The organism is Anaerobacillus sp. MEB173 (assembly GCF_052119505.1).
Classification (GTDB): domain Bacteria; phylum Bacillota; class Bacilli; order Bacillales; family JBJMAU01; genus JBJMAU01.
The window spans coordinates 344,310-385,229 of record NZ_JBJMAU010000004.1 but is presented as its reverse complement, the minus strand read 5'-3'; the positions used below and the strand labels follow the sequence as shown (position 1 = coordinate 385,229).

35 protein-coding genes, 1 riboswitch and 1 other annotated feature (1 of these 37 cut by a window edge) are annotated in these 40,920 nt (G+C 35.4%); of the genes, 30 read left to right on the top strand and 5 right to left on the bottom strand.

Translation table 11 applies throughout. The features are described 5' to 3' along the window. Nucleotides 1–128 precede the first annotated feature (128 nt). The gene (locus tag ACJ2A9_RS11790; RefSeq protein ID WP_441421847.1) at nucleotides 129–1,721 is read right to left on the bottom strand and encodes an ATP-binding protein; all 1,593 of its coding nucleotides are present in this window, start codon (nucleotides 1,719–1,721) and stop codon (nucleotides 129–131) included. 222 nt (nucleotides 1,722–1,943) lie between these two features. Here ACJ2A9_RS11790 and ACJ2A9_RS11785 point away from each other — a divergent pair, with 222 nt between their 5' ends. From ACJ2A9_RS11785 to ACJ2A9_RS11775, 3 genes are all read left to right on the top strand, one after another. Beyond that, on the top strand, nucleotides 1,944–3,068 hold the full coding sequence (locus ACJ2A9_RS11785; RefSeq protein WP_441421846.1) for a hypothetical protein: 1,125 nt from the start codon (nucleotides 1,944–1,946) through the stop codon (nucleotides 3,066–3,068). Nucleotides 3,069–3,325: 257 nt separating this feature from the next. Then, the gene (locus ACJ2A9_RS11780; RefSeq protein ID WP_441421845.1) at nucleotides 3,326–3,847 is read left to right on the top strand and encodes an AbrB family transcriptional regulator; all 522 of its coding nucleotides are present in this window, start codon (nucleotides 3,326–3,328) and stop codon (nucleotides 3,845–3,847) included. Continuing rightward, nucleotides 3,844–4,329, top strand: coding sequence for an AbrB family transcriptional regulator (locus ACJ2A9_RS11775; protein ID WP_441421844.1), 486 nt, complete (start codon nucleotides 3,844–3,846; stop codon nucleotides 4,327–4,329). The genes ACJ2A9_RS11780 and ACJ2A9_RS11775 overlap by 4 nt, the downstream gene beginning before the upstream one ends. A 26-nt stretch (nucleotides 4,330–4,355) precedes the next feature. On the opposite strand, the gene ACJ2A9_RS11770 is transcribed toward ACJ2A9_RS11775, so the two are convergent. Next, a complete protein-coding gene (locus ACJ2A9_RS11770) occupies nucleotides 4,356–5,069 on the bottom strand; it encodes a response regulator (RefSeq protein WP_441421843.1) in 714 nt (237 codons plus the stop codon). 438 nt (nucleotides 5,070–5,507) lie between these two features. On the opposite strand from ACJ2A9_RS11770, the gene ACJ2A9_RS11765 reads away from it, so the two are divergent. The 15 genes from ACJ2A9_RS11765 to ACJ2A9_RS11695 all read left to right on the top strand — a co-directional run bounded on the left by ACJ2A9_RS11765 (nucleotide 5,508) and on the right by ACJ2A9_RS11695 (nucleotide 20,824). Then, a complete protein-coding gene (locus tag ACJ2A9_RS11765) occupies nucleotides 5,508–6,386 on the top strand; it encodes a LysR family transcriptional regulator (protein ID WP_441421842.1) in 879 nt (292 codons plus the stop codon). 35 nt (nucleotides 6,387–6,421) lie between these two features. Continuing rightward, on the top strand, nucleotides 6,422–7,537 hold the full coding sequence (locus ACJ2A9_RS11760; RefSeq protein ID WP_441421841.1) for a hypothetical protein: 1,116 nt from the start codon (nucleotides 6,422–6,424) through the stop codon (nucleotides 7,535–7,537). A gap of 37 nt (nucleotides 7,538–7,574) precedes the next feature. Further along, a complete protein-coding gene (locus tag ACJ2A9_RS11755) occupies nucleotides 7,575–9,083 on the top strand; it encodes a tripartite tricarboxylate transporter permease (protein WP_441421840.1) in 1,509 nt (502 codons plus the stop codon). Continuing rightward, entirely contained in the window at nucleotides 9,080–9,520 is a 441-nt protein-coding gene (locus tag ACJ2A9_RS11750) for a tripartite tricarboxylate transporter TctB family protein (protein WP_441421839.1), read from the top strand. Before ACJ2A9_RS11755 ends, ACJ2A9_RS11750 begins: the two co-directional genes overlap by 4 nt. 19 nt (nucleotides 9,521–9,539) lie before the next feature. Next, nucleotides 9,540–10,766, top strand: coding sequence for a 2-methylaconitate cis-trans isomerase PrpF family protein (locus ACJ2A9_RS11745; protein ID WP_441421838.1), 1,227 nt, complete (start codon nucleotides 9,540–9,542; stop codon nucleotides 10,764–10,766). Nucleotides 10,767–10,843: 77 nt separating this feature from the next. Further along, a complete protein-coding gene (locus tag ACJ2A9_RS11740; RefSeq protein WP_441421837.1) occupies nucleotides 10,844–11,785 on the top strand; it encodes a D-2-hydroxyacid dehydrogenase family protein in 942 nt (313 codons plus the stop codon). A gap of 246 nt (nucleotides 11,786–12,031) precedes the next feature. Continuing rightward, nucleotides 12,032–12,688, top strand: coding sequence for a copper resistance CopC family protein (locus ACJ2A9_RS11735; RefSeq protein ID WP_441421836.1), 657 nt, complete (start codon nucleotides 12,032–12,034; stop codon nucleotides 12,686–12,688). 33 nt (nucleotides 12,689–12,721) lie between these two features. Continuing rightward, the gene (locus tag ACJ2A9_RS11730; RefSeq protein ID WP_441421835.1) at nucleotides 12,722–13,630 is read left to right on the top strand and encodes a copper resistance D family protein; all 909 of its coding nucleotides are present in this window, start codon (nucleotides 12,722–12,724) and stop codon (nucleotides 13,628–13,630) included. Nucleotides 13,631–13,702: 72 nt separating this feature from the next. Further along, nucleotides 13,703–13,900: a DUF5370 family protein gene (locus ACJ2A9_RS11725; RefSeq protein ID WP_441421834.1), complete on the top strand. Its 198-nt coding sequence runs from the start codon at nucleotides 13,703–13,705 to the stop codon at nucleotides 13,898–13,900. Nucleotides 13,901–14,037: 137 nt separating this feature from the next. Next, nucleotides 14,038–15,396 carry an aspartate aminotransferase family protein gene (locus tag ACJ2A9_RS11720; RefSeq protein ID WP_441421833.1) on the top strand — a complete coding sequence of 453 codons (1,359 nt, stop codon included), beginning with the start codon at nucleotides 14,038–14,040 and terminating at the stop codon, nucleotides 15,394–15,396. Between the two features lie 13 nt (nucleotides 15,397–15,409). Further along, nucleotides 15,410–16,087: a CoA transferase subunit A gene (locus ACJ2A9_RS11715; protein WP_441421832.1), complete on the top strand. Its 678-nt coding sequence runs from the start codon at nucleotides 15,410–15,412 to the stop codon at nucleotides 16,085–16,087. Next, nucleotides 16,072–16,731 carry a 3-oxoacid CoA-transferase subunit B gene (locus tag ACJ2A9_RS11710; protein ID WP_441421831.1) on the top strand — a complete coding sequence of 220 codons (660 nt, stop codon included), beginning with the start codon at nucleotides 16,072–16,074 and terminating at the stop codon, nucleotides 16,729–16,731. The genes ACJ2A9_RS11715 and ACJ2A9_RS11710 overlap by 16 nt, the downstream gene beginning before the upstream one ends. A 24-nt stretch (nucleotides 16,732–16,755) precedes the next feature. Next, complete coding sequence (locus ACJ2A9_RS11705) at nucleotides 16,756–18,048, top strand: peptidase (protein ID WP_441421830.1); 1,293 nt, start codon at nucleotides 16,756–16,758, stop codon at nucleotides 18,046–18,048. Beyond that, a complete protein-coding gene (gene gabT / locus ACJ2A9_RS11700; protein WP_441421829.1) occupies nucleotides 18,045–19,400 on the top strand; it encodes a 4-aminobutyrate--2-oxoglutarate transaminase in 1,356 nt (451 codons plus the stop codon). Before ACJ2A9_RS11705 ends, gabT begins: the two co-directional genes overlap by 4 nt. Then, nucleotides 19,397–20,824 carry an aldehyde dehydrogenase family protein gene (locus tag ACJ2A9_RS11695; protein ID WP_441421828.1) on the top strand — a complete coding sequence of 476 codons (1,428 nt, stop codon included), beginning with the start codon at nucleotides 19,397–19,399 and terminating at the stop codon, nucleotides 20,822–20,824. Before gabT ends, ACJ2A9_RS11695 begins: the two co-directional genes overlap by 4 nt. Before the next feature lie 75 nt (nucleotides 20,825–20,899). Here the strand turns inward: ACJ2A9_RS11695 and proC are convergent, their stop codons facing one another. From proC to proB, 3 genes are all read right to left on the bottom strand, one after another. Next, on the bottom strand, nucleotides 20,900–21,736 hold the full coding sequence (gene proC, locus ACJ2A9_RS11690; protein ID WP_441421827.1) for a pyrroline-5-carboxylate reductase: 837 nt from the start codon (nucleotides 21,734–21,736) through the stop codon (nucleotides 20,900–20,902). Between the two features lie 96 nt (nucleotides 21,737–21,832). Next, the gene (locus ACJ2A9_RS11685) at nucleotides 21,833–23,077 is read right to left on the bottom strand and encodes a glutamate-5-semialdehyde dehydrogenase (protein WP_441421826.1); all 1,245 of its coding nucleotides are present in this window, start codon (nucleotides 23,075–23,077) and stop codon (nucleotides 21,833–21,835) included. Further along, the gene (proB, locus tag ACJ2A9_RS11680; RefSeq protein WP_441421825.1) at nucleotides 23,074–24,198 is read right to left on the bottom strand and encodes a glutamate 5-kinase; all 1,125 of its coding nucleotides are present in this window, start codon (nucleotides 24,196–24,198) and stop codon (nucleotides 23,074–23,076) included. Before proB ends, ACJ2A9_RS11685 begins: the two co-directional genes overlap by 4 nt. Nucleotides 24,199–24,389: 191 nt before the next feature. Continuing rightward, nucleotides 24,390–24,607 (bottom strand) — a binding site (T-box leader). 153 nt (nucleotides 24,608–24,760) lie between these two features. Between proB and ACJ2A9_RS11675 the strand changes: the two genes are divergently transcribed. From ACJ2A9_RS11675 to ACJ2A9_RS11620, 12 genes are all read left to right on the top strand, one after another. Next, nucleotides 24,761–25,561: an SDR family NAD(P)-dependent oxidoreductase gene (locus ACJ2A9_RS11675; protein WP_441421824.1), complete on the top strand. Its 801-nt coding sequence runs from the start codon at nucleotides 24,761–24,763 to the stop codon at nucleotides 25,559–25,561. A 182-nt stretch (nucleotides 25,562–25,743) separates the two neighbouring features. After that, nucleotides 25,744–25,914: an aspartyl-phosphate phosphatase Spo0E family protein gene (locus ACJ2A9_RS11670; RefSeq protein WP_441421823.1), complete on the top strand. Its 171-nt coding sequence runs from the start codon at nucleotides 25,744–25,746 to the stop codon at nucleotides 25,912–25,914. Nucleotides 25,915–26,048: 134 nt separating this feature from the next. After that, nucleotides 26,049–28,568, top strand: coding sequence for an EAL domain-containing protein (locus ACJ2A9_RS11665; RefSeq protein WP_441421822.1), 2,520 nt, complete (start codon nucleotides 26,049–26,051; stop codon nucleotides 28,566–28,568). 39 nt (nucleotides 28,569–28,607) lie between these two features. Continuing rightward, the gene (locus ACJ2A9_RS11660) at nucleotides 28,608–31,859 is read left to right on the top strand and encodes a response regulator (RefSeq protein WP_441421821.1); all 3,252 of its coding nucleotides are present in this window, start codon (nucleotides 28,608–28,610) and stop codon (nucleotides 31,857–31,859) included. Nucleotides 31,860–31,862: 3 nt separating this feature from the next. After that, complete coding sequence (locus ACJ2A9_RS11655; RefSeq protein ID WP_441421820.1) at nucleotides 31,863–32,726, top strand: CheR family methyltransferase; 864 nt, start codon at nucleotides 31,863–31,865, stop codon at nucleotides 32,724–32,726. Nucleotides 32,727–32,953: 227 nt separating this feature from the next. Continuing rightward, complete coding sequence (locus ACJ2A9_RS11650) at nucleotides 32,954–34,372, top strand: putative bifunctional diguanylate cyclase/phosphodiesterase (protein WP_441421819.1); 1,419 nt, start codon at nucleotides 32,954–32,956, stop codon at nucleotides 34,370–34,372. A gap of 5 nt (nucleotides 34,373–34,377) precedes the next feature. Then, the gene (locus tag ACJ2A9_RS11645) at nucleotides 34,378–35,571 is read left to right on the top strand and encodes a diguanylate cyclase domain-containing protein (RefSeq protein ID WP_441421818.1); all 1,194 of its coding nucleotides are present in this window, start codon (nucleotides 34,378–34,380) and stop codon (nucleotides 35,569–35,571) included. A gap of 109 nt (nucleotides 35,572–35,680) precedes the next feature. Next, nucleotides 35,681–35,764, top strand: a riboswitch (cyclic di-GMP riboswitch). 152 nt (nucleotides 35,765–35,916) lie between these two features. Then, nucleotides 35,917–36,867: an ATP-binding protein gene (locus ACJ2A9_RS11640; protein ID WP_441421817.1), complete on the top strand. Its 951-nt coding sequence runs from the start codon at nucleotides 35,917–35,919 to the stop codon at nucleotides 36,865–36,867. Between the two features lie 57 nt (nucleotides 36,868–36,924). Beyond that, complete coding sequence (locus ACJ2A9_RS11635) at nucleotides 36,925–38,553, top strand: HAMP domain-containing protein (RefSeq protein ID WP_441421816.1); 1,629 nt, start codon at nucleotides 36,925–36,927, stop codon at nucleotides 38,551–38,553. A 57-nt stretch (nucleotides 38,554–38,610) separates the two neighbouring features. Next, entirely contained in the window at nucleotides 38,611–38,931 is a 321-nt protein-coding gene (locus ACJ2A9_RS11630; protein ID WP_441421815.1) for an STAS domain-containing protein, read from the top strand. Nucleotides 38,932–38,990: 59 nt separating this feature from the next. Then, nucleotides 38,991–39,782, top strand: coding sequence for a PP2C family protein-serine/threonine phosphatase (locus ACJ2A9_RS11625; RefSeq protein WP_441421864.1), 792 nt, complete (start codon nucleotides 38,991–38,993; stop codon nucleotides 39,780–39,782). A gap of 14 nt (nucleotides 39,783–39,796) precedes the next feature. Continuing rightward, nucleotides 39,797–40,920, top strand: the 5' portion of a protein-coding gene (locus ACJ2A9_RS11620; protein ID WP_441421814.1) for a flagellar assembly protein A. 976 nt of this gene lie beyond the right edge of the window; the window shows 1,124 of its 2,100 coding nt (coding positions 1–1,124); its start codon is at nucleotides 39,797–39,799; the stop codon falls past the right edge of the window.

Below are 40,920 nucleotides of genomic sequence, written 5' to 3'. Positions count from 1 at the left end.
GTTAAAGTACATTCCAAATGGGATGTGCTTTTTTGCTTTGTATCTATTTAGGACATAGAATATTAGATTACATTAGTGAAAAATAAACTCGACCTTAAATATCATCAAAGTCGAGTTTAATATTATATTTAATTTTTATTACTTTGTTTTGGTATGGAGACAGTTATACTTGCTCCCCCCATAGAATTCTTGCTAATAAAAAGTTGACCATTTAAAGCAGCAAGAGTATTTTTAACAATTGATAGGCCAATACCGTTATTACTTGAAGTTTTCGTAGTATATCCTTCCTTAAAAATCATCATTTCTTCTTTTTCAGAAATCCCTTTACCATTGTCTTCAATATCAAAAATAATGTCAGGTCCTAGATCTGTAAAAGACACAAATACTTTTCCTTTGTCACCATTCTTATTAAAAGCAGCTTCTAATGCATTATCAATTAAATTACTTATAATTGTCATTACATCTTGTTCATTTAAACTATCTGGAAAAACATTTAATTCACTATTCTCGTCAATAATTAATGAAACTTTTAATTCAGAAGCTCGATTCTTCTTCCCTAGTAAGCAAGCAGCAATTAAGGGATTTTTAACAGAATGCATTAAAAAATTTGTGAATTCTTGCCTTTGCTCAACTTCTTGAGAAATAAGTTCTAATGCCTGTTCTGTTTTATTTAATTTGAATAAGCCATATATAGTATTTAATTTGTTTTGAAATTCGTGATTTTGTGCTCGCATATTATCTGTAAATGACTTAATTTTTGAAACCTCATTAATTAATTGTTTTAGCTCTGAAAATGGATGAAAAATAAATACTACTCCTTTTAACTCTTCTTCTTCGTAAATAGGCGAACTGTTCATTATAAAAACATGATTATCAATGATTACTTTTTTATTATTCTCAAACAAAGAATTAGATTTAATAATGTCAATGGTTTCGAGAATATATGGTAAATTTAGGTTAGCACCTTTCTTAATCTCTTTAAAGTAAATCATTTCTCGAGCTGTTTTATTAATTGAAACAATCTGTCCCTTTGTATTAACAGCTATTAATGGATCACTTATCGATTCTAATATTGCTTCTTTTTCCTTAAAGAGATAAGAAATTTCTTCTGGTTCTAAGCCGAAGATCATATTTTTAACACTTTTGGAAATGAGATATGCTCCAAAGAGTCCGAGTGAAAAAATAATTAAGAAATAAAATAAGATTGAACTATTAAACTTGTTAATTTGAGCTTTGAGGTCATCATAATAAAATCCAACCGTGGCAACACCAATGATTTCTCGGTTTCGATCATAAATAGGGGTTTGGGCAATTGTAGCAGAACCATCATATCCAACCCCTTGAAACATAACTGAAGCTTCATCTTGAATAACTTCATCCATATTAAATCCTATTTTAGTGCCAATTTGGCTTGGTGTATGGTGTGAATATTGTATATTCTCTAAATTCGTAACAATTATGTAGCTAGCACCAGTTGTTTTTCTAGTATTTTCAGCTATAGGCTGGATATACATATGAGGTTGGTCCTTATAAAAAGCAGCGATTATTTCCGGGTCATTTGCAATTAATTTTGCAACAATCATTGCACTGTCTCCATAATGTTCATTTACAGCAGTGTTAAACCTCTCATCTATTATAATTTTAGCTAGTGTCAAACTTAACCCAATTAGGATTGTAACAAGAAGTACTATTTTCCAGAGAAGACTTATTCGTTTTAACATTTTACAAACACTCCAAAAGAAATTAATATTTAATATAGTAATAGAATTATTGATGAAAATTAAAGATTTCTTAAGTAAATTAAGTATATGATATTTTAGTTTTATTACTTTTATTTTATTATTGTAGCAAATAAATTTTAAAAGGTATGTAATATTGAAAAAATAAACTATGATTACAATTTAAGTTATCTGAAATGGTCGTTGTAAAGGAGGGTATATAAAATGATGAAGAAGATCTTAAATAGGGTGTGGCTTTCTGGGATATTATTAATGATCGTTACTGTTGTTTTAATAGCTTGTAATGATCAACAACCTATTAGTAATATGGATGTCCCAAATAAGGACTCTATCTATGAAGACAAAGAAATTGAGATTATTGTACCGTTTGAAGCTGGAGGCGGAACGGATCTATTTGCAAGATTTATGGCTCACTCCTTAAGCGAAAATCTAACTGGGAATCCTTCAATACAGGTCTTGAATATTGAAGGTGATAACACCATTATTGGTACAAATGAATTTATATATATGAGTGAACCAAATGGCTATAGGCTCTTTGCATCTAGTGCTTCTGTTCACACTCCTTATCTATTAGGACAAAGGGCTGTTAAATATGATTTAAGAGATCTTGAACCTATAATAGGTGTCCCAACAGGTGGGGTTGTTTATGTTTCCCCGAAAACAGGGGTAACAAAACCAACTGATTTATTAAATCCTGAAGAACCTCTAATATTTACGGGAATAAGTGCTACTGGACTAGATCTAGTTACACTATTATCATTTGAAGTACTTGGTATAGATGTACTAACATCTTTTGATATTCATGGAAGGAAGTCCTCAAGTGTATTATTTGAGCAAGGTAGTAGTACGATAGATTTTCAAACAACTTTCTCATATTTAACCCATATTGCACCACTTGTAGAAAAACAAAAAGCAATTCCACTGTTTTCTTTTGGTCAAATAAATGAACAAGGTAAATTAATAAGGGATCCCATATTTAATGACCTACCAACATTAGAAGAAGTTTATATTGAGATTTATGGTGAAAGTCCTTCAGGAGAAGCCTGGGAAGCTTATAAAGCTTTTGTTAACTCATCTTATACTATTCAAAAATTAATTTGGACACATAGTGATGCACCTGATGCAGCGGTAGAAGCACTACATGAGGCAGCTGAAAGAGCCGTTAATGACTCTTATTTTTATGATCAAGGACAAGATGTACTATTGAATTATGAACCATATACAGGGCAAGAACTTAAAGTCATGATTGATAATGCTTTTAATACATCACCTGAGATACTAAATTGGGTTCGTGAATTACTAAATGAAAAATATGGTATAAAAAATTGATAATCTTATGCAAACTCATCATTAACAACTTTCCTTTCTAAGATGTAATAAATAAATTCCACTTATCTGATGCTAGTAGCAAAAATCGGGGATCTCTCATTGGGCTTCCCGATTTTTGCTACTGGTAAAACCACTTTTTTCTCTCCTATAAAAAATTTTTATTAACTTCAATAAATATCCATTATTTTATAAATCTGTGAAATTGTATTAAATTCATAATAGATATTGTTTTACTCTTAGGAGTTGATTTATAAAAAATGATTAATTTTACTTTATTCCTGATTTTTTCCACGATTGGAGGAATAGTGGGCTCTAAATTAAAGCTGCCACTTGGTTATATGATTGGGGCAATGGTTTTTGTTGGATTTTTTAACTCTATTAGAGATTTGACGTTTGGTGGTTTAAGTGAAGTTTTATTTCTTTTACAAATTTTACTAGGGGCTATGCTAGGAGCAACTTTTATTGACTTTAAAAAAGATTATATTAGACAAGTTGGGATTACGGTATCCCTTATTTTTTTTGGTATTGCGCTAATCATTATCATTATTTCAGCAATATTAGTATTTATATTTAATTTTAATTTAACAGTTGCTATATTAAGTTCAGCTCCTGGTGCTATTTATGAAATGGCGATGATTGCTGATGCTCTTGGTGTAGAAGCCCCTGTTGTCGTTTTGGCTCATTTTACAAGAATATTAATTATTATGTCATTGTTTTCATTACTGATGAAATTTCTTTATAGGAAAAGTACAAATAAAGGAGATCAAAAAATATCATGAAATCTTGGGTTTTACTACTAGTGTTATCAATCATAGGTGGGTTAATTGGGGCTTGGTCTGGTGTTCCAGTAGGAGGTCTGTTAGGAGCCTTGTTATTCGTATCAATTGCTCAATTATTTACTGCTAAGTTACCTAAATTTCCGGCAAAAGGAAAAAGGATAATCCAAATATTACTTGGTGGTAACATAGGTTTATCCTTTTCCAGTGATTCTTTAACTATTATTCAGGACGTGTGGTTTTCAATGTTAATTATCCCGGTTATCCAATTAGCTATTGGTCTCTTAATTGGCTTCATCTTAATACGCTTTCTAAAGTTTAATTATGCAACTGCATTATGCAGTGCAGTGCCGTCAGGAATAAGTGAAATAACATTTATAGCAGAGACCTATAATGCAAATATCCCTTTTGTTATTACAATTCATATTTTAAGAGTATTCTTTATCGTATTTGTCATCCCTTTTGCTGTTATGTTGTTTTTATAACAAAGGTTACTAGTTTAATATTATTTTCAAGTTCCTTTTTTATAACTATATTTCCTTTCAGGTCTGCCAACTGCACCATGATTAATAGATATTTCTACTATACCTAGAGAAGCTAAATATTCCAAATATCGTCTAGCGGTAGAATGGCTAACCCCAACAATATCAGCAAAGTCATTTGCATTAATACTATTGTTTAAAGTTAAAAGTTTCTCTTTAATACGGATAAGTGTTAATTTATCAATTCCTTTTGGTAAATTAACTTCATTTTTATTTATTTGTGTAGTCGTATTTTCAGATGATAAAAAAAGAGAATCAACATCAGCTTGCTTGAAAACTTCACTCTTATTTAATGTACGGGTAGTTTCCTCATATTTAGTTAATGTACCTAAAAATTTATTCATCATTACAGGTTTAATAATATAGCTAAATGCTCCGCCTCGTATAGCTTCTTTTACTGTTTCAACTTCATTTGAAGCAGTAACTAAAATGATATCAATATCGCGATATAGGTTTCTTATTTTCCATAGTAGATCAACACCATTTATGTCTGGTAAATAAATATCAAGGAGAATAAGTTGGGGTTTATATCGATGAAGTATATTTATTGCTTGCTCCCCATTATTTGAAATATATGTTACTTTAAAAGATTTCAATTTACTGATGAATTCAGAATATATACCAGCTGCTAGTTCATCATCCTCTATAATCATGACTTCAATAGGCAAGGTTTTCTCTTTCATATTATTTTCAACTCCTACGTTAACGATTTCTTTGATTATTACTTTCTATCTTATATATCTTTTAGTTGTTAAACCGCTTTCAATTATTTGAAAAAAATAATACTTATTAATAATTTTACTTAATTTCCTTTACAAATGGAAGAAGTTATTTGAATATAAAGTTTTTTCTTACTTTAAATTAAAAGCTAAGAAGGGGCCTTTAAAATCATTACCATATATTGTAAATATTGAAATAATAAAAAAAACTATAAAAACAGAAAAAATAGAAAGAATGTTATAAATATTTAAACGATTATTGTTTGCGAGTATGATTTAGTCAGAAGAATTGATTGCGTTTTCATATAATCATGAAAACAACTGTATCTATAGCAATTAACTTTGGAGGTGGTAGTTTCTCTTGATAATGTAATTGGTTTTATCATTTTACGGAGGCTTACTATGGACGAACAAGACTGGATATTATTAATAACACTTCAAGAAGAAAAAAACATTACTCGTACAGCCCAAAAACTATATATAACACAACCTGCGATAACGTACCGTTTAAAACATCTTGAAGAACAGTTTAGGGTAAAACTTGTCTTACGTACCGCAAAAGGTGTTGAATTCACATCAGAAGGTGAGTACCTATTAAACTATGTAAAAGATAAGTTATCTGAGTTACAACATATTAAAGATAATATTTTAAACCTAAGTAATGAGGTAAGTGGTTCGTTACGTTTGGGTGTTTCTAGTAACTTTGCATTGTATCACTTACCAAATCTGCTGAAGGTGTTTTTAGAAAAATATCCTGAAGTTAAGGTGAATGTTAAAACTGGTTGGAGTTCCAAAATAATGCAACTAAAGGAGAATAAAGAAGTACAATTAGGGATTGTTCGCGGAGAGCATAATTGGCATGATCATAAGTTAATGATTGATGAAGAAAAGTTATGTATTATCTCCAAGACTCCATTAAAAGTTAATATGTTGCCACATCTACCAAGGATTAATTATAAAACAGATATTTCTTTGAAAAATAATATTGATTCTTGGTGGCGTGAGAGATTTAAGGATCCTCCACTCGTATCAATGACTGTAGACAGAATCGAAACATGTAAGGAAATGGTGCGATGTGGCTTAGGATATGCTATTATCCCAAGAATTGTATTAGGTAGTTCAGAGAATCTTTATACGATTGATATCAATGAAGAAGAAACATTTAGGAAGACCTGGTTAATTTATGATGAGAATGTACTTGAATTATCAACTGCAAACGCTTTTGTAAATTTTATAAAAGAACACCCTAATTCTAACAAAAATAAAAAGAATGCTATATAGTAACTCTACTTACAAAAAGATTTTGGAGGTTAATTATGAAAAAACTTAACATCTTTTTAATAATAATGATAGCGCTATCAACAGTACTAGCTGCTTGTAATAGTAGTAATAGATCATCAGGTGATGCATCAGATTTAACAAAAGATAACTTTTATGAAAATAAAGGATTAGAAATAGTCGTTCCATTCGGAGCAGGTGGGGGTACCGACTTATTTGCTAGATTTATGGCGCCATATATTGGTGAAAACTTGTCTGGTAGCCCGTCAGTCCAAGTAATTAATGTTCCAGGTGGTCAAACAATAGTAGGTACAAATGAATTTGCATATATGAGAGAGCACAATGGCTATAATTTACTTCAATCTAGTGCATCTGTTCATACTCCATATTTACTTGGAGAAAGTGCGGTTAAATATGATTTGAAAGATTTTGAACCGATTATTGGAGCTCCAACTGGTGCTGTAGTATACATTTCCCCAGATACTGGTGTAACCAAGCCAGCAGACTTAGGAAACCTTGATGAGAAGCTAGTTTTTGCAGGAATTAGTGCGATTGGACTTGATTTAGTAACATTACTTTCTTTTGAGGTTCTTGGATTAGATGTACAAGCAATACTTGGTTATGAAGGAAGAGGACCAGCACGTGTAGCATTTGAGCAAGGAGAAGCGAATATCGATTTTCAAACGACTTCAGCTTATCTACAGAATATTGAGCCATTAATTGATAGCGGAGTAGCTGTACCTCTTTATTCATTAGGACAAATTAATGAACATGGGGATCTGGTACGAGATCCAGTCTTTCCGGATCTACCAACATTAGAGGAAGTATATGTTGAAATTTATGGTGAAGAGCCATCAGGCGATGCATGGGAAGCTTACAAAGCATTTGTAAACGCTTCGTATACAGTTCAAAAAGTAATTTGGACACACAATGATGCACCAGTAGAAGCAATTGAGGCTCTACGAGAATCTGCAGAAAAAATTGCGAATGATCCAGAATTTTTAGAAGCAAGCAAAGAGATTCTTGAAAATTATCAACCTTATACTGGTCAGGAATTAAAGGGTATGATTGAAAATATTTTAAACACACGTTCAGAAGTTTTAGATTGGGTCCGTGACTTACTAGAACAAAAATATGATGTAACTATCAATTAAATCAGCTAGATGAGTAACTTCATTTGTTAAGGGGGTAATGTTTTTGTTCGATGTAGCATTAGAGGCACTTGGTATGGTTTTAGATCCTACTAGAATTGGCTTTATGCTTCTTGGAATTTCACTTGGAATTTTAGTAGGTTTATTACCTGGGCTAAGTGGGACTGTAGGAATGTCGCTTTTATTACCGTTTATATTTGGGATGGATCCATTTACTGGAATGGCATTGTTGATAGGGATGGTAGCTGTTATTCATACTTCTGATACATTTCCTTCTATATTACTTGGGATACCGGGTTCTTCCGGTTCCCAAGCAACCATTATGGATGGTTATCCATTGGCGAAGCAAGGTCAGGCAACGAGAGCATTAGGTGCAGCTTTTTTCTGTTCCATGATCGGTGGAATTATTGGGGGAATTGTATTATTTATTACGATTCCTATTGCACGACCAATTATATTAACTTTTAGTTCCCCAGAGTTATTTATGCTCTCATTATTGGGGCTAAGTATGGTTGGTTTATTATCTGGTAAATCTCCGATGAAAGGAATTATTTCTGGTTTACTTGGATTAGCAGTTGGTTCAATTGGGAGTGCACCAGCAGTAGCTGAATACCGTTTTACTTTTGATTTTCTATATTTATCAAATGGGATTCCATTAGCGGTTGTTGCACTAGGTTTGTTTGCTTTTCCTGTCATGATTGAAATGTTATCTACTAACAGTGCAGTTTCAAAAAATAGCAAAATTGAAGGCGGAGCCATAAGTGGCATATTTACAGGAATCAAGGATGCTTTAAAAAATAAGTTTTTAGTAGTAAGAAGTTCAGTTTTTGGTGCAATAATTGGCTTTATTCCAGGTTTAGGTGGTAGTGTAGTCGATTGGTTAAGTTATGGTGCTGCACAAAAAACTGTAAAAAATAATAAATTTGGTCAGGGTGATATTAGAGGAGTTATAGCACCGGAAAGTGCTAACAATGCAAAAGAAGGTGGAGCACTCATTCCTACATTAATGTTTGGTATCCCAGGTAGTGGGACGACCGCGATTTTATTAGGTGGCTTAACGCTAATGGGGCTACAGGCTGGACCGACTATGCTTACTACTGGTTTGCCAGTAACTTTATCAGTTATATGGACACTTGTTATCGCTAATATATTTGGAGTCATTCTTTGTTTGTTGTTAATAAAACCAATCTCACGTATTAGTACTATACAAGCCAACAGACTTGTACCATTTCTGTTTATAATTTTGCTAATTGGCTCTTTTCAAAGTACACGTTCTTGGGGTGACATTATCTTCTTTGTTTTAATTGGGTTACTTGGTCTTGTCATGCATTCTCTTGATTGGCCTAAACCGCCATTTTTAATTGGTTTTGTCCTTTCTTTATCTGCGGAGCGTTATTTATGGATTTCAATGGATAGGTACGAACTAACATGGTTAACAAAACCTGTTGTTATAGTAATCGGTGTAATTATTATTGCTTTCCTATTCGGAGGTTATTTTATGAAACGTATTAGTGAAAGATATGAGAAAAGTAAGGATGTTGGTATATGAGTAAATTAGCAGGTTCTACTTTATTTTCTTTTTGTTTATTTTTACTATTTGGTGCCCTTGCATTGGAAGCTATGACTTTTTCAAGGCTTGCTAAATTTTTTCCATTGTATATTACCGTCGCAGGTGCAATATTATGCTTGATCTACACAATTATTCTGCTTAGAACACTAGTGAAAAAAGAAGGTTTACCAGAAGAATTAAAAAAATTACAGTTTACAAAGCCTTTAAAATATCTTAGTTGGCTATTGGGATATGTAGTTTTGGTTTATATAGTTGGCTTTTTGGTAGCAACTGGTTTATTTTTAGCAGCTTTTCTTTATTTGGAGTCTAAATTTAGTGTTGTTAAAACTGCAATTTCAATATCTATCGTTCTTGTCTGTTTGATCTTATTTAGTGATGTAATGAATTTATATTGGCCAAAAAGTTTACTTGGATAATAGTTTGGAGGTTTTAAAGATGAGAGAATACGAAAGAATTAGTGCAACAATTATGCGTGGTGGGACAAGTAAAGGAATCTATATTCTAGAAAACGAATTACCGAAAGATCCAGTTGTAAGAGACAATGTCATATTATCAATTTATGGAAGCCCAGATACTCGTCAAATTGATGGATTAGGCGGTGCAAATCCATTAACGAGCAAATTTGCAATGGTACGAATATCAGATAGGGAAGATGCTGATATTGATTATACATTTGGACAAGTTAGTATTACTGATCATTTTATTGATTATAGTGTCAACTGTGGAAATATTATATCGGGTGTTGGTCCGTTTGCTATAAATAACGGTCTTGTAAAGGTGGAAGAACCGATTACGAAGGTTCGAATATATAACACCAATACAAAAAAAATAATTCAAGCAGAAGTACCGGTATTAAATGGAAAAGCCAAAACTGACGGTGATTTTCAAATTAATGGAGTGCCTGGAACAGGTGCAAAAATACTATTAAATTTTCTTAATGCAGATGGCGCACGTACAGGAAAGCTGCTTCCGACTGGGAATGTAAAGGATACACTAACATTATCAACAGGTAAGACATTTGAAGTCAGTATTATTGATGTGGCTAATTTATGTGTATTTGTTAGAGCTTCGGATATTGGTTTAATTGGAACTGAACTGCCACATGAACTACCTAATCATGCTGCTAATTTAATAGAAGAAATTAGATCAGTAGCTGCTTACAAACTTGGGTTTGTCAATTCAGTAAGTGAGGCATCAACACTGTCACCTGCTAGTCCAAAAATTATGTTTGTTGGGGAAAAAAATGATTATTTCACAATAAATGGTTCAAAGATTACAAAAAGTGATGTTAACTTTTTAAGTCGTGCAATTGCAATGGAAGTTATGCATCAAGCTTATCCAGTAACAGGAGGAATTTGTACAGCTGTTGCATCATTACTTAAGGGAACGATCGTTAATGAAATTTATAGAAATTCTAGTGAAAATAGTTTTAATGAGGGTAATATTTCAAAGGATGTAAAAATAGGGCATCCATCAGGTGCGATTGAGTTGGCTATAGAAATCGAATATTTAAATGGTCAACCTATACTAAAGCGTGCAGCTGTACCAAGAACAGCAAGAACAATTATGGAAGGGTTTGTTTTTGTTCCGAGCGACATTTATTGGGCCAAGCAAGAAACTGAAAGTCAAGAAAAAAACTATAGTTTCTCTAAAACTGTTTAGTTGTATTTAGCATAATGGTTTGATTCTAAGTATACAAAAATACGCATTAATTTAAGGTGGATTTTTAGGAGGATGAAATGAAGGTAGTTCTCTTAGATGATTGGGAATATAGTTCATTAAATAGTCAATCTATTACCAAATTAAAACAATATCATAGTGTTGTAGCATATCATGATAGACCAACAGAAGAGGAGCTTATTGAGAGAATACGTGATGCTGAGATTATTATACCAATAAGGGAAAGAACAAAATTCCCAAAAAAAATACTAGAATCAATGGAGAAAATTAGACTTATTGCTCAAACTGGATCTGGTGTAGCCCATATTGGTATGAATGCTGCGAAAGAATTAGGAATTAATGTTGTAAGAACTACAGGTGGCTCTATGGCAGTAGTTGAATTAATCATAGGATACATTTTATGTTTTTCTAGACAGTTATTTGAGTTTAATAGAGAAGTTAAGCAAGGGTTATGGAGAGATACATTTGGTAAAGGTTTACAGAATAAGACTATTGGAATTATTGGATTAGGGAAAATTGGTTCAAGGGTAGCAACTATTGCAAAAGCCTTTGGAATGAATGTTCTTGCTTGGGGACCAAGACTTACAAAAGAAAGAGCCAATGAACAGGATGTGACGTTCTCGTCATTAGAACATTTACTTCAACAATCGGATTATATTACTGTTAACGTTAGGCGTGTTCCAGAAACTATCAATTTAATAACTTCAGAGCATTTTGGTTTAATGAAAAAGGGAGCGTTTTTTATTAATACGTCAAGAGGTGATATTGTTGAGGAAAATGCATTAATAGAAGCGCTTGAAAAAAAACAGATAGCGGGTGCTGGTTTAGATGTATTTATTAACGAACCTATTCAAAAAGATCACCCTTTGACAAGAATGAACAATGTAATATTAACTCCTCATGTTGGATGGAAAACTGATAACACGATTGAATCGTTCTTTTCCGAGTCGGTCGAAAATATTCTAACAAATCATATGAATAATAAAAACGGTGTAATATAAAAATTAGTAACTTGAATATGACAATTGAAATGTAAGAAGTATAATTGAATGTTGCCAGGAAGCTAAAGTACATTCCAAATGGGGTGTGCTTTTTTTTTTGTCTTTTTGCGATTTGTCATTTGAAAATAGCCCCATCGAGTCATATAAGTTTTACTAGGATAACTGTATAATATGAAATTGTATATACAATAAATATGTGATAGCTTATAGGTTTTATAAGTTATATAGGTGTAGGAGGAAAAATGAATGATTAAGAGGTTAACAACAATATTTACTATTATATTGCTTTTTTCAAGTTTTTTAAGTATTAACTTGACAGTTAGTGCTCACTCGAATGCTACTGATTTTTCCCCAAAAGAGAATGAGGTCCTACAGGAGTCGCCTGAGTTAATTGAGCTACAATTCTCTGCAGGGATAGAGCATGATTTTAGTTTGATCTATTTAATGAAAGAAACGGGAGAGTTTGTTAACGTTGAGTTAAGTAATAAAGATAAGAATGATTTAATTGCTGAATTTGCTGAACTAGATGAAGGAGTTTATCACGTTTATTATCGTATCCTTTCAGAGGACACTCATATTGTAGACGGAGCTTATCGATTTGCTGTTCGTACTGAGCTTACTTCAGCTGATGAAGCTGTCTTTTTATCATTTGATGAGGTTGTTGAGAAAGCAAAAGTGTATCAACAAGAGCAGGAAGATGCTTTATTAGAACAAGAAGTTATTGAAAACGAAGAACAGCAAGTGGAAACCGATCATGAAAATAATATGGAGGATGTCGCAGAGGAAGAGACAGTGACTGAGGCAACTGAAGAAAGGGGTTTTGCAAATAGTTGGATACTCTTTGGATTAATTGGTTTTGGTGTACTATTAGCTGCGGTTATATTGTTTAGAAAAAAGAAGTAACTATATTACATTTTCAATTGTAAGGTGATAGTATTGTCTTTTACTGTACTAAGAATTATAGAATTATTGATCGTCATTTATTTGAGCGGATTTTTGTTTTTAAGGTGGTTTGTTTGGAACGAGGATGGTTATGTTCCAAAGCGTGTACTTTTTTTCAGGGGAAAATTTAATGAGTTTAGGATAACTCTAATTGGTTTTATTTTAATGACACTAACAAGTGCGATTCACTTTTATCTATATGTAGATGAGATTAGTTATGGATTTATGGTAATGGAGCCAGTTGAAGCCTTTTGGAAAATCGGAACGTCTACATTATTTGGCGTAATTAGTTGGTTGCGACCAATTTTGGTCGGATTGTTATTAATCTTAGTCATATTTTTGAGAAATAGGAGGCTACTAAAAAGTTTTATTATTCTATTGCTAGTGCTAAGTTTCTCTTACAGCGGTCATGCATATTATTATGAAATGATATCAGTCCATTTTGTTCACCTATTGATCGTAATGTTTTGGTTTATTTCGTTAACTCAACTAGCAATATCGTCATTGTTGCTCGATCGTAATGAATGCATGCGGTGGTATTATGATCAGGTAAAGGCTTTTTCCACATTAGCAGGTTTTCTTATTATTTTATTGACGATTTCTGGTGTACTTCTTGCTATGGTCTATATTCAATCTATTGATCAGCTTTTTGCAACTTTTTGGGGACAAGCAATGATTTTGAAAACAGGTCTGTTTTTCGTAGCCCTTATATTTGCTGCTGGAAACCGGTTTTATTTGTTAAAAAAATTTAAGTTGCATTTAGATGAAGGTCGCCCTTTTAATCCTCATAGTTTATATTGGAGTATTAGAGCTGAATGGGTGGTTGTACTCGTTATTATCATTGTAGCCGGAATCATTTCGACATCGTCTCCTCCAACAGATATTCCACATTACCATCATTAACAGTAATCTATGCATAAATGAGTTATTCCTACAGAATAATAAATAACAGCATAAATGATAGGGGTTGGTTCTGTGGGGGCAATTGAACGAAATGGGTATGTTTTTGAAGTAGAATATAGTGTTATTAATAGCAATGGTGCTTTACAGGTATATCGAGACGGAGATTTTGTTGAGGAAATTACGTTTGATTTTCAAGGTGATCGGCCGTCTTCACAACAAATAGAAGATTTGGTTGATGGTTACTTTCAAAAAGATGAATTTTACTTTTAGTACACTCTGTCAGGGGTGTACTTTTTTTATTGTTTTTTTAGATATTATTCTATTTTGCTGAATAAAATTGTAAGAAAGAAATCATTTGCTGTTGAACTGTTGTCAAAGTCGTCCCATCATGAAGGGAGGTAAAACATATGAAACGGCAACATTTAATTAAACCGGTCCTTGACCAGGATTACCCTACTGTTTTAAGAGGTAAAGGCATTTATCTTTATGATACGAATGGGAAAAAGTATATAGACGCTTCTTCTGGCGCCGTGACCGCAAGTATTGGCCATGGTGTACCAGAAATTATTAATGCCATGAATGAGCAAGCAAACAAGGTTTCTTTTGTATATCGATCACAATTTACGAGTGATCCGGCTGAACGTTTAGCAGAAAAGCTCGCACAGCTAGCTCCAGGTGATGTAAATTGGTCTTTTTTTGTGAATAGTGGTTCTGAGGCCACGGAAACCGCAATGAAGATTGCGATTCAATATTGGCAGGAGAAGGGACATCATTCAAAAAATAAAATTCTTTCACGCTGGATGAGTTACCATGGGATCACAATTGGTGCTTTATCTATGTCAGGGCATATTGGGCGAAGACAGCGTTTTGTTCCTTTATTAGAGGAATGGCCAACTGTTTCAGCACCTTACTGTTACCGTTGTCCTTTCCATCAAACATATCCGGAGTGCAATATTTTTTGTGCTGAGGAGCTTGAAAGAGCGATTAAAAGAGTCGGTAAGGAACATATTGCAGCTTTTATTGCGGAACCAGTTATTGGTGCAGCAGCTGCAGCGGTAGTTCCACCAGAAGATTACTATGTGAAAATTAAAGAAATTTGTGAGCGAAACCAAATTTTATTTATTGCTGATGAAGTAATGACTGGAATTGGCCGAACAGGAAAAATGTTTGCAATGGACCATTGGGGAGTTGTCCCTGATCTTATTGCTCTAGGAAAAGGAATGAGTGCAGGGTACACCCCAATGGCGGCAACGCTGGTTAGTGACCGGGTGATGGAGCCTATCATGAATGGTTCAAAGTTAATTATGAGCGGTCATACGTATAGTGCAAATCCTCAGTCGGCTGCTGTTTCGTTAGCAGTCTTACATTATATTGAAAAGGAAAAGCTAATTGAAAAAGTAGAAGAAAAAAGCACCTTTCTTTTCAAAGAATTGTGTCAGGTAGCTATTTCCCATCCTATTATCGGTGACGTGAGAGGGAAAGGGTTACTCGTGGGAGTTGAATTTGTTTCAAATCTAGTAAATAAAGTGCCATTTAAATCAGAGATCAACCTTACTAATCTTGTAATTAATAAAGCCATGGAGAAAGGACTCCTCCTCTATCCTGCAGCAGCTGGGGATGACGGAATTGGAGGCAGTGCGGTATTAATTACTCCACCGCTTGTTATTACGGAAAATGAAGTGAAAGAATTAGTCGTTTTGTTTAAGAAAACAATTGAAGCTGTTGAACTAGAGTTGAAGCAAAAAGGATTACTTACGTTACCATGAAGGGGGGACAAAGATGACTAAAGTAACCACATTAGAAAAAGCATTAGAGTCCATTCAAGACGGTATTACTTTAATGTACGGAGGCTTTGGTGGAATCGGAAATCCGCCAACAATTATTCAAGGTATGATTGATACAGGAGTGAAGGACTTATGTTTAATCGGAAATGATGCTGGTTTTCCTTCAATTGGAATAGGAAGATTCGTAAGTCTAGGAAGAGCCCGGAAATTAATTGCCTCTCATATCGGTTCAAACCCTATAGCTGGACAATTAATGCATGAAGGAAAAATGGAGGTAGAATTCTCTCCACAAGGAACACTAGTTGAACGAATTCGGGCCGGTGGTGTTGGGTTAGGTGGCATTCTCGTAGACATCGGTATTGATAGCGTTGTTGCCAAAGGAAAAGAATCGATTGAACTTAATGGCAAACGTTTTTTAATCGAATCAGCGTTAACTGCTGATGTATCGATTGTTTATGCAAAAAAAGCTGACTCCTTTGGCAATTTAATTTATGACAAAAGCGCCCGCAATACAAGTCCCCTCGTGGCAATGGCCGGTAATGTAACTATAGCCGAAGTTGAAGAAGTTGTTCCGGTCGGTGAACTTGCTCCGGAAGAGATTATCACACCTGGAGTGTTTGTTGATATGGTCATTCCAACGAAAGGAGTGAATTGGAAATGGGTATGGGAGTAGAGGTCCGTCATCGTATAGCTAAGCGGGCTGCACAGGAAATTAACGATGGCATGATCGTCAATTTAGGAATTGGGATTCCAACATTAGTAGCCGATCATTTACCATCATCAATGAATGTGATGTTTCATGCTGAAAATGGCATTTTAGGAACGGGTCCTAGTCCAAGTAAGGGGAGTGAAGATGCGAATCTATGTAATGCTGGGGGCTATCCGATTACGATTGTAACAGGTGCCTCTTATTTTGATAGTGCGATTGCCTTTGGGATTATTCGCCGCGGGTTATTAGATGTAACGATACTAGGAGCACTTGAAGTCAGTGAATCTGGTGATTTGGCAAACTGGATTGTCCCAGGAAAACGAGTTCCTGGAATGGGTGGAGCGATTGAATTAGCCCAAAAAGCAAAGAAAGTCATCGTTTTAATGAACCACTTAGATCGTTATGGAAAATCAAAGATTACGAGAGAATGTCAATTGCCATTAACTGCGAAGGCTTGTGTTGACTTAATCATTACGGATATGGCGGTTATTGAAGTTACACAGACTGGGCTTGTATTAAAAGAAGTAATGCCCCCATACTCTGTTGACGAAGTTGTAGCGGCAACAGAAGCACCACTGCATTTAGCACCTGAAATTAAAACGAATTAATGTTATCGAAAGGGTGTGAGTGTGATGTCCACTACAAAAAAAATAGTACGTGAGTGGCTAAGCGGTAATCGAGAAGGTGGTATTGCCTTTTTAAAACAGTTAGTTCAAGTTCCAAGTACACAAGGAAATGAAGCAAAGGTTCAACAAATCGTCGCAGAAAAGTTGTTTAGGCTTGGCTTGAATGTTGATATATGGGAACTTGATGGTGAACAACTGAAAAAACACCCCTACTTTTTTTCTTCACGAGAGACATTTGAAGGTAGTCCTAATGTTGTCGGTGTCCTAAAAGGAAGCGGGGGTGGAAGGTCGATTGTATTAAATGGTCATGTTGATGTTGTTCCTGAGGGAGACGTGCGGCAGTGGAATCATGATCCGTACAGTGGTGAGGTCATTGATGGGAAAATGTTTGGCCGTGGTGTAACAGATATGAAAGGCGGGAATGTATCCTTACTTTTGGCAATTGAAGCATTGCAATCCCTTAACATCAAATTAAAAGGCGATGTTATTTTTCATAGTGTTGTTGAAGAGGAAAGTGGTGGTGCAGGAACATTGGCCGCAATTTTAAGAGGGTATACAGCTGATGCAGCAATCATTCCGGAACCAACAAATTTAAAGATTTTTCCAAAGCAGCAAGGCTCAAAGTGGTTTCGCCTCAATGTCAAAGGAAGAGCGGCTCACGGAGGTACGAGATACCATGGCGTTAGTGCAATTGAAAAAAGTATCGTCGTTCTTAACCAAATTGAAAAGCTGGAGAAGATTCGTAATGAACGGATTGATGACCCATTATATTCTCAAATTCCAATTCCGATTCCAATTAACATCGGTAAAATTGAAGGGGGAGATTGGCCATCCTCTGTTGCAGATGTCGTGAAGCTTGAAGGACGAATTGGAATTGCTCCAAATGAACGAATTGAAGACGCACAAAATGAGCTGGAAAAATGGGTAGAGCGACTTGCAGACATTGATCCTTGGTTTAAAGAAAGCCCCGTTGAACTTGAATGGTTTGGTGCGAGATGGTTGCCAGGAGCGATTGAATTAGATCATCCACTGATGGATGCCTTGTCCAAAAATTATGAGGATGTATGTGACAAGAAGCCAATTGTTGAAGCCTCACCGTGGGGGACGGATGGAGGTCTGTTAACACAAGTTGGAAGCACGCCTTCGATTGTCTTTGGTCCAGGGGTAACAAATTTGGCACATTTTCCAAATGAATATATTCATTTGGACAGTATCTTTCAAGCAGCTGAAATTATTGCTCTAACATTAATTGATTGGTGTGGGGACGCAACAGATGACGCTGAGGAGGAATCTGAATGACATCACAAAGAAAATTTATTCGATTAAATACAAAAATTCCTGGTCCAAAAGGGGAAATGCTATTAAAACGTCGAAATGATACTATACCAAGAGGTCCTTTTAATACAGCAATGACTTTTGTTCAAAAAGGTGAAGGTGCTCTGTTAACAGATGTAGATGGGAATACGTTTATTGATTTTGCCGGTGCAATTGGGACAATAAATGCCGGTCATTGCCCTCCTGAGGTTGTTCAAGCATTAAAGGAGCAATTGGATCATTACATTCATACTTGTTTTCACGTCATGATGTATGAACCGTATATTGCTTTAGCTGAAAAATTAAATGAGATTACCCCAGGTACACATAGAAAGAAAACATTTTTCCTAAATAGTGGTGCTGAAGCAGTGGAAAATGCGGTGAAGATCGCGCGAAAATATACAAATCGTCGAGCAATTATTTCATTTGATCGTGGCTATCATGGAAGAACATTTATGGCGATGTCACTGACGAGTAAAGTTAAACCTTACAAGTATGGCTTTGGTCCGTTTGCGACAGATACGTATAAGATGCCCTATCCGTATTATTACCGCAAGCCTGTCGGGATGACGAATGAAGAGCTCGATGACCATCTTCTGTCTCGGTTTGATGACTTCTTTTTGGCAGAAGTTTCGGCGGATGATGTTGCTGCAGTTATCATGGAGCCTGTTCAAGGAGAGGGTGGCTTTATTTCGCCTTCAAAACGGTTTGTCCAAGGGGTAAAGGCGATTTGTGAAAAAAATAATATTTTGTTCATTGCTGATGAAGTCCAAACGGGTTTTGGAAGAACAGGAAAAATGTTTGCAATGGAGCATTATGACATCGTCCCAGATCTCATCACAATGTCAAAATCCATTGCTGCCGGTCTTCCGATTAGTGCCGTAACTGGTAAAGCAGAAATTATGGAAGCCCCTAATCCTGGGGAAATAGGAGGCACATATGGAGGGAGTCCACTTGGTTGTGTAGCCGCTTTACAAGTGATTGAACTGATGGAGCGCGATGATTTACCGAGCCGGGCAAATGAAATTGGAAAGCAAATTGTTGACCGATTTACAGCGCTGCAACAGGAAGTAAATGAAATTGGGGATGTTCGAACATTAGGAGCAATGACCGCAGTTGAGTTTGTTCAAGATCCAGTTACGAAAAAGCCGGCAAAAGAGCTAGTTGTAAACATTGTTAAAGAAGTGAACCGTCGGGGAGTTGTTTTGCTTGGAGCGGGATTATATGGAAACGTAGTTAGGTTTCTATGTCCGCTTGTCATTACCGATGAACAACTTCAGGAGGGACTCGATATCGTTTGTGAAGTCATTGTTGAATTAGTTAGCAGAAAGGAATGAAGCAATTGAAAAAGCACTTATATATTAATGGAAAACAATATGAAGCTGAAAATTATGAACCACTATTTTCTCCATATAATAACGAAAAAGTAGCCGAGGTCGCCTTTGCAACGGAGGCTGAAACAGAGCTTGCTCTAGCTGCGGCTGAAGAAGGCAGTAAAATCATTGCACAAATGACGGCTCATGAGAGAGCGACGATATTAGAAAACTTATCGGCACTCATCAAAGAAAATGAAGAGGAATGCGCAAGAATCATTTCACTAGAATCATCCAAACCAATTGCGGCAGCTCGTGTAGAAGTAGCTCGGACGGTTATGACCTACAAGTTTGCTGCAGAAGAAGCTCGTCGTATTCATGGCGAGACGATTCCAATGGATGCAGCACCTGGCGGAGAAGGACGACTTGCGTTTACAGTGAGAGAGCCACTCGGAGTGGTCGTAGCAATTACTCCTTTTAACTTTCCGTTGAATTTAGTCGCCCACAAGTTGGGACCGGCGATTGCAGCAGGAAATTCAATTGTATTAAAACCAGCGGAACAGACACCATTATCAGCACTCTTCGTCGCTGAATTATCTGAAAAAGCCGGATTGCCAGCTGGTGTACTTAATGTTGTTCCGGGGTATGGTCATATTGTCGGAGAAAAGCTCGTTCAAGATAATCGTGTCAAAGCAGTAACATTTACTGGCAGCCCGCCAGTCGGTAAGAAAATCCACAGCAAGGTAGGCTTGAAAAAAGTGACTCTTGAACTAGGTTCGAATTCGGCGTTAATTGTGAACCATGATGCCGATGTTGCTGCTATTATTGACCGGGCAGTAACTGGTTCGTTTGCTAACTCTGGTCAAGTTTGTATTTCGCTGCAGCGGATTTATGTTCATGAACAAGTCCATGATGCATTTGTTGATGCTTTTGTAAAAAAAGCAAAGCAATTGAAAATCGGTGATCCTTTTAAAGAGGATACGGATATTTCTGCTTTAATTACACCGAAAGATGTTGATCGGGCACTTGAATGGATTAATGAGGCGAAGGAGTTAGGAGCAAACGTATTAACAGGTGGTGAGCGTGAAGGAAATATGCTGTATCCAACTGTCCTTACGAATGTTGACCATAAAGCAAAAGTGTCGTGCCAAGAGGTATTTGCTCCAGTTGTCATTATTAATAAAGTATCCTCTATGGACGAAGCGATTGAATTTGTGAATGATTCAAAATATGGTCTTCAAGCAGGAATCTACACAAACCAACTTGATCTTGCTTTAAAAGCAGCTGAAAAATTGAAGGTTGGCGGCGTGATGATTAACGACATTCCAACTTATCGTGTAGATCATATGCCATACGGTGGGATAAAGGAAAGTGGACTTGGCCGTGAAGGATTAAAATATGCTATTGAAGAAATGACCGAAATGAAATTGATCAGTTTTAAAAAATAATGATACCGTTTTATAAAAGTAGAAAAAGCCATCAATCGATGGCTTTTTTAACTATGAACTATAAACTATAACAACCTATTTCGAAACGTTCGATAAAATTTCACCGAGTTCCTTTGAGCGTGTTGTTGCTCGTTTTACACACTCGGTCATTGCTTCTTGGAAGTTATATTTCTTTAATACTTCAAAGCCAGCTTCTGTTGTGCCACCAGGGCTCATCACTTGCTTGTAGAGAACAGAAGTTGGTTCATCAGACGATTGAAGTCGGATGGCTGCACCTAGAATCGTTTGTACAATCAATTCTTTGGCGATTCCTTTTTCTAATCCTGTTTCTTCAGCAGCTTTTTCCATCGCCTCAGCAAGATAGTAAATATATGCTGGGCCGCTGCCAGATAAACCAGTTACTGCATCGAGATCTGCTTCAGCAACAACGGTTGCCGTGCCAACTGCTTCAAAAAGTGAAACGACTTGCTGTAAATGGTTTTCAGTTGCAAATTTTCCAGGTGCAATCGCTGTTGCTGATGCCCCTACTGCAGCGGAAGTATTTGGCATTGTACGAATGACTGGAGCATTATGTCCCAAAAGATCTGACAGATATTCTGTTGAAATCCCGGCAAGAACAGATACAATCAATTGGTTCTCATTTGTGTATTCCCTAATTAAATTAATGCCTTCGACAACATCCTTTGGTTTCATAGCTAAAACGACAATATCACTTTTTTGTAATGCTTCTTGTTTATTTGTAGTAGCAACAATATGATACTTTTTATTTAACTCATTTAAGCGTGAGTGATTACTACGATTTGTCACAACAATTTGGTTTGCATTCAGCAGTTTATGTTCAAGCAGGCCGGAAATGATCGACTCCGCCATTGAACCGCCCCCGATAAACGCGACCCTTTTATTCGTAAACATCTTCATTCCCCCTACAAGATTCATCGACTTTCAACTTCTTGGCTTTATCTTTCAAATCATTTTTACATTTTACATTCTAAATTTTACATTTGTGTATTATCGAACCTGCCCCGTTCCACGAATAATATACTTTGTTGATGTCAGTGCTGGTAATCCCATTGGTCCACGAGCGTGGAGCTTTTGCGTACTAATACCGATTTCAGCACCAAAGCCGAATTCAGATCCGTCAGTAAAGCGTGTTGATGCATTATGATAAAGGGCAGCTGCATCAACCAATTTGAAAAACTTATCTATATTTTCATTATTAGATGTAATAATGGCTTCAGAATGCTTCGTTCCATACGTATTAATGTGGTTAATCGCTTCATTTACATCAGCGACAATTTTTACTGCAAGAATCGTATCTAGAAATTCTGCACTCCAGTCTTCTTCGGTTGCTTTTTGGACAGATGAAGAAAGTGATTGTGCATATTCATCACCACGAAGCTCGACGTTTTTATCTTGTAATGTATTCACAAGATCACTGAAATGTTGATCCGCCCAATCTTTTTGAACAACAACTGTTTCAGCAGCATTACAAACAGAAGGACGTTGTGTTTTTGCATTGACAACAATATCAATCGCCATTTGTTTGTCAGCTGTTTCATCGATATAGATGTGGCAATTTCCAACACCCGTTTCAAGGACTGGAATTGTTGAATTTTCAACAACGGATTGAATTAATTTTGCCCCTCCGCGAGGAATAAGAACATCTAGGTAGTCATTTAATTTAAACATTTGTGCAGCTGTTTCACGGCTCGTATCCTCAAGCAATTGAATTGTTTCAATTGGAAGCTCACTTTTTTCAAGGGCACGGTGAATGACATTAACAATCGCTTTGTTTGAATTGATTGCTGATGAACTGCCACGAAGAAGGACTGCATTTCCTGTTTTTAAGCAAAGACTTGATGCATCGACAGTAACGTTTGGTCTAGCTTCATAAATCATCCCGATCACACCTAATGGCACTCGCACTTTTTCAATTGCTAATCCATTCGGACGATCCCATCCTTCAAGAACTTCGCCAACTGGATCAGGGAGTGTGATAAGCTGCTCAAGACCATCAGCCATATCTTGAATTCGTTCTATTGTTAGCTTTAGACGATCCAATAGAGCGTCAGTGAAACCCTGCTCTTTGCCGGCAATAAGATCCTTTTCATTCTCAGCTAAAATATAATCTGTTTCCTCAAGTAGCTGTGTTGCCATTAGCTTTAGCGCAGCATTTTTTTGTTCTGTTGTAAAAATGGCTAAGTCTGTTGCGACAGCTTTGGCACGTTTTGCTTTTTCAATTAATTCACTCATTTAATCATCTTCTCCTTTGTTAATGTTACCCATTTATTTCGATGAATTACTTCAGAATGATCACGTTGTAATTGTGTTTTAGCATCTTGGCTTGATTTCCCTTTGATTTGTTCAAGCTCACTCGCTGAAAAGTTGACTTGACCTTTTCCAATGACATTTCCTTTTTCATTGATCACTTCAACCACTTCACCCGCAAGAAATGTTCCATGTATGTTTTTGACTCCTGCCGGGAGCAGACTTTTTCCTTTTGATAAAACAGCTTTCACAGCGCCATTATCAATTTCAATTTGCCCAGCGACATCAGAGTGAATCGCAATCCACTGTTTTTTGTTTTTTACACCGTGCTGTGATGAATAACCAATGTATGTTCCATCACCTTTGCCAGCAAGAATATCAGTTAATTTGTCAGGTCCTTCACCTGAACCGATAAATACCTTTACCCCTAACGAAAGGGCTGTTCGTGCCGCTTCGATTTTCGATTTCATTCCACCTGTTCCAACTTTCGAACCAGCTGATCCCGCTACACTTAGTAGCTCTTCATTGATGGCTGGAAGGAAGTTGTATTTTTTGGCATTGGGATCTTTGCGAGGATCGCTATCATATAATCCGTTAATATCGGTTAATATCGATAGAAAATCAGCATGAATTAACCCACTAACAAGCGCTGATAGCATATCGTTATCACCAAAGGTTAGTTCATCAATCGAAACCGAATCATTTTCATTAATGATCGGCAGCACATCACGGGCAATCAGCTCTGATAATGTCGCATAGGCATTGCTATATTTTTCTTCCTTTGAAAAGTCATGACGCGTAAGCAGGAGCTGTGCTGTAACAATGCCATACTTTCGGAATTCTTCGGCATAGCCTTGCATAAGAAGACCTTGCCCAACAGCCGCTGCCGCTTGCTTTCCGGCAATTGTAACGGGGCGAGTCGGGTAGCCAAGATCAGTAAATCCAGCCGCTACTGCACCAGATGAAATTAAAATGACATCATGCCCTTGTTTTTTCAGTTTTGCTAATGCAGCTACATGCTCACTAAGTTTTTCTATACTTAGACCGCCGTTGGCATTTGTCAACGAGCTGCTACCGATTTTGACAACAATACGCTGTTTGCTCATTTTTAACTACCCCTCAAAAGATAATTTAAAATGTAAAATGTATAATTTAAAATTAATTCAGCTTATTCGAAGCATTCTTCCTTTTACTGACCCCATCGAATAGCTATTTCTGAACGTTCCTAAAAATAATTTTACATTTTACATTTTCAATTTTACATTAAATAAAAAAACTCCACGTCCTCTATAATAATAGAAAGGACGAAGAGTTAGCTCCGCGGTACCACCTTTGTTGGCATCTTGTTTATACTTGATGCCCGCTCTTCACCCGTAACGTGGGGAAACGGTCAGGTTCATCCCTAACAAGCTCTTGGGTAGGTTCGATCGCTATCGGCGATGGAATCTTGCAGCCGGTGGATTCCACTCTCTGACGCTTAAAGACTAATCTACTAGTCCCAATCTTTGCTCAATGATATACTGCTTTTATTATCTAATAGGACTTATCAAGTGTCAAGGGGATTCATTCTTTTGAAAGTTGAAAGTTAAAGATTGAAAATGTAAAATGTAAAATTTAAAATGTAAAAATTGATACTCAATTCTAAGGATATTTTTTGGAGGAATCGTTATGGGACGGCAATTGTTGTTAAAAGATAAGGTGATTGTAATTACTGGTGCGTCGAGTGGGATTGGGATGAAAGTAGCTCATGACGTAGCGAAGCAAGGTGCTATTCCAGTCCTCTTGGCAAGGTCGACTGAGAAACTAAAAGGGATTTCTGAAGCGATTACGGAGACAACGGGTGTTGCTAGTATGTATTATACGTTAGATGTATCGTCATCCCATGATGTAATGGAAACGTTTAAATCGATTTTCGAGGAGTTTAAAAGGGTCGATGTTTTAATTAATAATGCTGGCTTCGGAATATTTGAATCGCTTCATAAAGCTAATCTTGAAGAAATAAAATTGATGTTTGAAGTAAATGTACTTGGATTAATTGCGTGTACAAAAGCGGTTCTTCCCGAAATGATGACAAGAAATGAAGGTCATATTATTAACATTGCTTCACAGGCTGGAAAGCTGGCGACACCAAAATCAAGTGGATACTCAGCAACGAAACATGCGGTTCTAGGATTTTCCAATAGCTTACGAATGGAACTTATCGATACGAACATCTATGTGAGTACTGTAAATCCAGGGCCGATAAAAACACAATTTTTTGAAATTGCAGATCAATCGGGGAATTATGTGAAAAATATTGAGAAGTTTATGCTCGATCCTGACTATGTTTCTAAAAAAATTGTAAAGTTAATTCATCGGCCTAAGCGAGAATTGAATTTGCCTTATTGGATGAATATTGGCAGTACGATTTATCAGCTTTTCCCAACAATTTTTGAAAAGATTGCCGGAAAACAATTAAATAAAAAATGATTTCTAAAAGCACAAACGTTCATAGGTTTGTGTTTTTTAATTTAATAGGAGAGCATTCCTAGTCCGTCTTGTTATTATTAAGTATAAAGTAATGATAAATAAGAACTAATGGTGATATACAATACCGCTGTTTTATATGAAAATATGTATACAAACTTTGAAAAAGGTAGGTGTCCATCATAATGGGGGATTTTTTATATCAGAAATTAGTAGAAGAAATTGAAACGACAAGGCAACATATGATGACGGTTGGGTTAAAAAATGGCTTAACACATTCAGATACGATTAAGTTGAGTACTAAATTAGATAATTTACTAAATTTTCTCTCATTATATAAGCAAAGTAGTAAGTAAGTATTGCATTTATTTTTGCTTTTTATTCCATCTATTTACTTAGACCTTTAGAGTTCAATATATTAAAATAGAATCATACTTATTGAATAATTAGTACAATATATGTTTCTAAACTAAAGGAGTGTAGGTGGAGAATGAGTAACAATGAAAAAATTAATATTCTTCTTGTAGATGATCGATCGGAAAATCTTTTAGCTTTAGAAGCGATTATTGAAAGAGACGAATATAACATAGTAAAAGCAAATTCAGGTGAGGAAGCATTAAAAAAGTTACTGAAGTTTGATTTTGCTGCAATTTTGTTAGATGTTCAAATGCCTGGGATGGATGGTTTTGGAACGGCTAAAATTATTAAGGCTCGTGAAAAAACAAAAAATATTCCTATTTTATTTATTACAGCAAACAATCTCGAGTCTGATCATATTTTTACGGGTTACTCACTGGGAGCAATTGATTATATTCTAAAACCATTTGATCCTATCATTTTAAAAGCGAAGGTTGATAGGTTTGTAGAAATGTATAAGCTTAATCAGGCGCTTGTTAGGCAAACGGAAGTTCTGGCTGAAAAGAAAAGAGAGTTAGAAAAAGCTTATTTGGACTTATCAAAGACAACATCTGAACTGCGTGTATCTGAAGCGCTGGCAAATGTCATAAGTGAGACCTCGATTGATTCGATGATTATCATAGATCAAGACGGGCGTATTTTGAAGGTAAACCCTGCTGTTCGAAATATGTTTGCATATAAGGAAGTTGAAATGATCGGTAAGCATATTACGATGTTATTCACTTGTGAACAATCACAAAAGTACATTCAAGATGTACTTGGGGCCATAAATAACCTTGAAAATATTATAGGTCATGAAAATAGTAAAGAGTTATCCGCGACACGAAAAGGTGGTCACCACTTTCCGATTGAAATTCAAATTGGCAAACGGTTTGTTCAAGGAAAATGTATTGTTGCTTGTACAATTCGTGATATAACAAGTAAGAAACAGCATGAGGAAATGATTATCCATATGGCTTATCACGATAGATTAACAGATTTGCCAAACCGGAGAAAGTTTAACGATCAATTAGCAAGCATTTTAAATAAATCAAAGCAAACAAACCAAACGTTTGCGATGATGTACTTGGATATGGACCGGTTTAAATATATTAATGATTCACTCGGTCATTATATTGGTGATAAACTTCTGTTAGAAATTGCTACAAGACTAAAAAACTCAGTCCGTCAAGATGATTTTATTGCAAGGGTTGGTGGAGACGAATTTAATATCATTTTGCCGGATACGAATCGGGAGATAGCTCTGGAAATTGCCGAAAATATATTAGAGCTTTTTAAGCAACCATTTTATGTTGATAACTATGAATTATTTGTCACGATTTGTATTGGAATTAGTGTTTTCCCCTACGATGGCGAAGAATCAATTGTCTTAATGAAGAGTGCAGATGCAGCACTCTATCGTGCCAAAGAGCAAGGAAGAAATAAATATAAAATGTTTCATTCAGGGATGAATATCCAATCGTTTCGAGCTTTTACGATGCAAACTGATTTGCGTAAAGCAATTGAACGAGGAGAACTATCGCTTGTTTATCAACCACAGCTTGAGTTAGAAACAGGGAGAATTGAAAGTGCGGAAGCGTTACTACGATGGAATCATCCAAATTGGGGGACAATCCTTCCTGCAGAGTTTATTCCTTTAGCTGAAGAAACTGGTTTTATTGTTGACATTGGTCAATGGGTAATGAATTCAGTTTGCAGGCAATTAAGAGAATGGTGTGATAAAGGAATGGCACCAATTCGTATTGCTGTAAATTTTTCAACGCAACAGTTACTCCAAAAAGATATGGTTGAGAAGATGAAACAAACCTTTCTTGAATTAAATGTTAGCCCGACTATGCTTGAAATTGAGATTTCTGAGGCGGCCATTATGGGAAATGAAACAGTAATTGTGCCAATTCTAACTGAGCTAAGAAAAATCGGGATAAAGATCAGTATTGATCACTTTGGGGTTGGCTATACATCATTTCATTATTTAAGGAAATTCCCAGTCGATACTTTAAAAATTGACAAATCATTTGTACAAGATATAGCAAATGCTGATTCCAACGTGTTAATTGCTACATTTGTTTCATTGGCCCAAAACTTACATATGTCGGTGATTGCGGAAGGCGTTGAAACTGAGACCCAACTGGAGATGTTAAGAAAGAATCATTGTCAAGCAGTTCAAGGGCATCTTATTAGTCCACCTATTCCTGCTGTAGGGTTTGCATCATTTGTAGCTACTTATAAACAACCTTTAAGTAATCGTGATTCCGAAGATGTAATGGAAAGAACGGAAACGATGATTAAAGATTCGTCACAATCGGTTATTAATAATAATGAGGAAATTCTAGCGCTTGCCTTAGGTCGCGCCAAAAAATTATATGCTATTTCCACAAGGGAAATGGATGTCTTTAAGCTTATTGTTAACGGGTTAAGCAACAAGGAGATTTCTGAAAAATTATGCATTAGTGAACACACTGTGAAAAATCATATTACACATATTTTACAAAAATTGGATGTCACTGATCGCATGCAGGCAATGGCAATGGTTTACCAGCTTTGTATTGAAGAAGGAAAAAGCCTCTCTATACACAGTCAATATACTAATTAAAGGTTAAATTAAATAATCTAGGCAGAGGAGTTCCCGGCGATGAAAATCAAAACTAAGTTATTACTCGGGCTAAGTACATTACCGATCTTAATTGTATTAATGATCGGTATTGGCTATAACCAGATGAACAATCTTAATAAGATGAGTACGAAATTGCAAACAAACTATGAATTAGCCAATTTAGCTGACCAAATTCATAAAGGCGTCAAAGACGAGGCGATTAGCTTACGAAATATTGCTCTTTTTACTGACCATATAGTAGTTGAAGAAGAATTAGCAATTTTACAAAGGGAAAACGATTTTGTTGTTGAAAGTCTGATCTTACTTGAGTCAAAAGTGAATGAACCTGAAAAAATTTCTGCCGTTACTGCTTTAAAAAATACAAATGATAAATTTGATACTTATAAAGATAATGTCATTGATTTAATTGCTGAAGGTAAAAGAGAAGAAGCAATTCAATTAATTAATAATGAAGGACGTTTAATTCACACTGAGTTTTTTGATAGAACGGCAGCCATTACCGATCTTTATGGTGAAAACATGACGTCTTCTCTACAAAATATTTCCGAGGACTTAGGTAAAAATATTCTAATCGGTAGTTTCGTTACAATTGTTGGTTTTATTATTGTCTTTGGTTTTGTTTTACAGAATGTTTGGACGCTTGCCAGAAGGTTAAATAAAGTATCTAGTGTGATGAAGAATGTTGCCGATGGAAGTACTGAACTTGGGACTAAAGTTGAAGTGAAATCAAATGATGAAATTGGAGATGTTGTCCAGTCATTTAATACCATGGCACAATCGTTAGAGGAACAAATAAATAAAGAACAAAGTTTACTTTGGATAAAATCAAATATTGCAGAAATAACGACGGATTTAAACGGTACGCATGATTTAGAGCCTTTGGCACAAAATTTCCTTTCGAAAGTAGCTCCTTTGTTAGAAGCTTCTCATGCTGTTTTTTATATTAAAAGTGATGGTGAGTCGAAAAGTGAGCCACTTTTTAAGCTACTTGCATCATATGCGTTTAAAGAGCGGAAACATCTTTCAAATACATTTGCTGTTGGAGAAGGCCTTGTTGGACAAGCTGCCCTTGAAAAAACATCGATTATCCTGACAGATGTCCCTTCAGATTATATTCGAATAAAATCAGGTTTAGGTGAAGCGCCTCCGTTGAACGTTTATGTTTTACCTGTAGTTTTTGAAGATGATGTAAAAGCAGTTGTGGAAATTGCTTCTTTTAAATCATTTTCTATTGATCAACAGAATCTATTAGAGGAACTTGTAAATAGTCTTGGTATTATCCTTGATAGTGTAATGGGAAGAATTCGTTTAGCTAAATTATTAGAAGAGTCACAGACTTTAATGGAGGAGATTCAGGCACAGTCTGAAGAACTACAATCACAACAAGAGGAACTAAGGATTACAAATGAAGAATTAGAAGAACAAACACAAGCGCTTAGACAATCAGAGGAAAAACTTCAGGCACAACAGGAGGAGTTAGAGCAGGCAAACTCTGAATTAATAGAAAAAGCAGAGAGTTTAGAAGAGCAAAATAAGAGATTTGAACAGACAAATCGGGAAGTTGAGAAAGCTAGAGCAGAATTAGAGGAAAAAGCAAAACAGCTAGCACTTAGTTCCAAATACAAATCAGAGTTTCTAGCTAATATGTCACACGAATTACGTACACCGTTAAATAGTTTATTAATTCTCTCGAAATTACTATCAGATAACCATGGTGCTAATCTATCTAGTAAACAAATCGAATATGCAAAAACAATCCACTCTTCAGGTCGGGATTTATTGATTATTATTAATGATATCTTGGATTTGGCAAAAATAGAGTCAGGAAAAGTGGAGGTAAATCCTCAGCGAGTTGAGATCAAAGAATTAGTTGAAGTGGTTGAACAAAGTTTTAGGCCGATAGCGAATGAAAAGAATTTGACATTTGCTATTGATGTAAAAGAAGGTATACCAGCTTCTATTTATAGCGATGAACAAAGAATACGTCAGATTCTGAAGAATCTATTATCTAATGCTTTTAAATTCACAGACAAGGGTGGAGTTACACTTGAGGTTGACTTTTCACCTTATTCAAATCAACACTCACTCTTTTCTTTTGCTGTTAAAGATACTGGGATTGGTATTCCAAAAGCAAAGCAAAAGCTCGTATTTGAGGCATTCCAACAAGCGGATGGTACAACTAGTCGAAAGTATGGTGGAACTGGTTTAGGCTTGTCAATTTGTCGTGAAATGGCAAATTTATTGGGGGGTCGTGTAGTTGTGGAGAGTGAAGAAGGTAAGGGAAGTACATTTAGATTGTTTGTCGGTGATTACAAAGAAGATTATAGTGAAAATAACCTGATAAAAAGTTTTGACGAGGTTGCCGTGACTGTTGCACCTCCAAATGAGCAACAAGAGAAACGCCCAAGTGAACCGACTCCAACGGAATCACAACAACACTCATATGTTGATAGTAAAAGCGAGATTAAAAGACTTTTAATCGTTGATGATGACATTAGACAACGAAATAGTTTAATGGAATTGATAGCGGATAAGGATATCATTCCTAAAGCCGTTTCTAATGGTGCTGAGGCAATTGAAGCGTTAAAGGTTAATCAGTTTGACTTTATGGTTCTTGATTTAGGATTAACGGATACAACTGGCTTTGATTTGCTTGAAAAAGTTAAAACACAAGTTGAAAATGAGAATCTAAAAGTATTCATTTATACCGGTCGAGACTTAACTTCAAAAGAAGAGATATATTTAAATAAATATGCTCACACGATCATCATTAAAGATGAACATGCACCACAACGGCTAAAGGATGAGCTTGAGTTATATTTGAATTTAGAAAACGAGATGGTTTATGAGTATTTTGATATTTCTCCTCAACGCATTCCCGATCTCGATGGAAAAAGGATCTTATTAGTTGATGATGATGTTCGTAATGTCTATGCTTTATCAAGTGTTCTTGAACTCTATGGTATGAGCATTACATTTGCGGAAAATGGCGTAGAAGGTCTTGAAATCCTTGATGAGAATCCAAATTTCGATCTTGTGTTAATGGATATTATGATGCCTGAGATGGATGGCTATGAAGCAATGCAAAGAATCAGGGCAAATCCTGAGTTTCAACAATTACCGATTATCGCCCTAACTGCGAAGGCGATGAAGGAAGATCGTGAAAAATGTATGGCAGTAGGAGCATCTGATTATATTGTGAAGCCTGTAGACCCTGATAAACTTGTCTCTTTAATGAGAGTATGGCTTCATCAGCAAGAAGGGAAATGATAAATGAACATATTGTCAGAGCGTCTAAATAAAATTAAAGCTGATTCAAATGAAGATCTTGAGAAACTTGAGATTGAATTGCTTTTATACGGGTTGTATTTTTGGTGTGGCTATGATTACAGGAATTATGCATATGGTGCTTTAAGAAGAAGAATTTGGCACCGAGTCAATGCTGAGAAATTGACAAGTATTACTGGACTTCTTGAAAAGGTATTACATGATCCCGGATGTTTAAAAAGGCTCATTGCTGATTTTTCGATAAATGTTACGGAAATGTTCCGGGATCCTTTGTTTTTTCTAACATTCCGCGAGCGGGTTATTCCTCTTTTACGAACCTATCCATCTATTCGGATTTGGCACGCTGGATGTGCAACAGGGGAAGAAGTCTATTCAATGGCCATTTTACTTCATGAAGAGGGTTTGTACGACAAGACAAAGATTTATGCGACCGATATTAATGCTAATGTATTAAAGGTGGCGAAATCTGGTATCTTTCCGATTGAAAAGATGCGAAAGTTTACTAGCAACTATATCAATGCTGGTGGAAAAGCAGCATTTTCTGATTATTACACCGTGACAAATAATGGTGTAAAATTTGATTCGAAGTTAAAGAAAAATGTAATCTTTGCTCAACACAATTTAGTGACGGATCGCTCATTTAATGAATTTCAAGTTATCCTTTGCAGGAATGTTTTAATATATTTTAATAAAGAGCTACAAAAAAAAGTACATGCGCTCTTTTATGACAGTTTAGGAATGTTTGGCATCCTTGGACTTGGAGACAAGGAAACAATTCTTTATACCGATAAATCTGATTGCTATGAAGATGTTAGTAGAGGTCAAAAGTTATATAAGAAGATAAATTAGTTCCTATCTTTTAGTTCTCCCATTATTGAACCCGCTAATAGCGGGTTTTTTATTTAAAGAGTAATAATAATTATTAGATGGGAGCATCTTCCTATTAATAACGAGTATCCTGTTTGTGAATAAGAAATAAATAAGAGCACTAGGTGATACCATCTAATTTACTTTTATTGCAAAATATAGATAAAAGATTAGAAAGAAGCCAATTTGGTTCTTATGAGGTGATAGGTTTGAGAAAATCAGTGAGAAATAATAAAAAAGCAAAACAACTTTCCGAGAAACAGTCTGCACATTTAAAAACACAATATCCTAATGCCTTATTTGCAATCAAGCATTTGGCTTACCATGACTATTTAACTGGTTTACCTAACCGGTATATGCTTGAACATCAGTTATCTAAACAAATTAGAAAAATGATGATGGCTAAGCAACAATTAGCAGTTCTAAGTATTGATTTAGATCGGTTTAAAGTAATCAATGGTAATGCAGGGCATCAAATTGGTGATCACTTACTTAAGAAAGTGACTGAGCGTCTTTTCATGTGTATTGACTCTCATGCTGCACTATTTAGACAAGGTGGTGATGAGTTCTTCATTATTCTTCCTTACGTTAATCATAAACTTATTGCTAGAGTATGTGAGCGAATCCTTGAATCGTTTTCTACTCCTTTCTTTATTAATAATAGGGACTTCTATACTTCTGCTAGCATTGGTATTAGTATTTTTCCAGATGATGGGGCTTTTCCTGAGCAGTTAATTCGAAATGCTGATATTGCGATGTACAGAGCAAAAGCAATTGGTGGAAATGGCTACAGTTTCTACGATCATCAATATGTAGAGGGGCAGTTGACACCATTAAATATGGAGATGGATCTTCATAAGGCTGTTGACCGGCAGGAGTTAGTCTTACATTACCAACCCAAAATGAATTTAAAGACGGGTGATGTAACTGGTGCGGAAGCGTTAATTCGTTGGAACCATCCTAAATGGGGAATGATTCCCCCTAATGAGTTTATCCCAATTGCAGAGGAATCGGGGTTAATTATTTCTATTGGGCAATGGGCACTAATAACGGCTTGTCGGCAAAATAAATTGTGGCATGATTTAGGGTATTCAACCGTCATCTCGGTCAATTTATCACTTCGACAATTTACCCATTCGAATTTAGTTCAAATAGTTCAAAATACGCTAGTGGAAACAGGTCTTGAGCCACAGTTTTTAGAGTTAGAAATAACTGAGAGTATGGCTGCAAACATTAATAATACACTTACGACTCTTAATGCGCTAAAGAAGCTAGGTGTAAAAATAAGTATTGACGATTTTGGAACCGGATTTAGTTCGTTTAACTATATTAAGCAATTTCCTTTTGATACATTAAAGATTGATCAATCGTTTATCCACGATCTTATAGAGCATTCTAAAGACGAGACAATTGTGAAAGCGATGATTTCAATGGCGCATAATTTAAATATGAATGTTGTTGCGGAAGGAATTGAAACTAGCGAACAATTACAGTGCTTGCAGAAGATCGATTGTAATGAAGGTCAAGGTTTCTTTTTTAGCAAACCTGTAGCAGCAAGTGAATTTGAAAATAAGATAAGAGAAATCTTGAATGAATCAAAAAAATTGTGGATTAAAGAAAGTTGGTAATTTGTATGGAAAAAAGAGGCAGGTTACTTGCAATTGTAATTACTATAATCGAAATAGCTTATGTACTGTTCACTTATTTTACATTTGGACATGAACAATTGTTAAGTTTGTTTATTATTTTACTTATATTGCCTTTTGTTTGGTTACTTGCCAAAAGATATGATGACCTCTATCAAAGTCATCAACAGGTACTTGGAGAAAAGAAAGAAATTGATGAGCAAATAAGAGTTACAAATCAAAAAAATCGCGATTATGAGCTACTATTTTATTCACTTGAGGGAGCTTTTTATACATTCGATGTCTCTAATAATAAAGTTTTCTTTTCGAAAGGATTAGAACAAATTTATGGCTATCCAGTTGAAACTTTCAAAAGCAATCCAAATCTATGGAGAGAAGTCATTCATCCCGATGATTACGGAAAAATTGAAAAAGATGAACAACAATTGCAGTTAGGACTTTCGACAAGGATAGAATATCGAATTTTTCACCCGAAATTAGGTGAAAAATGGGTGATGAAACTTACTACACCTATTCAAAGTTCTGAGGGGAAAATTGAGAAAATTAGCGGGCAAATGGTTGATATTACAAAGCAAAAACAATTGGAAAATGAGCTGAAGCAAATGGCTTATTATGATGAATTAACTGATTTGCCAAACCGAAAGGCATTAGATCGCCATATTCAAAAGGCATTAGCGAGATCGAAACGTCACAATCATAATTTTACGATTATGTTTATTGATTTAGATGATTTTAAGGTTGTCAATGACACGATGGGACACGATGCTGGGGATTTATTACTTATAGAAGTAGTAAATAGATTGAACGAGAGTCTAAGGGAAGAGGATCTCATTGCTCGAATTGGCGGTGATGAGTTTATCGTTGTGTTAGAAGAAACAAATAAAGTAGAAATTGAAGACATTGCTAAACGGATTATTGAAAAGATCTCTTTACCATATATGCTTAATGAAAAAGAAGCCAATATTTCATTAAGTATTGGGATCAGTATGTACCCTGATGATGGTGAAGATAAGGAGACACTAATAGAGCACGCGGATAAGGCGATGTATTATGCAAAATTTAATGGCAAAAACAATTTTAAAATATATACATCGGATCTTAATGAGATGGAGTTTAATAAAAAAGGGATTTTTGAAAAGTGGATAAATACGATCCAAAAATCAAAACTATTTAACCGATAGTTGGGTAGTATTGATTTTACCATTTTTAATAATGGTTATTATATTGGTATTACTTTCCACTTAATAACATTAAACAGATATTCGATATAAAGAATAACACGTTTTTTTCCTTCGATAACGGCAAACTCAGTGAAAGCTGGGGACGCAAAGCTACGGGCCTAAGGAATTCTTCTATGGTCGCCGGGTTACCGAAAAGGATTGGCATATGACTAAGATAAGGTTTATAGGACCGTATAATCTGTCTACCAATCTTTTGGTAGGCTTTTTTTACCTTTTTTTAGTGTAGACTAGTTGAAAGATTGATTGGGGTTTCCCCCTGGGAATCCTATTAAGGGAGGACATTTGATGAGGCGGCTATTTGATAAAGTATTAAACGTATCTTTAAAAGAAAAGCAAGTTGAGGTTCCGTCTCTCCCTTCTGACTTAGCTTACTCGGATTTAACTTATATGACAAAACGAGGGTTTCTTGCGAAAAAATTAAGTAATTATCTTAGTTTATCTAATGATGAGGGGAATTCCTTATTTTATTTATCGTTATCAGAAGCATCTTTTTTGAATGCTAATCCAAAAATGGATAGAGAACTTCTACTCAATTTAAGTGAACAAATGTTAACCTGGAGTGAAAAAAAACAAGACATACCCGAACAAATTATCCGTTTAGATGTTAGGAATGACATTCAAAATGCCATGCTAAAGGTTTATGAAATACATAAGGATGATGTATTCTCTTCACCAGAGCAATTGGAATTACAGAAGGCAGCTATAGATCAAGAGGATACTACGTGGCAGGTGTACCGTGATGTGATTGCAGCTTCAACTCAAGGGCGCTTCTTATTGATAGCAGAGGAAGAAATAAATAAGTATAGAGAAGGTAATGTGTTATGTCAAGGAAATATAAAGGTTCGTTCAGATATACCTAGATGTCGTGACTTGGTGAAAGAGATCCTTGAACAAAGGTTTAGTCAAACAAAGGTCATGAGTTTACTTTTGGTGTTATCAGAAGCAATTACAAATACAATAAAACACGCTGAGGAGGGAAAAATGACTCTTGTTGAAGATGTAGCTAGCAATGAAATTCGCTTTCTAATTGAAGACAAAGGGCCGGGTTTTGCTCTTAAAGATTTACCTAAAATGACCCTTTTAGCTGGATTTTCAACGAAGAAATCAATGGGTCAAGGCTTTACACTTATGATGAAAATGTCGAAACAAGTTTCTTTGTATACTTCTTTATATGGTTCAACAGTTATATTAACTTTTCAATCTGGTGAGGAGACAAAGAGAACTTCTGTTATTTAATAGTTTAGAAGGTTTGTATTCTAGAATTTATCCCTAACTTTTTTGGAGGAAACATTAATGAAAAAGAATACTATCATGGTTCAATTGTTAGCTAAAATCGGTCTTTCATTAGGGGTAATTGCCATTACTATCCTTTTCTTGGGTTTATATTTTATCAAAGTAAAACTTGATGAATATCAAACTGAACAAATTAATAATGCAACCAGTATTGTTGTTCATGCAATGGAATCAACGCAAAAGTCGGCAGATACAATAGAAAATATGATTGAAAAAAAATTATATACCTCATCGAAAGGAATCATGTCCGACTTACAAGGGAAACAGGTTCAAGACATCAGTATGGAAGAACTGAGTCGATTGGCAGACAAGTGGGATGTGCATGAAATCTCCTTATGGGAAAGAAAAGGGGATGACATTGTTATTACTCAGTCATCAGATGAAACGCAAATGGATATGAGTTCGAAAGAGTGGGGGTATTGGTTTACTGCATTTGATCAGCTCATGTCGGAACAACCAGTAACAGTTGATGAAGGATATGCTTTAGATAATTATTGGGTAGGACCAATATCAAAAGCTGAGCGCTTTGATAATCTTTACTATAAATTTGCCTACTATTATGATGGTACGACCGAATTTATGATCAACCCTTTTATCTTAGACGAGGAAATTTATCATTTAACCTTTCAGGCAGGACCAACCCAAATGATAGAAAGAATTATTGATGAGAGCGTTGAAATCGATGAGATTGCGGTTATTAATGTTCCTGCATGGCTTAATGGAGACGATAATCAGGTCGTTGAACCAGATATCGATTTACCTGTTCTATATGGTAGCCATCAATTAGAAAGAGAAGAAGATTACGATTTTTTAGAGAAGGCTTATGTCGACAAAGAAAGCTACAGTATTACGTTTAAAGAAAATGGTGTGAGTTATAAAAAAATATACAAACCTTTGTCTAATGATCGGGTCATGGCAATTATTCTTAATTTGACTAGGCAAAAACAAATGGAAAGTCAGTTTTTGGTATTGTTTTTAGTCGCCTTTTTGATTTCATCCGTTGTCTTATTTATTCTTATTCGCCTTATAGCAAAACGTCAATTACGCCCCTTACAAGATATTGTTCAACATATTCAAGGAGTCGCTGATGGGGATTTAACTCAAACATTAGTCATGAATGAAAAAAATGAATTAGATAGGTTGGCGAAACAAATTAACGGGATGACTAAACGTTTTGATCAATTAATAACTGGTGTAAAAGAAGATTCTCATTCGTTAGTAAGAGTTTCAAGCTTGCTCTCAAGACAAGTATATACCTCGGTCAAGACGATGGGGGATACGTCTACTGCGATGACTGCAGAATCAAAGGATCTTGTCCTTGAGATTGAAATCTCTCTTGAGAAACTTCAATATTTATTCCAAACTCTAAAAAATGATAGACAGCTAGAATTTATAAATCAGATTGAAGAGGAAAGTCCAATTCAATTGAGTAAGACCTTGACTGAAATACATGAAAAAATAGTTGAACTTGAACAAATGCTAAAAGTTCATTCGAACCATGTTACGGAAATAACACTTATGTTTTATGATACGCTTCAGGAATTAAATGAAGCATTAGATGGCATGGACCAATTATCGATAAAATTAAATAATAAAATTAAATTCTTTAAAGTAAAAGATGAACAATAGAAGTGTTCTACCAATAATGATCTAAATAATTTTTTGCGAGAGAAAGGACGGCTTGTAATGAATTTAACGGTTGGAAAAGAAGTAGCCAAATCAACAGTTATATTAAGAATTAAGGGAATTTTAGATATCTCTACTAATAATGTTATTGATCCTTATTTAGATGAACTTGATGAAAATGTAAAGATATTAATCATTGATTTCTCAGAATTAGAATTTATTGATTCTACAGGGATAGGCTCAATTATGAATGTGATTCATTTGGCTCAAGAAAAAAGTTTCCATCTTAAATTCCAAGGGATTAATGAGTTGACTCACCAAGTTTTTGAGACGATTGGAATTTACCATATTTTAGAGGTACTTCAAGGGGAGGTTATATAATGGTGTTTAAAGATAGTCTTAGTTACTCTGTGGAAAATGATACAGTTGATGGACGAAATATGCTAGATAAAACGTTACAGCGTGAAATTAATCTTGCAAGAAATATCCAATCTTCATTATTGAATGGGAAAACTCCTACATTTGAGGGAGGAGAAGTTGCTGGATCTTCTCTTCCAGCGCGATTAATCGGCGGCGATTATTATGATTTTTATCCATTAGTTAATGGGAGTATTCGAATTGTTATTGGTGATGTGATGGGGAAAGGAATCCCTGCAGCAATGCTCATGATTTTAACCCGAGGTGCTTTCCGAAGCGCTGCTGAAAGCACACAAAGTCCTGGGGAAACCTTATCGGCTATGAATCAAGCATTATATCAAGATTTACGGACATTAAAGTCATTTGTCACATTATTTTGTGCTGATCTAGACCCGAAAACAGGCATTCTTTCTTACGCAAATGCTGGACATAATCTTCCGCTTTATATTAAAGGGAAAGATAGATCAGTACAAGAATTACCAAAAGTAAAAGGGATTATGGTTGGGGGGCTTCCTAATCAAGTATATAAAGAAGTATCGATTCAATTAGAGGATCAGGACACGGTTTTCTTTTATACAGATGGAATTGTTGAGGCTGTAAATAAGGAAGGAAAGCAATATAAAATAGAGCGTCTTATTGAAACACTTGTAAATAACCAACCAAAAGGTGTCGGAGAGATTGAACAGAATGTGATGGATTCAATCCATCAATTTACAGATGGTGTTCCTCAAAAAGACGATATCACAATGGTCCTTTTAAAAGTAGGTCAACAAAAAGCGGATATAACGAGTTTAAATTCTCCAGTAATGAGTTAAGGGGGAATACAGTCATGCAAAGTATAGTTTCTAAAGGTAAGAGTATAAATGAAGCGATTATGCTAGGATTAGAGTTATTGGACGCAACAAAAAATGATGTGGATATCGAAATTATCCAAAGTGAAGTGAAAGGGTTTTTTGGCATTCGTTCAAAAGAAGCTATTGTAAAACTTACTCGATTAGAAACGAATTCTGACAGATCTCAAAATAATAAACAATCGATTGATGTAATTAGTTTAGCTGAACAACTTATTTCTGAACTTCCAGATGAAAATGTTGAACATAAAACCATTTCCAAAACTGTTGATAACATTCGAGGAAATGAAGAGACATTATCAGAAACTGAAAATGATTCAGAGCAACTTTCAGGAAAAGTATGGGTGAAAAACGGAGTCATAGGTTGTAAAAATTCTCCACATCATTTTCCGATGATTTCTATTTCAAGAGGTATCCAACTTTTTAAGAATAACGAGTTGGTTGGAGATAAGACAATACTGATTTCGGAAAACGATTCATATGAAATTAAAGTGGATGAAGAGAAAGTAGAAACCAAATGGTCGGTTTCTATGGATGAACACAAATTAAAAGTTTTTTTAGAAGTAGAACCTGGATATAAAATAGTACGCTGGATACCAGATATTGAACCTGACCATCACATTGAACTCAAAGTAGAAGAGAGTAAAGAAGTTTATAATTCTCTTACTTATAATAATATTATCCAAAAGCTCGAATCTTTAAGAGTTAAACATGGATTCAATCAAGCTGAAATCATAAAAGCGATAGAAGCAACAGAAGCAGGGAAGTACGAAATTGCAACTGGAATGCCACCGAAACCTGGAAAAGATGGCTGGATTGAATTACTAGTCGATATTAATGAACAGAATGGTCCCAAAGAAAAAGAGGATGGAAGTGTCGACTTTCGAGAAATTAGAACAATTCCTACAGTCGATCGTGGAAAAGTAGTTGCCATCATCCACCCTCCTGTCCCTGGTCAAATAGGTTATACCGTAACGAATGATCCACTGCCTGCCAAACAAACCTTTCCGATTATTTTACAGGCCGGAAAAGGAGTAATGGTTATTGATGACAAAGTAGTCGCAACAGAACCTGGTCGTCCTAAAATAGAAAAAAGGGGACA

What these genes read in the sequence shown, in the direction of transcription:
- ACJ2A9_RS11625 (WP_441421864.1), top strand. Translation starts at nt 38,991, where the DNA reads ATGCTAGATAAAACGTTACAGCGTGAAATTAATCTTGCAAGAAATATC.
- ACJ2A9_RS11655 (WP_441421820.1), top strand. Translation starts at nt 31,863, where the DNA reads ATGAACATATTGTCAGAGCGTCTAAATAAAATTAAAGCTGATTCAAAT.
- proC (WP_441421827.1), bottom strand. Translation starts at nt 21,736, where the DNA reads ATGTTTACGAATAAAAGGGTCGCGTTTATCGGGGGCGGTTCAATGGCG.
- ACJ2A9_RS11665 (WP_441421822.1), top strand. Translation starts at nt 26,049, where the DNA reads ATGAGTAACAATGAAAAAATTAATATTCTTCTTGTAGATGATCGATCG.
- ACJ2A9_RS11705 (WP_441421830.1), top strand. Translation starts at nt 16,756, where the DNA reads ATGTCCACTACAAAAAAAATAGTACGTGAGTGGCTAAGCGGTAATCGA.
- ACJ2A9_RS11760 (WP_441421841.1), top strand. Translation starts at nt 6,422, where the DNA reads ATGAAAAAACTTAACATCTTTTTAATAATAATGATAGCGCTATCAACA.
- ACJ2A9_RS11770 (WP_441421843.1), bottom strand. Translation starts at nt 5,069, where the DNA reads ATGAAAGAGAAAACCTTGCCTATTGAAGTCATGATTATAGAGGATGAT.
- ACJ2A9_RS11685 (WP_441421826.1), bottom strand. Translation starts at nt 23,077, where the DNA reads ATGAGTGAATTAATTGAAAAAGCAAAACGTGCCAAAGCTGTCGCAACA.
- ACJ2A9_RS11695 (WP_441421828.1), top strand. Translation starts at nt 19,397, where the DNA reads ATGAAGCAATTGAAAAAGCACTTATATATTAATGGAAAACAATATGAA.
- ACJ2A9_RS11735 (WP_441421836.1), top strand. Translation starts at nt 12,032, where the DNA reads ATGATTAAGAGGTTAACAACAATATTTACTATTATATTGCTTTTTTCA.
- ACJ2A9_RS11660 (WP_441421821.1), top strand. Translation starts at nt 28,608, where the DNA reads ATGAAAATCAAAACTAAGTTATTACTCGGGCTAAGTACATTACCGATC.
- ACJ2A9_RS11775 (WP_441421844.1), top strand. Translation starts at nt 3,844, where the DNA reads ATGAAATCTTGGGTTTTACTACTAGTGTTATCAATCATAGGTGGGTTA.
- ACJ2A9_RS11785 (WP_441421846.1), top strand. Translation starts at nt 1,944, where the DNA reads ATGATGAAGAAGATCTTAAATAGGGTGTGGCTTTCTGGGATATTATTA.
- ACJ2A9_RS11740 (WP_441421837.1), top strand. Translation starts at nt 10,844, where the DNA reads ATGAAGGTAGTTCTCTTAGATGATTGGGAATATAGTTCATTAAATAGT.
- ACJ2A9_RS11670 (WP_441421823.1), top strand. Translation starts at nt 25,744, where the DNA reads ATGGGGGATTTTTTATATCAGAAATTAGTAGAAGAAATTGAAACGACA.
- ACJ2A9_RS11745 (WP_441421838.1), top strand. Translation starts at nt 9,540, where the DNA reads ATGAGAGAATACGAAAGAATTAGTGCAACAATTATGCGTGGTGGGACA.
- ACJ2A9_RS11715 (WP_441421832.1), top strand. Translation starts at nt 15,410, where the DNA reads ATGACTAAAGTAACCACATTAGAAAAAGCATTAGAGTCCATTCAAGAC.
- gabT (WP_441421829.1), top strand. Translation starts at nt 18,045, where the DNA reads ATGACATCACAAAGAAAATTTATTCGATTAAATACAAAAATTCCTGGT.
- ACJ2A9_RS11790 (WP_441421847.1), bottom strand. Translation starts at nt 1,721, where the DNA reads ATGTTAAAACGAATAAGTCTTCTCTGGAAAATAGTACTTCTTGTTACA.
- ACJ2A9_RS11640 (WP_441421817.1), top strand. Translation starts at nt 35,917, where the DNA reads ATGAGGCGGCTATTTGATAAAGTATTAAACGTATCTTTAAAAGAAAAG.
- proB (WP_441421825.1), bottom strand. Translation starts at nt 24,198, where the DNA reads ATGAGCAAACAGCGTATTGTTGTCAAAATCGGTAGCAGCTCGTTGACA.
- ACJ2A9_RS11780 (WP_441421845.1), top strand. Translation starts at nt 3,326, where the DNA reads ATGATTAATTTTACTTTATTCCTGATTTTTTCCACGATTGGAGGAATA.
- ACJ2A9_RS11635 (WP_441421816.1), top strand. Translation starts at nt 36,925, where the DNA reads ATGAAAAAGAATACTATCATGGTTCAATTGTTAGCTAAAATCGGTCTT.
- ACJ2A9_RS11710 (WP_441421831.1), top strand. Translation starts at nt 16,072, where the DNA reads ATGGGTATGGGAGTAGAGGTCCGTCATCGTATAGCTAAGCGGGCTGCA.
- ACJ2A9_RS11675 (WP_441421824.1), top strand. Translation starts at nt 24,761, where the DNA reads ATGGGACGGCAATTGTTGTTAAAAGATAAGGTGATTGTAATTACTGGT.
- ACJ2A9_RS11750 (WP_441421839.1), top strand. Translation starts at nt 9,080, where the DNA reads ATGAGTAAATTAGCAGGTTCTACTTTATTTTCTTTTTGTTTATTTTTA.
- ACJ2A9_RS11765 (WP_441421842.1), top strand. Translation starts at nt 5,508, where the DNA reads ATGGACGAACAAGACTGGATATTATTAATAACACTTCAAGAAGAAAAA.
- ACJ2A9_RS11645 (WP_441421818.1), top strand. Translation starts at nt 34,378, where the DNA reads ATGGAAAAAAGAGGCAGGTTACTTGCAATTGTAATTACTATAATCGAA.
- ACJ2A9_RS11755 (WP_441421840.1), top strand. Translation starts at nt 7,575, where the DNA reads ATGTTTTTGTTCGATGTAGCATTAGAGGCACTTGGTATGGTTTTAGAT.
- ACJ2A9_RS11720 (WP_441421833.1), top strand. Translation starts at nt 14,038, where the DNA reads ATGAAACGGCAACATTTAATTAAACCGGTCCTTGACCAGGATTACCCT.
- ACJ2A9_RS11630 (WP_441421815.1), top strand. Translation starts at nt 38,611, where the DNA reads ATGAATTTAACGGTTGGAAAAGAAGTAGCCAAATCAACAGTTATATTA.